The sequence below is a fragment of the Gordonia effusa NBRC 100432 genome (genome assembly GCF_000241305.1).
In the GTDB taxonomy this organism is placed as follows: Bacteria; Actinomycetota; Actinomycetes; order Mycobacteriales; family Mycobacteriaceae; genus Gordonia; species Gordonia effusa.
In genome coordinates, this window is the sequence record NZ_BAEH01000049.1 from 1 (window position 1) to 48,625 (window position 48,625).

A 48,625-nucleotide genomic window follows, 5' to 3' on the forward strand; every position below is an offset into this window, starting at 1 on the left:
AATGATGCTGGCAGATCTGCACACCGTTTCCGACGTGACGAGTGTTGGTCGCATACCCGGCGCCGGTGAGGGCCGAGGCGATCTTTTCGACTGTCGCGGGAACAGCATCCGCCGACGCCGCCGGTTCGATGTGTTCGGTAATACGCTCCACGCGATCGCGTGCGAACTTTTCGACGGCACCGTCTCCGGCGGCTTCACGTAGCGCACGTAATGCCGCACCCGCGAGGTCGTCGTAGGCGTGCCGCAGTTTGCCGCGTCCGGTGGAGGTGAGTTGGAACCATTTGGCTGGTCGGCCACGGCCTCGGTGTCCCGCCGAGACACCGTATTCAGCACTCGACGGTTCCACGTCACCTGCCGCGGTCAGCGCGTCGAGATGACGACGCACCCCGGCCGCGCTGATGCCCAGGCGTTCAGCGATGTCACTGGCCTTGAGTGGTCCGTCTTGCACCAAAAGCTTGATCACCGCGTCCCGTGTCTGACCGTCAACTGAACCAGGCAACAGGTCGTCTCCTGCTACCTGAGCACGCTCAGTCGAATGGTCGGTCACGCTTTTCACAACACCAGTGTGACGTAAATACTTCCCCACTGCCAAGGAAGGGTTGCCTTACGTCCCGCGTCACCCATGGGCACGCCCCAATCCTCGTTGCGGCGGAAGACCTCCGACACGACACTTCGCCCGGCGGATACAGTCATCGTCGTGCCCAATGCCCTACTGGACTATCTCGGACTGAACTCGGCGTCGCGTCGCGCGGCGTCGAAACCGGTCCCCGACGCGGATCAGCCGGGTGATTATGGCGTCGCCTTAGCGCGCATGCACGACGACGAGCAGGAGGTCGGGCCGCTCGATGCCGCCGAGACTCGCCGCTTGCACCGCATCAAACTCTTCGGTGCGACCGGCTCGATTCTGCTGCTCATCGGCTCATTGGGTTCGGGCGCCATCCCGGTTTTGCAGAACCCGGTCGCCGGCATGCGGGTGTTGTCATTGCCGTCGCGAATGTGGAGTACCGCCCTCACCCTGTCCATCGGCGGCACGATCATGCTGGTGGTGGCGTGGCTGCTACTCGGCCGCTTCGCCGTCGGACGATTCAGCGTCGAGGTCTACCAGGGTCGTAGCCCGGCCCGGCGGATGACCCGAACACAAGCTGACCGCACGCTCATGCTGTGGATCGTCCCAATCGCCATCGCACCGCCACTGCTGTCGAAGGATATCTACTCGTATCTCGCACAATCCGCGATTGCCTATCGGGGAATGGACCCGTATGTGGTCAGTCCGATCCGCGGCCTCGGCGTCGATCACGTCCTGACCCGCTCGGTGCCGAACCTATGGCGAGACACGCCCGCCCCGTACGGGCCGTTCTTTCTATGGATCGGCGAGCAGATCACCCGGGTGACCGGCGACAACATCACCGCAGCGATCTTTTTACATCGCGTGCTGGCGTTGATCGGCGTCGCGCTCATCGTCTGGGCGTTGCCCCGTCTGGCCCGGCGCTGCGGTGTCTCGTCAGTCGCCGCGCTGTGGCTCGGCGCGATGAACCCGCTATTGCTCTTACATCTGGTCGGCGGCATCCACAACGAGGCACTGATGCTTGGCCTGATGCTGGTCGGATTGGAGTTCGCCTTCCGGGGCATCGACTCGACCAAGGACCTGCTCAGGCGCGACGACGTCGGATGGACACGATTCGCCCCAAGTTCCGCGGGGTGGCTGTTCGTTCTGGGCGTCGCGGTGATCTCGGCGTCGGCGATGGTCAAGGCAACATCGATTCTGGCCCTGGCATTCGTAGGTGTTGCCCTCGCAAGGCGTTGGGGCGCAACACTTCCCGCATTGCGACATGCACCGCGCTCGGAATGGTGGGCGCGGTCCAAACGATCTATTTACGCACTGGCCGCAGCGGGTGCCGCGACGGGAACGGTACTGGTGGTCGTGGTCGTCGGCATCTGCATGGGCACCGGACTCGGCTTCGGCTGGACCAAGACGCTCAGCACGGGCGACGTCGTGCGGTCCTGGATGTCGATGCCGACCCTACTATCGGTGACGTCGGGCCGATTCGGCATCGGTCTTGGCCTGGGCGATCAGACACAGGCCATTCTCGACGTCGTGCGGCCGATCGCGCAGGTCATCGCCGGGCTGTTCGTCGTCCGATGGATGCTTGCGACACTGGCCGGTCGGCTACACCCCGTTGGGGCACTCGGTATCGCGATGGCGACCGTCGTGCTGCTGTCGCCATTCGCTCAAGCCTGGTACCTGCTGTGGGCCGTCGTACCGCTCGCCGCATGGGCAACCGGTCGCTGGTTCCGGCTCGGTGCGATCGCGATTTCAGCCATCATGGCGATCGCCGTGATGCCGACGAGTTCGAATACCAGTGGCGTAGTGCTGGCCCAGGGCGTCTTAGCCGGCGTCATCATGGTCGCGGTGCTCACCGCGCTGTTCTTCGAGGAGTTCGGCTGGCAACGTCGACGCCGCGAACGCCGAGCCGGAGTTTCCACGTGAGGCAATTAACATCGACGCCGACCGGCGCACAGGGCATGCGCCGCACGGCATAGGGTGATCGTCGTGCCCGTGGACATCGACGAACCGAGACCAGCGGCGGTACGCGTTCGGGGGCTACGCAAAAGCTTCGGGACACGCACCGCGGTGGACGGCTTGGATTTGGATCTGCCCGCCGGCAGCGTGCTCGCTCTGCTCGGACCCAACGGCGCCGGCAAGACCACCACCGTGGAAATCTGCGAGGGTTTTACCCGACCCGACGCCGGCAGTGTGGAAGTTCTCGGCCTCGACCCCACCGCGCACAACGACAAACTCCGCAGCCGGATCGGCGTGATGCTGCAGGGTGGCGGCGCCTACCCCGGCTCACGGGCCGCCGAAATGCTCCACCTCTGTGCCGCGTATTCCGCCGACCCCCTCGACGTCGACTGGCTGCTCGCGGAATTAGGGCTGACCGACGTCGCGCGGACGCCATACCGACGGCTATCGGGCGGGCAGCAACAACGCCTCGCTCTCGCCTGCGCCATCGTCGGGCGGCCGGAACTGGTCTTCCTGGACGAGCCAACCGCCGGACTCGACGCCCATGCCCGAATTCTGGTGTGGGAGTTGATTTCCCGGCTCCGCGACGACGGAGTTTCGGTTCTGCTGACCACCCACCTCATGGACGAGGCAGAAGAGTTGGCCGACCATATCGTCATTATCGACTCCGGCCGCGTGGTGGCGGCTGGGACCCCGGAGGAACTGACCTCGCGCGGTGCCGACGGCGAATTACGCTTCTCCGCGACCGGTGACGTCGACGTGGAATCTCTGGCGAGTTCACTGCCCAACGGCTATCGAGTGAGCACGTCGAGTCCAGGAACCTATACCGTCGTCGGCGACGTGACACCAACCGTCATCGCATCGATCACCGCCTGGTGCGCCGAGCGAGACGTCCTGATTTCCGAACTGCGGGTCGACACTCGCAGCCTCGAAGATGTCTTCCTCTCGTTGACCGGCCGCGAGGTGCGCCCATGAATCGTTTTGCGCCAGGTGTTTTCACTCCTCGCCCGCAAGCCGCAACGTTGCCGCGGATGCTCGCGGCCCAGTCCCGCCTCGAATTCATCCTGCTGTTGCGCAACGGCGAACAGTTGCTTCTGACAATGTTCATTCCGATCACACTGCTGATCGGATTATGTCTCCTGCCGCTCGACACCAGCCTGGGTTCAGACCAGGCGGCCCGGGCGACGACGTTCGTCCCGGCGATCCTGACGGTGGCGATAATGTCGACCGCGTTCACCGGACAAGCCATCGCGGTCGGTTTCGATCGACGGTACGGCGCCCTCAAACGCCTTGGGGCAACACCTATTCCACGTTGGGGCATCATCGCGGGCAAATCCATAGCGGTGACCGCCGTGGTGACTCTGCAGTCGCTCATCGTCGCTATCATCGGGTTTGCCTTCGGATGGCGACCCGAACCCATCGGCCTTCTGATAGGTGCACTCGTCATAGCCGTTGGGACTGTCGCATTCGCGGCGCTCGGACTGCTCCTGGGCGGCACGCTGAAGGCCGAGGTCGTTCTGGCGCTGGCGAATCTGATCTGGTTCGTGCTGCTGGGCATCGGGAGCCTCGTGGTGCTGTCGTCGTCGGTCCCCGAATGGGTCCACTGGGCTGCCCGGTGTTCACCGTCGGGTGCGCTCACCGAAGCGTTGGGCCGTGCGGCCGCCGGAACATTCGACACCTTCGGGGTCGTCGTGCTGTTGGCGTGGGCGGCCGTCGGCGGTCTATTCGCGGTCCGCTGGTTCAAATTCCAGTAGTAGGCGCGCGACTGCGCTAGCCGGCCTTCGCGGTCACCGCGCCGACGTCGGCGCCAACTTTGCGCGGCGCCATCAGTTGATACAAGATCGCGGTCTCAGCGATTACCGAACACGCCCCAGCGACGTGCAATACGACCAGCAGGGCTGGCACGTTGGTGAAGTACTGGACGACGCCGATCAGAGATTGGGCGCCAGCCACGATCAGGACGATCTTCACGCGACGGCGCACGGTTTCCGAGGCGTCGCCGCGCCATACCTGCGCCGCGACCACGAGCAACACCGCGAAATACGACGCCACCAGCAGCCCGTGGACTAACGAGAGCGCGGGGATACTGGCGTGTAGCCGGTCTATTGCCTCGGGGTGGGTTCGGTCACCGGCGTGTGGGCCGGCACCGGTAACGGTCACACCGGCGGCGAGTACCAGCGCCATGACCGCACCGGACAGCGCAACCAGACGTCGGCTGATCGGTGGTGCTTCGGGGCGTGTCTCGCCAGCGTCGTCCTGGGCGACTTTCACGTAGAGGGTCGCCGCGATCCACACCATCGCGCAGGAAACCAGCATGTGGGCGCCAACGACCCACCAACTCAATCCGGTGAGGACCGTGATGCCGCCCAGCACGCCTTGGAAGAGCGTCGAGGCGGGCATGATCCATGCGTAGACAAGTACTTCTCGACGTCGACGAGCGCGGGTGACCGCGAGAACGATTGCGGCAGAACAGGTCACGACAATCCAGACCGCGATCTGCCGGTTGCCGAACTCGATTGCCTGATGCCACCACGGCACTTCGTCGGACGCTAGCGGAACCAACGAATCGTCGAAGCATTTCGGCCACGTCGGGCAGCCGAGACCCGAGGCGGTCACCCGCACGACCGAGCCGGTGACTGCGATGAGCGCCTGGCTGAGTAGTACCGCCAGCGCTATCCGGCGCTGCGTGCGAACCGTCGGGAGCGGCAAATAGTCGACGAGCCGCAAAAAGCCGCGGTACACAACGTTCTGACTCACGTCGCTCATACTACGGCCCGTCGTAGTGTCTGTTTCAGCGCCTACAGCGACGCGCGGTTACGTGCCTTGGGGAACCGTCGCTGTCGGGCGACCCAGCCAGCCATCTGTCGATAGTGCGAGGGCTTCACCGTGGTCGACGACACCAGCTCACGGTCCCACTCACCGACGCTCAGACCGTCGACCGCGTTGACAACGGCCTCGGCCGTGGCGACGTCGGGGACAACGCGGTCACCGAGAATGCCGCCATCTTTGCCGACGAGCGTGATTCGAACGCCAGCCGCACCGATCGGCGCGATTACCGCGGTAGCTTCGCCGCCTTCACGCGAAACGAATCCTCGGATCGTCGCGACGACCTCACGGGGAGCTTCGACCACGGTCGGTTCGGTCGTCGTTGCATCGTCTTCGCTCATAGTGCATGAGCATACTTCGTCGGCTTCCCCGCCCGATCGCGCCCAACTATCCAAGTGTAAAAATGTTAGCTATGCGGGCTATTCAGGTGATCACGCACGGTGGACCGGAAGTACTCGAATACGGTGAGGTGCCCGACCCAACTCTCAGACCTACAGATCTGCTGGTCGAGACCACATCGGTCGGCGTCAACTTCATCGATACCTATCTCCGTCGAGGGCTGTACGCGTCGCAGCCGCCGTATATCCCGGGTGCCGAGGGCGCCGGAATCGTCAAGGCCGTCGGCGACGAGGTGGCACATTTCGCGGTCGGCGACCGGGTCGCGTGGTGCGACGTGCCTGGCAGCTATGCCGAATTGGTAGCGGTCCCGGAGTCCAAAGCGGCGCGGGTCCCGGCCGAGGTATCCGACGAGGTCGCCGGAACACTTCTCTTGCAGGGGCTGACCGCTCACTATCTGCTCGAGGGAAGTGCATATCCCCAGGCCGGCGACACGATCCTGGTCCACGCGGGAGCCGGCGGCGTCGGGTTGATCCTGACGCAACTCGCACATGCGAAACATCTACACGTCATCACTACTGTCTCGACCGACGAGAAAGCCGAACTGTCGAAGGCTGCCGGCGCGACGCATGTGCTGCGCTACGCACCCGATCTCGGCGCACAGGTCCGCAAACTCACCGACGGCAAAGGCGTGCGGGTCACCTACGACGGCGTCGGGAAAGACACCTTCGACGCGAGCCTGTCGGCGACCGCGGTGCGCGGGACGGTCGTCGTCTTCGGCGCGGCGAGTGGCCCAGTGCCGCCGTTCGACCTACAGCGGCTCAACACGTCTGGCTCGTTGTCGTTGACGCGACCAACGCTCGCCCATTTCATCGCCGATCCAGACGAATTTCGTTGGCGCGCGGGCGAAATCCTCGAAGCGGTGCGCAAAGGCAAGCTCACACCGCGGGTTGGGCAAACCTATCCCCTTGCCGAAGCTGCGCAGGCACATACTGACCTGGAGTCGCGGTCGACGACCGGATCGATCGCGCTCATTCCGTAGGGCGTGGTCGTCGGCCTACGGACGAGCCGATGCGGATCCACCTCATTTACGCGGGTTCACCTCGCATGGCACGCAAGGTGGATCCGAGCAAACGGGGTGAATTCGTTTGCCACGCCGCAGCGCGTCAGAACAGACTGCTCACCGTCGGCAGATTCACGATGGCGTCGATGGCCAGGCCGCAGAACAGAATCGCCAGATACTCGTTCGACTGGAGGAACACCTTGAGCGGTGCGACCTCTTGGCCGCGCTTGGTATCGCTGTAGAGCTTGTGGACTCGGTTGAGGAACCAGAGTCCGGCCAGCAGTGCCACGGCGGCGTAAATCCAGCTCGCGCCCCACACCAGCACCAATGACGCCACGACGGTCGCCCAGGTGTAGAACACCATCTGACGAGTCACCTGAATCTCGGTGGCGACCACCGGCAGCATCGGAACTCCGGCTGCCTTGTAGTCCTCCTTGTAGCGCATCGCGAGCGCCCAGGTATGTGGCGGAGTCCAGAAGAAGATCACCGCGAAGAGCACTAGCGGCTGCCAGCTGATGTTGCCGGTGACCGCGGCCCAACCGACCAGCGTGGGCATGCAGCCCGCCGCACCGCCCCATACGACGTTCTGGGAGGTCCGGCGTTTGAGGATCAGTGTGTAGACGCCGACGTAGAACGCGATCGTCGCCATGACCAACAACGCCGACAGCAGGTTCGCGGCCCGCCACAACACCGCGAAGGAAGCTGCGGCGAGGATGATGCCGAAGATCAAGGCGCTGTGCGTACTCACCGCATGTCGCGCCAGCGGCCGACGTTGCGTTCGGCGCATCTTCTGATCGATGTCGGCGTCGGCGACCATGTTGAGCGTGTTGGCACTGCCCGCGCCCAGCCAACCGCCGACCAACGTCGCTGCGATCAGGCCGATGTGTACGTGTCCGCGATCGGCCTGCAGCATCACCGGAATGGTTGCTACCAAGAGCAATTCGATGACTCGCGGCTTGGTGAGGGCGATGTAGGCGAGGATGGTGCCGCGAATACGGGAGGACACAGAACTCGCGGAGGCCGGGTCGGCGTCCGCGGGGATCGAGGAATCCCCGCTGGTCACGCGTTCCCCAAGTCTCACTACTTCTCCTCATCAGACGAACTACTACGAAGCATGGTAGACCGTGGCCCGCGAACAACCGTAATCGCGTGGGCCCGCTCACTGGTACTCCGCCACAGTGCGGTCGAGTAGGTCCGACTAGGCTTGGACGTACCGCCAGGCCGACGACACTTCAGGAGAGAAGCACCATCGTGGTTGATTCCGCCGAGATCCGCACCCTCACCCAGTCTGCTCATCCGGCTGATTGGACTGATACTGACAGCCGCGCTGTCGACACGGCCCGCCTATTAGCCGCCGACGCCGTCCAGAAATGCGGCAGCGGACACCCCGGTACCGCGATGAGTCTCGCGCCACTGGCCTACACACTGTTCCAGCGAATCCTGCGTCACGACCCGGCTGACCCGCAGTGGGTTGGCCGCGACCGGTTCGTATTGTCCTGCGGCCACTCCAGTCTCACCCTCTACATTCAGCTTTACCTCGGCGGGTTCGGCCTCGAGCTCGACGACATCAAGGCGCTGCGCACGTGGAACTCCCTCACTCCCGGTCACCCGGAATTCCGCCACACCAAGGGCGTCGAAATCACCACCGGCCCACTCGGTCAGGGACTGGCCTCGTCCGTCGGAATGGCGATGGCCGCCCGCTATGAGCGCGGCCTCTTCGATCCCGACGCCGCGCCCGGTGCGAGCCCCTTCGATCACTTCATCTACGTCGTCGCCTCCGACGGTGACATCGAAGAAGGCGTGACCTCCGAAGCATCGTCACTCGCCGGTACTCAGCAGCTCGGCAACCTGATCGTCTTCTACGACGCCAACCAGATTTCGATCGAAGACAACACCGACATCGCGCTTTCCGAGGACGTCGGCAAGCGGTACGAGGCATATGGCTGGCACGTACAGCATGTCGATGGCGGCGAAAATGTCACCGGTATCGAAGACGCGGTCGAAGCGGCGAAGGCCGTCACCGATCGTCCGTCAATCATTGTGTTGCGCACCATCATTGGCTTCCCCGCGCCGAATAAAATGAACACCGGCGCCGCTCACGGTGCCGCGCTCGGCGATGACGAAGTAGCCGCGACCAAGCAGATCCTGGGCTTCGATCCCGAGCAAACCTTCGAGGTCGCCGACGACGTCATCTCCCATACCCGCGGACTTGTCGAACGCGGCGAGAAGGCCAAGGCAACCTGGCAAGGCGACTTCGACGCGTGGGCATCGACGAACCCTGAGCGCAAAGCACTGTTCGATCGCCTCCACGCCCACGAACTACCCGACGGTTGGGCCGATGTGCTGCCGTCCTGGGAGCCGGACGAGAAGGGCGTCGCGACCCGCGCCGCGTCGGGCAAAGTGCTCGCCGCACTCGGCCCGATCCTGCCCGAATTATGGGGCGGCTCAGCCGATCTCGCCGGGTCGAACAACACCACGATCCCGGGCGCGAAGTCCTTCGGCCCGACGTCGATCAGTACTTCGACCTGGTCGGCCGAACCGTACGGCCGCACTTTGCATTTCGGTGTCCGCGAACACGCGATGGGCTCAATTCTGTCCGGCATCGTCCTGCACGGACCGACCCGCGCTTACGGCGGTACCTTCCTGCAATTCGCCGACTACATGCGGCCGGCGGTCCGCCTGGCGTCGGTAATGGAAATCGACCCGATCTACGTGTGGACCCACGACTCAATCGGCCTCGGCGAAGACGGCCCGACGCACCAGCCCGTCGAACATCTCGCGGCCTTGCGCGCCATCCCGCATCTCGACGTGGTGCGTCCCGCCGATGCCAACGAGACCGCATACGCCTGGCAGACGCTGCTCGGCCGCCGACGCAATCCGGTTGGCCTCGCCCTGACTCGCCAGAATGTGCCCGTTCTGGAGGGCACATCACTCGAAGGCGTCGCGGCCGGCGGCTACGTCCTGTCCGATGCGAAGGGCAAGCCGGAGGTTGTGCTGATCGGCACCGGCTCCGAAGTGCAGCTCGCCGTCGAAGCTCAGAAAATCTTGGCGGACAAGGGAATTGCTGCCCGAGTTGTGTCGATGCCGTCGATCGAATGGTTCGACGAGCAGACCCAGGACTATCGCGATCAGGTGCTGCCGCCGTCGGTGCCGCGTGTCGCCGTCGAAGCCGGAATCGCCATGCCCTGGTATCGCATCGTCGCCGGCGGCGAGATCGTCTCCTTGGAACACTTCGGGGCATCGGCCGATTACAAAGTCCTCTACCAGGAATTCGGCATCACCGCCGACGCGGTCGTCGCGGCGGCCACGCGGGCACTCGGCAAATAGCTCTTACAACGCAATAACCCACACAGGCACCATCGAAAGCCGAAGGGACTCAAAATGACTCAGAATGAGAAGCTCGCCGAATTGTCACAGGCCGGCGTATCGGTCTGGCTAGACGATCTCTCGCGTGACCTTATCGCCACCGGGCGCCTCGAAGAACTGATCAAGACTCGATCGGTCGTCGGCGTCACCACCAACCCATCGATCTTCCAGGCCGCGCTCTCCAACGGCGCGACCTACGCCGGTCAGATCAGCGAACTCGCGCTGCGCGGTGCCGATGTCGACGCCGCAATCCGCGCGGTGACCACCGACGACGTCCGCGACGCGTGTGACGTTTTCACCCACGTCTTCGAAGAGACTGACGGCGTCGACGGTCGGGTGTCGATCGAGGTCGACCCACGCCTGGCCAATGACACCGACGGCACCGTCGAGCAAGCCATCGAACTGTGGAAAATCGTTGATCGACCCAACCTGTTCATCAAGATTCCGGCCACCAAGGCGGGCTTGCCCGCTATCACTCGCGTGCTGGCCGAAGGCATCAGCGTGAACGTCACGCTGATCTTCTCCGTTGAACGCTATATCGAGGTAATCGAGGCGTACCTGAACGGACTCGACGCCGCTTACCAAGCCGGACAAGATCTTTCGAAGCTACATTCGGTTGCGTCATTCTTCGTCAGTCGCGTCGACACCGAGATCGACAAACGCCTTGATGCCATCGGCACCCCGGCCGCGTTCGACCTCAAGGGCAAGGCCGGCTTGGCCAATGCGCGGTTGGCATATGCCGCCTATCAGAAGGCGTTCGAAGTGGAGACCCGCTTCCCCGACCTCGCAGCGCACGGCGCTCGCCCGCAGCGTCCCCTCTGGGCGTCGACGGGCACCAAGAACGCCGACTATCCGGACACGCTCTATGTCAGTGAATTGGTCGCACCCAACACCGTTAACACCATGCCCGGCAAGACAATGGAGGCCTTCGCCGATCATGGTTGGGTGAACAATCTGTCGATCATCGGCACTGAGGCCGCATCGCGAGCGGAGTTCGATGCCATCGCCGACGCCGGTGTCGACCTCGCTGACGTATTCACCGTCTTGGAGACCGAAGGCGTCGACAAGTTCGAGCAGGCGTGGAACGAGTTGATCGCCGCGACCGACGAGCAGCTGGCCGCGGCCCGCGCCTGACCGCATATGCCCGCGACCCGCAGCAGTACCCGTACCAACCCGCTGCGCGACCCGCGCGACAAACGGCTCCCGCGCATCGCCGGGCCGTGCAGCATGGTGATCTTCGGTGTGACCGGCGACCTGGCGCGCCGCAAGTTGATGCCGGCCATTTACGACCTGGCCAATCGTGGTCTGCTGCCACCGAGTTTCTCGCTGGTTGGCTTCGCCCGGCGTGACTGGGCGACCGAAGATTTCAGCCAGATCGTCCACGACGCGGTAAAAGCTCACTCGCGCACACCTTTTCGCGAAGAAGCATGGCGACAACTGTCCGAGGGGTTCCGCTTCGTCCAAGGCACCTTCGACGACGATGATGCCTTCGACCGGCTCGCCCAGACACTGGGCGAACTCGACGCCGAACGCGGTACCGACGGCAACCACGGTTTTTACCTATCGGTCCCCCCGGATGCGTTCCCGGTGGTCTGCGGGCAACTGAAACGGTCCGGACTCGCCGCGCCTGAGGACGGACGATGGCGACGAGTAGTCATCGAAAAACCATTCGGTCATGATTTGGAGTCGGCCCGAAAGCTCAACGCGGTCGTCAACAGCGTGTTCCCGGAGGAGTCGGTGTTCCGCATCGACCACTACCTCGGCAAAGAGACGGTGCAGAACATACTCGCGCTGCGGTTCGCCAACCAGCTCTTCGACCCGCTGTGGTCTGCCCACTACATCGACCACGTCCAGATCACGATGGCCGAAGACATCGGCTTGGGTGGCCGGGCCGGCTACTACGACGGTATCGGCGCCGCACGCGACGTCATCCAGAACCATCTGTTGCAGTTGCTCGCACTGGTAGCGATGGAAGAGCCCGTGTCCTTCGAGCCAAGTCAGTTGCAGGCCGAGAAGATCAAAGTGCTCTCGGCGACACGCAATATCCTTCCGCTGGAAGACAATTCGGCTCGCGGTCAGTACGGACCGGGCTGGCAAGGCAGCGAGAAAGTGTGCGGACTGCTCGACGAGGAAGGCTTCTCGTCGGGCTCAACCACCGAAACGTTCGCGGCCATCGCATTGGAGGTCGACACTCGGCGGTGGGCCGGTGTCCCGTTCTACCTTCGTACCGGAAAACGGCTGGGCCGTCGGGTCACGGAGATCGCGCTGGTGTTCAAGCGCGCGCCGCATCTCCCCTTCGACCAGACGATGACCGACGAACTCGGCCAAAACGCATTGGTGATCCGGGTACAGCCCGATGAAGGCGTGACTCTGCGTTTCGGTTCGAAGGTGCCCGGGTCGTCGATGGAGGTGCGCGACGTCAATATGGATTTCTCCTATGGCCAAGCGTTCACCGAGTCGTCGCCGGAAGCATACGAGCGTCTAATCCTCGATGTTCTCCTTGGTGAGCCGTCACTGTTCCCGGTCAACGACGAGGTCGAATTGTCTTGGGAGATACTAGATCCCGTTCTCAATGCCTGGGCGGCCGCCGGTCGCCCCGAAGAATACGAGTCGGGAACGTGGGGCCCGCACGGCGCTGACGCGATGATGGCCCGCACCGGCCGTGGTTGGCGGCGGCCATGATCAAGAAACTTCCCGATACCTCCACCACCGAGGTCTCCAAAACACTGGTCAAGATGCGTGACACCGGCGGTGCGGTGACTCTTGGTCGCGTGCTGACACTGATTGTGAAGACCGAGAAGGGGGACGACCTCGAGGCCGCGATCGCAGCGGCCAATGATGCCAGCCGCGAACACCCGTGTCGCGTCATCGTTGTCGCGGCCGAAGACCGCAAAGGCGAGACACGGCTCGACGGTGAGATTCGCGTCGGCGGCGATGCCGGCGCATCCGAGGTCGTTGTGCTGAATCTGTTCGGCGAGTTGGCAAATCACGCTCATGCGGTGGTGATTCCATTCCTACTGCCCGACACTCCGGTGGTTACCTGGTGGCCGGGTACTGCCCCGGCGAATCCGGCGAAGGACCGGCTCGGACGACTCAGTCAGCGTCGAATCTTGGACGGCACCAACCGATTTGACTCGGCCGCGTTGCTCAACAAGCGGATCAAGTCGTACTCCCCCGGCGATACCGACATCGCGTGGGCGCAGATCACGCCGTGGCGCGCGATCTTGGCCGCCGTGTTCGACCAGGAAGGGCTCACCGCGAAGAGTGCGCGCGTTAGTGCGCCCGGGCCTTCCGTTGGACTCGATCTGCTTGGCGGCTGGGTCCAAGCGAGTCTGAACGTGCCGGTCGAACGCGTCACCGGCGAATTGGTGATCTCGGTAGATTGCGAACAGGGACCGGTCGCGTTGACTTCGGTCGGCAAGGACACCATCGTGACCACCCCAGGTCGCCCGCCCGGTCGGGTGCCATGGCAGATCCGCACCGTCGGTGAATGTCTCGCCGAGGAATTGCGCCGACTCGACGCGGACGAAATCTACGAATTGGCCCTGCACGGGACAACCCGGCTGATCCGAAACCAGAGGTGATCTGACATGTCGACTCAACTTATCTACCCAACCAAATCCGAATTGGTCGACGCCGCGGCAGATCAGCTCATCGGTGCGATCAGCGATGCGATATCCGCTCGCGGGGTGGCGTTGATCGTGCTGACGGGCGGTAGCAATGGCATCGCGCTATTGGAAACGTTGCGCGCGCGAAGCAGCGAGGTGGACTGGTCGAGGGTCGAACTATTCTTCGGTGACGATCGGTTCGTGCCCGCCGACGACCCAGAACGCAACGTCGGGCAGGCGGCCGCGGCGCTGTTGAACCATATCGGCATAGATCCGGCACGGGTCCATGCAATGGCGCCGAGCAATGGAGAATTCGGTGACGACATCGACGCCGCGGCAGACGCCTACGCGGCCGACCTCGCTCGGGTAACACTTGGCGAAGCTGCGCCGCGATTCGACGTTCATCTGCTCGGAATGGGCGGCGAAGGACATATCAACTCCTTGTTCCCACACACCGCGGCAACCGCCGAGACGGCAAAAGCCGTTGTGGCGGTGAATGATTCACCTAAACCGCCGTCGCGTCGTATCACTCTGACGCTGCCCGCCGTCAACCGCTCGCGTCAGGTGTGGTTCCTCGTCGCCGGTGCGGATAAGGCCGACGCGGTAGCCGCCGGCATCAATGGTGCGGCTGCTGCGGACTGGCCGTGCGCTGGCGCTCACGGCACCGAGCAGACGGTGTGGTTCCTCGACGAGGACGCGGCGTCGAAGGTCGGGTCAGTCTGATTCGCGGGTGCCCACTTGAGCGAATCAGGTGTGCCGCACCCGAATCGGATTGAGGCTGACCACGACGCGATCCTCCGCCGCTTGACTAGCCATGGACTCCAATGTCCGGCCGTAGGTGGCGATCAGCCTGCTCATGAATGTTCGCTCGGGGTCGTCGTCGACGATGTCGACGTTGGCGCGGACCTCCAGGGTGTGAAACGGGTCGTCCGGCGCGATAGCGAAAAGTGTGGCGGTAGGTCGGGCGACGAGGTTGTTGTACTTGACTCTGCCTTTGGCAAGCGACGTGCGTAGAACGCCGTCGTCGTCGAGCAGCACCCAGACCGCCGTCGTCTGAATTGTGCCGTCGTCGTTGAGCGTGCTCAACGCGACCGTCGAAGATGTAACGAGGTCGTGATGGCTTTCCGGGATGATTGTTTCGGCCATGTTCCGCTTTCGTCTGGTGCCGTTAGGCAGCGATGAGGGGTCTCACACTGGAACGCCAGAGTCAACGGCGCTAATTCCGGACCGTCGGTCAGTCGGCCGACCCGCCATCGGACTGCTAGTTTCTGCACCCTCAGCACCAGCGAGGGCAAACCTCCCCCGCGGTCAGCTACGTGGCAGACTCCAGCCAACCCCTACCCGCTGTTGCGCAGGGCCGTCGCCAAGCCGTTCATAGTCAACAGAATTCCGCGTCGCACTTCTCGCGACTCGTCGCCATTGCGGTAACGCTTGAGCAGTTCTACCTGTAGCAAGTTCAGCGGCTCCAGGTAGGGGAAGCGGTTGTAGACCGAACGTTTGAGCGCGGCGTTGTCGGCGAGGAGGTCGTCACTGCCGGTAATGGCGGCGAGCATCCGCAGACAGCGCTCATGTTCTTCGACGATCTTCCCAAAGACCCTCTCGCGCAAGTCATCGTCAGCAACCAATTGTGAATACCGTTGCGCCACACCCAGATCCGACTTTGCCATCACCTGCGCCATGTTGGACAACACACTATTGAAGAACGGCCACGTGCGGTAGTACCGCTGTAGCGTCGCCAGGCGCTCGGCGTCGTCACCGATCCATGACTCAAACGCGGCACCAGTGCCGTACCAGCCGGGCAACATCACCCGCGACTGACTCCACGACAGCACCCAGGGGATCGCGCGGAGATCAGAGATCGCCTTAGTCTGTTTACGCGATGCCGGTCGGCTGCCGATATTCAGCTCACCGATCTCCGACAACGGCGTCGACGACGTGAAGTACTCGACGAAACCTGTTGTACGGTGCACCAATTCGCTGTAGGCGTCACGTGCGCTCGCGGCGAGATCGTCCAAAATCTTATACGCGTCATCGGATTCGTCGCCGAGCCCCTCGGTGTCGAGCAGTGACGACTCGATGGTGGCCGCGAGTAAGGTCTCTAGATTGCGATGTGCCGTAACAGGTTCGGCGTATTTGGCCGCGATGATTTCACCCTGCTCGGTAATCCGCAGTGACCCCTGCACGGCGCCCGGCGGTTGCGCCAGGATGGCGTCGTAACTGGGGCCACCACCGCGACCGACGGTGCCACCGCGACCGTGAAATAGCCGCAACCTGATCTGCGCCTTTCGCGCCGCTTCGACAAGATCCAGTTCGGCTCGGTACAGCGCCCAATTGGCGGCCAGGTATCCCCCGTCCTTGTTGGAATCGGAGTAGCCGAGCATGACCTCTTGCAATCCACCCTGAGCCTCGACGAGCGCGCGGTAGATAGGAACGTCGAGTACCGCGAGAAGGGTGTGGGAACCTTGCTGCAAATCTTCGATGGTCTCGAACAGCGGAACGACACGGACCGTGCTGCGCGGATTGCCGTCGTTCGGGTCGAATATGCCCGCTTCTTTCAACAGAATCAACGCTTCCAGCATATCGCTCACTGACGTGCACATGCTGATGATGTAGTTCGGGATCGTCTCGGCGCCAAAGGTTTTGATCGCACGTGCACCTGCGCGCACGATTGCCACCTCCTTGGCCGCCAACTCGGATAACTGCGCATCGGGACTGAGGAGCGGCCGCCGGGCCGACAACTCGGCGGACAAGATCGCCACTCGCTCGGACTCGTCGAGCGATGTGTAGTCGTCGTTTACGCCAGCCCAGGCCAGCAATTCGGCAACAACTTCCTCGTGGACGTCGGAATTCTGTCGCATATCGAGCCCCGATAAGTTGAATCCGAAGGTACGCACGCCTTCTCGCAGACGCAGCAACCTGTCGTCAGCAATCGCGTCGTCGTTGTTGGCGCGCAAGGCGCGATCGATCACGTCAAGGTCGGCACGGAGTTCCGATGCCTCGACATACGCATCGGCTGCCGATGCCGGCGCATCATCGGTCGTGAGGAAGTCTTCGCCGAACATCACCTCGCCGGTGGCCGCCAATCGCGAGCGGATCTTCGTGATCGCGGCACGGAACGGTTCGTCGCCACCACCGCCGCCACCGGGCAGGGTCCACGACGAGAGGACGGCGAGGTCGTCGGTGACCGTTATGAGCCGGGCCGACATGCTCAATTCCTGTGCTAACGACGACAATTCATCCAGATGGTGTCGGATCGCCGCCCGGGCCGCACTCGTGGTCGCGAGCGTCACGATCTCTGCGGTGACATAGGGGTTACCGTCGCGGTCACCGCCGATCCACGAGCCCATCCGCACCATCGGGGCATCGGCGATACCCGACGTCGGGTACTGCGCCAGCAATGCCCGACGCACTTCGGTATTGATGGTGGGCACCACGTCGAAGAATGAAGCATCGTAGTAACGCAGCCCTGACGCCACCTCGTCGCTGATGGTCAAGCGTTCGAGCCGCACGAGGGCGGTCTGCCACAGCGTGAGGATCTGCCGGCCGATGGCTTCGATCGCAGTGCGTTCTTCGGCGGGCGTGAGCTCGGTGCGCCGACGTAGGCGCATCAGTTCTGTTATCCGATTCTGCGCCTCGAATACCGTACGACGTCGAGTTTCAGTGGGATGCGCCGTAATCACCGGTACCACTGTCGCCTGTGCCAACCCGGTACCCACCTGTTCGTCGGTCAGCCCGGCCGCCGCGAGTTTGGCGTACGTCGCCGCGAGACTGCTCGCTTGTGGAACATCGTTGCCGCGCTCGTGAATAGCCCGACGTCGCTCTCGATGCTGGTCTTCTCCCAGGTTTGCCAATAGCGCGAACAGACTGAACGCGCGGACTACGGGAAGTAACTCACTCGCCGGACGGTCATCGAACAGCGCGGCGAGATCGTCGCGATCGATCTCGGAACGTCGAATCGCGAACGCGGCTTTGCGCGCCGCTTCGATGAGATCGAAGATCTCGGTCCCGGAATGTTCGCGCACGACATCGCCGAGCATTCCGCCGAGCAATCGGATGTCGTCGCGTAACGGTTCGGTGAGTGCACGTCCGGCGTCGTCGACCGCGATGTGGTCGACGATCGACGTGGCAGGACGCCACTGGGACGATCCGGGTGTGGGAGCAAAGGTTCCGGGATCATTCATCCCACCATTATCGCGTGTATCGCTGGTATCAGCATCCTGGGGCGGCATCGCGCACAAGACCGGGAAAATCGTCCGACAAAGCAGTCGCCGAGGGCATATTGCCCTCGGCGAGTAACTATTCGGACGATTTTCCCAGCGGCGGGACCCAGATCGAGCCGGCGCCAGGTCAGCTCAGGCGGATATTCACGCCAACGGCCACGATGAGGATGAACCACACCAGGCCGACGAAGATGGTCAGCCGATCCAGGTTGCGTTCGACGACACTCGAACCGGACAGGCTGGACTGAACGCCGCCACCGAACAGTGACGACAGACCGCCGCCCTTACCGCGGTGGAGCAGCACCAGGACCACCAATATCACGCTGGATACGATGATTGCGATGTTGAGGGCGAGCGTCACGGGTTCTCAGATCCTTCGGGTGGGGTCGGTTCACAGTTGTGCGGCAGGACCGCACAACCTGTCTCAGTCTACGCGAGCGCGCTGGCGTTCAGGGCAACGGCCCGCCAGCGGCGATTGCCGACAGGGTCGCGAATTCGTCAGGTTTCAGCGAAGCGCCACCGACGAGCGCGCCGTCGACATCGCTCTGGCCGACGAGTTCGCCGACGTTCTTCGCGCTCACCGAGCCACCGTAGAGGACACGCACCGACGCCGCGGTCGCATCGTCGGCGATCTCGGCCAACGCCGCCCGAATCGCGGCACACACTTCCTGCGCATCCGCCGCGCTCGCGACACGTCCGGTGCCGATGGCCCAGACCGGCTCGTAGGCAATCACGGTCTTGGCGATTTCGTCAGCCGTTAACCCGGCCAGCGAGCCTTTGAGCTGCGCGACGTTGTAGGCCACATGATCGCCGGCCTCGCGGATGTCGAGCCCTTCGCCGATGCAAACGATCGGGGTGAGCTCATGTTTGAGTGCGGCTTTGGTCTTCGCAAGCACTAGTTCGTCGGTCTCGTTGTGGTACGTCCGCCGCTCCGAGTGTCCGACGACGACGAAAGTGACTCCCAGTTTCGCGAGGAAAGCACCGCTGATCTCACCAGTGTAGGCACCCGAATCGTGGGCGGACACATCCTGCGCACCGTAGGTGAGTAGCAACTTGTCGCCGTCGATAACGGTCTGGACACTACGAATATCAGTGAACGGCGGGATGACCGTGACGTCGACCTTGTCGAAGTACTTCGCGGGAAGCGACGCCGCCAGCTTCTGAACGAGCGCGATGGCCTCAAGATGATTCAGATTCATCTTCCAGTTGCCGGCGATGAGCGGCTTACGGCTCATTGATCAGCCCTCCAGCACTTTCAATCCGGGCAATTCCTTGCCCTCGAGGTATTCCAGGGATGCTCCACCGCCGGTAGAGATATGTGAAAAATCGGAGTCCGGCAAGCCGAGCGCCCGAACCGCTGCCGCCGAATCGCCACCGCCGACGACGGTGAACGCGCCGCGCCCGGTGGTCGCGGCAATTGCCTCGGCGATACCCTTTGTGCCAGCGGCGAACTGCTCGAACTCGAACACACCCGACGGACCATTCCAGAAGATCGTTTCGGCACCACCGAGCACCGCGGCGAACCGCTTGACCGTCTCGGGGCCGATATCCAACCCCATCCATCCGTCGGGAATAGCTTCGGCCGCAACGGTTTTCGCCTCCGCGTCAGCCGCGAACTTATCTGCGACGACCACGTCTACCGGGAGATGAATCACATCGGCGAACCGCTCCAGGAGGTCTTTGCAGACATCGATCTGATCCTCCTGAAGCAGCGAGGTGCCCACCGAATGCCCTTGTGCGGCAAGGAAAGTGAATGCCATGCCGCCACCAATGACCAGCGTGTCAACCTTAGGCGCAAGCGCCTCGATCACAGCGAGCTTGTCGGATACCTTGGAGCCGCCGAGAACGACGGCGTAGGGCCGCTTGACTTCGTCGGTCAGCTTGGACAGCACGTCGACTTCAGCCGCGACTAGCTCACCGGCGTAATGCGGCAGCAGCTTGGCGACGTCGTACACCGACGCCTGCTCCCGATGAACCACGCCGAAGCCGTCGGAAACGAATGCGCCGTCATCACCGACGAGTTCGACGAGTGCGGCGGCGAGCTTTGCCCGCTGCGCTTCGTCCTTCGACGTCTCACGCGGGTCGAAGCGGATATTCTCCAGCAGCAACACGTCGCCGTCAGTCAATCCTTCGGCGCGGGCTAGTGCGTCGGAGCCGACGACATCACCGGCCAGCTGCACGTTGCGGCCGAGCTCTTCGCTCAACCGCGCGGCAACCGGAGCCAGCGAGAACTGCGGATCGGGCTCACCCTTGGGTCGACCCAGGTGTGCGGTGATGATCACCTTGGCACCCGCATCGATCAACGCGTTGAGCGTCGGCAGCGATGCGAGGATACGACCGGGATCGGTGATGGTGCCATTGTCGAGCGGAACGTTAAAGTCCGACCGAACGAGCACTCCCCGACCCGAAACACCTTCGGCGAGAAGGTCTTTCAAAGTTGGTACAGCCATGTTTGCAGGTTCTCCTAGCGAGTCCGACCGTGCCGGCCGGCGATGTCAGTCTTCTCCGGACGAAAGGTGACGCTTCTACAGCGACTTGCCAACCAGACCGATGAGGTCGACGAGGCGGTTGGAGTAACCCCACTCGTTGTCGTACCAGGACACGACCTTGGCCTGATCGTCGATTACCTTGGTCAGACCGGCGTCGAACAGCGAGCTGTGCGGGTCGGTAACGATGTCGGAGGAAACGATCGGAGCGTCGTAGTACTTCAGGATGCCCTTGAGCGGTCCGTCAGCGGCAGCTTTCAGCGCGGCGTTGATCTCGTCGGCAGTGGCCTGCTTTGCCAGCTGCGCGGTGAGGTCGGTGACCGAACCGGTTGGAATCGGGACGCGCAGCGCGTAACCGTCGAGCTTGCCCTTCAGTTCCGGCAGGACCAGGCCGATGGCCTTAGCCGCACCGGTCGAGGTCGGCACGATGTTGATCGCGGCGGCGCGGGCGCGGCGCAGATCCTTATGCGGACCGTCCTGCAGATTCTGATCCTGGGTGTAGGCGTGAATGGTGGTCATCAGGCCCTTGACGATGCCGAACTCGTCGTTGAGGACCTTGGCCAACGGGCCGAGGCAGTTGGTGGTGCACGAGGCGTTGGAGATGATGTTCTGACTGCCGTCGTACTTGTCGTCGTTGACGCCCATCACGATGGTGATGTCCTCATCCGACGCGGGAGCCGAGATGATGACCTTCTTGGCACCGGCATCGAGGTGACCCTGAGCCTTCGCACGCGCCGTGAAGATACCGGTCGACTCGACGACAACGTCGACACCCAGATCGCCCCACGGAATCGCGGCGGGACCTTCCTTGACCTCGAGTGCCTTGATCTTCTGATCGCCGACGACGATGGTGTCTTCGCCTTCCAGCGAGACATCCTGCGGAAGGCGACCGAGGATCGAGTCGAACTTCAGCAGGTGTGCCAACGACGCGTTGTCGGTGAGGTCGTTAACGGCGACGATCTCAATGTCGGTGGTGCCCAACGCTTTTTGCGCTTCGACTGCGCGGAAGAAGTTGCGGCCGATCCGGCCGAATCCGTTTACGCCAACGCGAACTGTCACTGCATGTTCTCCTTGTGTGGTGCCCGCCGCTGGTGGTGGCGGATTTGACCGACGTAACCATCTGGCCCGCTCCTGCGCTCAGACGCCGGGTACGGTTAGCCCCCAGCTTAGTAGTAGGAGATTTCCGGCAAGTGACGGGGCTGATCGATGATCGGGCCCCAGGCGACACAGCCGCACTGGTGCACGCGTGTCGCGGATGCTGTTCGCTACGCCTCGTCGTCCATCAACTCCGCGGTCACCGCCGACTCCGTGTCGGGCAGTCCCTCGGTCCGCGCCTTCTTGTCTGCCATCGACAGGAGACGGCGAATCCGCCCCGCGACAGCATCTTTCGTCATCGGCGGATCGGCCAGTTGGCCCAACTCCTCCAAGGACGCTTGCCGATGCGTCACGCGCAGATGCCCCGCGGCCACCAGATGGTCGGGCACTTCGTCGCCAAGAATTTCCAGCGCCCGCTCCACCCGTGCGGCAGCGGCGACTGCCGCCCGCGCCGACCTACGCAAGTTCGCATCGTCGAAGTTGGCGAGCCGGTTCGCCGTGGCCCGGACCTCGCGCCGCATACGACGCTCCTCCCAAACCAGGCGAGTGTCCTGCGCGCCCATCCGGGTGAGCAACGCACCGATCGCATCGCCGTCGCGGATTACCACCCGATCGGCCCCGCGGACCTCACGCGCCTTTGCCGAAACGCCGAGGCGTCGGGCGGCACCAACGAGCGCCAGCGCCGCCTCGGGTCCGGGACAACTTACTTCCAACGCAGACGACCGGCCGGGCTCGGTCAACGAACCGTGAGCGAGAAACGCACCACGCCATGCGGCTTCGGAATCGACGACCGTTCCGCCGACGACGTGGGCGGGCAACCCGCGCACCGGCCGGCCTCGCATATCGAGTAGACCGGTCTGTCGCGCTAATGCTTCGCCATCTTTGGTGACCCGCACGATATAGCGCGCGGTCTTGCGCAACCCGCCGCTACGCAACACGTGTACATCGGAGTTGTAGCCGTAAAGATCGAGGATTTCCCGACGCAACCGTCGTGCGACATTGCCCAAGTCGACTTCGGCTTCGATCACAACGCGCCCGGCGACGATGTGCAAGCCGCCGGCAAATCGCAACAAAGCGGAGACTTCGGCCTTGCGGGCGCTCGTCGTCGTCACCGTCAGACGACTGAGTTCGTCTTTGGCCGCCGCTGTCATCGCCACTGGTGGCATACCTCCTGTTGCTCTTACCGCTGTAGTCACATGGCCTCCAGTACTGATTGGGCCCGCTCGCTGCGCTCCCGGCACCCGGGTATCGATTGGGGCCGCTCGCTGCGCTCACTCATCGCGACCTCTCTGCCAATCCATCGACCAACCGGGCGACCTTACGCGGATCATGCACATGCGCACCGGGAACCGCCAGGTCCCCGATCCGGAGTTGGGCACCGAACAATGCGGCCGCACGCTCGACATGTTCTCTTTCCCGACCCAACGGGACCGAACGCTCGTCAACGATGACGTCGTCGACACGCAGGGTGTCCGCGTGCGCATGCAGCACGTGAAGGTGCCGCTCCAGCGAGAACCCTGTGGTTTCGCCAAGTTCGGGCTCGAGATTAACAATCAACATACGACGCGCCTTCGACCGGGTGAGCGCGTTGACCTGTTCGGGCACAAGGACATGCGGGATCACACTGGAGAACCAGGAACCTGGTCCCAACGTAATGATGTCAGCGTCGGCGATCGCAGTCAGCGCATCGGCGCAAGCCGGGGGCTCGGCCGGAAGAAGCCGAACGCGGCGCACCTTCCCCGGTGTGGTCGCAACGGCGACCTGACCTTGGATGACCCGGCTCATACGAGGATCCGATTCCAGCCCCGACACATCGGCCTCAATCATCAATGGAACCCGGGCCATTGGCAGGACCCGGCCAGTGGCTCCGAACAACCGTAGTAACTCATCCAGCGCGGCAACCGGATCGCCAAGTACGTCGGCAAGTCCCGCGAGCAATAGATTTCCAACCGGATGTCCCGCCAGCGCGCCGTGACCACTGAACCTATGTTGCAAGGTCTGCGCCCAGGTCGTGACCCGCGAACTCTGTTCCTCGTCGAGTTCGGCGAGCGCCGCGGGTGCCGACACCAATGCGGCTAGCGCCATTCGCAGATCTCCGGGCGGAATCGCGCCCAGTTCTGCACGTATCCGACCTGACGAACCCCCGTCGTCGGCGACCGTCACCACCGCGGTTACCTGCGACGAGAGGTAACGCATCGCGGTCAATGTCGCGTAGAGGCCGTGTCCGCCGCCTAGCGAGACGATCTTGCGCGGTTGGGTCTGTGTCATTCGCGCCCCAGATCGCGGTGACTGACCTGAACGTCGACGTCGGCGATGCCGGCTTGCGCCAGCCGGTTGCCCAACTCGGTAGCCATGGCGACACTGCGATGCTTACCGCCCGTACAGCCGACGCTCACCGCCATATATCGCTTGCCCTCCCGCAGATACCCGCCGACGACCAGTGAGATCAAGTCAACATAAAGATCGATGAACTGCGACGCTCCGTCTTGCCCGAGAACGTAATCACGGACCGGTGTGTCGAGCCCATTGTCCGCCCGCAACTCCGGAATCCAATACGGATTGGGTAAGAATCTGACGTCGGCGACCAAGTCGGAGTCGATCGGCAATCCGTACTTGAAGCCGAACGACTTAATAGCGACCGACAGACCGGTGCGGCCGATCGAGGGGTAGGTGTCCTCGATGATCCCCCGAAATTTAGCCACCGGGAGCGTCGACGTATCGACCACCAGATCTGCCCGAAGTTTCACCCCGGCCAGAAAATCGCGTTCCCGATTGATGCCGTCGACCAGAGTCTCGTCGGCCTGCAGCGGATGCCGACGGCGAACCTGCTCGAACCGGCGGACCAGGACATCGTCGGTGGCGTCGAGAAAAATCATCGACGTCTGCACCCCGCTCGAGTCGAGGCGAGCACGCAGATTCACCAAGTCGTCGCTGACCCGAGCGTCGGTGCCCCGCACCACCATCGCCAGCCGAGATGTCTTCGGCTGACCCGCTCGAGCCAGATCGACCATCGTCCCGATCAGCCCGACCGGGACGTTATCGGCGACATACCACCCGGCGTCTTCGAAGATGTCCGCAGCGGTCGTCATACCCGCGCCCGACATACCCGCGATGAAGACCACCGACATTTCTTCGGTCATGCGCCCGTTACCTGACTCTCTTCGCTTTCCAATGCTGACTTCACCGCCTGTGCTGTCGCCTGACCGATGCCGGGTACCTCGGCGATCGCCTCGACCGACGCTTCGCGCAGTCTCGCGACCGATCCGAAATGTGTCACCAATGCCGACCGTCGGCTGGCACCCAAACCGCGCACTCCATCGAGTACTGATTCAGTCATGCGTTTACTGCGTTTGCTGCGATGGAAGGTAATCGCGAACCGGTGCGCCTCGTCGCGTACCCGCTGCAACAAGAACAGCCCCTCGCTACTCCTCGGTAAGATTACCGGTTCGTCGTCGTCGGGAACCCAGATCTCTTCGAGTCGCTTGGCCATCCCGATCACGGCGACGTCGGTGATTCCGAGTTCGTCCAGCACCGTCGCCGCGGCACGCACCTGCGGCTCACCGCCGTCGACCACGAAGAGGTTCGGCGGATAGGCAAATCGCCGCGGTCGGCCGGTCTTGGGATCGATCGCCGCTTCGGGCGCGAGGTCGCCGCCGTTGGAGACGTCGACCTCCCCGCCGTCTCCGGTGCCCACCTCGACAACATCGGCCCGATGACGCAGGAATCGTCGACGGGTGATCTCGGCGATCGACGCGACGTCATCGGAATGCCCGTCTCCCGCGGCCTCCCGGATCGAATAGTGCCGATAGTCGGATTTGCGCGGCAACCCGTCCTCGAACACGACGAGCGATGCCACCACGTCGGTGCCCTGCACGTGGGAAATGTCGACACATTCGATACGCAAGGGGGCCTGATCGAGGCCGAGGGCTTCCTGAATCTCGGTGAGTGCCGCCGACCGCGTGGTCAGGTCCCCGGCACGTTTGAGTTTGTGTTGCGCCAACGCCTCACCGGCATTGCGCTCTACTGTCTCCGCGAGTGCCTTCTTGTCACCGCGTTGCGGCACCCGCAGGTCTACTCGACTGCCGCGCAGATCCGACAACCACCGCGCCATATCGTCAGCTTCCGGCGGAAGCACGGGCACCAACACCTCACGCGGAATCGCTTGACTAGCAACATGTCCCGCGTCGACTTTCACCGTCGCGTCGAGGTCGACCTGAGAGCCATAGAACTGCGTGAGGAATTGCCCGACCTCCTCACTGCGTGAATTGTCGTCGGGACGTTCGACGACCCAGCCTCGCTGGCCGCGGACCCGGCCGGCGCGCACGTGGAAAATCTGCACGGAGGTTTCGAGTTGGTCGCCGGCAAAGGCGATCACATCGGCGTCGGTGCCATCGCCGAGAACCACCGCTTGTTTCTCCAGAGCACGTTGCAACGCGGTGACATCGTCGCGCAGGCGGGCGGCCCGCTCGAAGTCGAGTTCTTCTGCGGCTAACCGCATTTCGCGCTCCAGCTTGCGGATGAGCTGATCGGTCCGGCCGGCGAGGAAGTCGCAGAAGTCATCGACGATATCGCGATGCTCCTCTTCGGTTACCCGACCGACGCACGGCGCCGCGCATTTGTCGATATAGCCGAGCAAGCACGGGCGTCCGATCTGGTTGTGCCGCTTAAAGACTCCGGCCGAACAGGTCCGCGCCGGAAACACCCGGGTCAGCAGGTCCAGAGTTTCGCGGATCGCCCAGGCATGGGAGTACGGCCCGAAGTAGCGCACGCCGCGGCGTCGAGGCCCCCGGTAGACGAACAACCTGGGATACTTCTCATTGAGCGTCACCGCGAGCATCGGATAACTCTTGTCGTCGCGATAGCGGACGTTGAAGCGTGGATCGAACTCCTTGATCCAGTTGTATTCGAGTTGCAGCGCTTCGACTTCGGTGCCGACGACGGTCCATTCCACCGATGCCGCGGTGGTGACCATCTGCCTTGTGCGCGGGTGCAACGACACGACATCGGCGAAATAGGATGTCAGACGAGAACGAAGATTCTTTGCCTTGCCGACGTAGATGACTCGTGAATGCTGATCCCTGAACTTGTAGACACCCGGCTCAGTCGGGATAGTCCCGGGAGCGGGACGGTAAGTAGTCGGGTCAGCCACTTATATGACCCTACGCGAGACTACTGACACTCCCCGGCGTACTCGGTCTCCGAGTCCCGGAATCGTTCCATCGCGGCCACCGCGCGCTCACCGTCGCGGGCCTGCACCGCGAGCACCGGAATATGTTCGTCGGACGGGAGGAGCAGCCGGGCACAGAATTTGCCTTCCGGATAAACCAATCCCTCCACCGCATCCCATCGAAAGAATTGCTCCGACAGGATGTTCCGCACCCCGATCCCCTGCGGCCCGAGTCGCAGACGAGCCCGTGCCAGCAACATGATCGCGCATCCTTCGACGACGCCGACCAGACCGATACCGATCTGATCGGACAGTCCAACGTCGGGTCCGGTGTTCTCGATTGTCAGCAATGCGGCGAAGACCACGTGGATGACGACCACGACTACGGCCACCACTGCCGCCACGCGCGGCATCAGCCGTGGCCTGTACACATAGGTCCACTCCGACGACTGTTCGGTCGATTCGCTCTTCGCCATCACAGAACGCACGGTCACCGGCGCGCGAGCGAGCGGAGCGTTAACGCCGACGCCAGTGCGGCCGTAGTCGCTTGCGCGCCTTTGTCCTCGGAAGAGTCCGGTAGTCCCGCGCGGGCCAGAGCCTGCTCCTCGGTCAACGTCGTCAATACACCGTTACCAACGGGAGTCGACTCGTCAAGCGATACTCGGGTCAGCCCGGCGGTGACCGCGTCACACACATACTCGAAATGCGGTGTCTCGCCGCGGATTACGACGCCCAGCGCGACCACGGCGTCGTGGGTCCGGGCGAGCGCCTGCACGATGACCGGCAACTCGATCGCACCGGCCACGTGAACGATGGTCGGGTCAATGACTCCGTTAGCTTTCGCCGCCCGCACAGCACCGTCGAGCAACGCCTGGCAGATCGTGTCGTGCCACTGCGAGGCGACGATGGCCAGGCTGATCTCACCCGCATCGGCGAGGTCGAGTGTCGGTTCGCCACTGCCGCTCATGCGCCGGCCCCCTGGGTGTCGGTGGTCGGGGCGGCGTGCGCTGCCAAATGATCGTCCAGGCCGACGAGGTCATGCCCCATGCGATCGCGCTTAGTTTGCAGATAGCGAAGGTTCTCCGCATTGGCGCGCAACGGCATTGCGACGCGGTCAACGATATGCAGCCCGTAACCGTCGAGGCCAACTCGTTTGGCCGGATTGTTCGTCAGCAGGCGCATCGACTTGACGCCGAGATCCACCAGAATCTGCGCACCGAGCCCGTAGTCACGCGAGTCGGCCGGTAGACCGAGTTCGAGGTTGGCATCGACGGTGTCAGATCCCTTGTCCTGCAACTGATATGCCTGCAACTTGTGTAGCAGGCCGATCCCTCGTCCTTCGTGCCCGCGCATGTAGAGCACGATGCCGCGGCCTTCGGCGGCAACCATCTCCATCGCGGCGTCGAGCTGCGGACCGCAGTCGCAGCGCAACGATCCGAAGACGTCGCCGGTCAGACACTCGGAGTGGACACGCACCAGAACGTCGTTGCCCTTGCCGTCCTCACCGGCGATGTCACCCATTACCAACGCGACATGCTCGACGTCGTCGTAAATGCTGGAGTATCCGACGGCGCGGAAGGTGCCGTGACTGGTGGGAATGCGAGCATCGGCGACACGGACCACGTGCTTCTCGTGCCGGCGGCGCCACGCGATCAGGTCGGCGATGGATATCAGTGCGAGGTCGTGCTCGTCGGCGAAGATACGCAATTCGTCCGTCTGCGCCATCGCGCCCGGATCTTTCTGACTGACAATCTCGCAGATGACGCCGGCCGGGGTGAGATCGGCGAGACGAGCCAAGTCGACGGCAGCCTCCGTATGGCCGGGACGGCGCAGGACGCCACCCTCTTTTGCCCGCAGCGGCACCACATGGCCCGGACGCGTGAAATCGTTCGCCGTCGTGGTCGGGTCGGCCAGCAACTTCATCGTCGTGGCACGATCGGCGGCGGAGATGCCGGTACCGATACCCTCGCGCGCATCGACGGTGACCGTGTAGGCGGTGCCGTGTTTGTCTTGATTAGTCGAATACATCGGCGGCAATCCGAGGCGGTCGCAATCGGGTCCGGCAAGCGGTACGCAGAGGTAACCCGAGGTGTAGCGCACCATGAACGCGACGAGTTCCGGCGTTGCCTTCTCGGCGGCGAAAATCAGGTCGCCTTCGTTCTCCCGATCCTCGTCGTCGACCACGACGACCGCTTTACCCGCTGCGATATCGGCGATCGCGCGCTCAACGGTGTCCAATTGGACTGCGCCAGTATCGGTTTCACTGTTGGGATCACTCATCGTGTTCACTTACCTTCTGCGCTGTTGGTCGCATGCGGGCCGGTCAGGCGCTCCACATACTTGGCAATGACGTCGGTTTCCAGGTTGACGATGTCACCGACGCTGAGCGTACCCAGCGTGGTCTCAGACAGCGTCGTCGGGATGAGCGATATCTCGAACCACTCGCCCCCGCCGCCTGACCCATCCGGCCCGCTCGCTGCGCTCCCGGCGCCCACTGCCGACACGGTCAGCGATACGCCGTCGACGGTGATTGACCCCTTCTCCACGACGTATACCCGCAAAGCGTCGGGCAAACCGATTCGCACTACCGTCCAGTTCTCCGACGGGGAGATCGACACGATAGTTCCGACGCCGTCGACATGTCCTTGGACGATATGACCGCCGAAACGTCCGTTCGCCGGCATCGCCCGCTCGAGGTTGACGGCCACCCCGGACTGCGCGTCCGAGAGCGAACTGCGTCGCAACGTCTCGGCCATCACATCGACGGTGAACGCGTCGTCGGCGAGTTCGACGACGGTCAGACACACCCCGTTGACGGCGATCGAATCGCCGAATTTCGCGTCACTGGTCACCACCGGGCCGCGCACGGTGAATCGTGCGGCCTCGGCAAGATCTTCGCGCGCCACGATCGTGCCGCGTTCTTCGACTATCCCGGTAAACACCCTCATGCTCCTCTGTTGCCGGTCCCGTGGCGAAACGAGGGACAGGCACCTCAGGGAGAGGTGTACCGGTTCTCTCGTATCCGGACTATGACCGTCGGCTCCGGAATCACACCGGATCTGCTTGTCCCTGCCCAGTTGGGCAGGCGCTCGCGGGCTGTGTTGCCACTGAACTTCAGCTACAACAATCACCGCCGGTGGGGAATTTCACCCCGCCCCGAGAACTACATATCCGACGCTAGCACGATCATCGCGAGAGGCGGCAGACGCGCTCGGCGTCTGGCCGTCAGATGCACCATATCCAGCGCTTCACAATTCCACCCAGGGTGACCGAATCTCGTCGATGCACCTTCTTTCCTCGGATCCACCTCCGAAATTGGGTGGGTGGATCCGAGGAAAGAAGGTGAATTAGTCCAGCCGTTCCACGATCATCGCGTTGGCTTGACCGCCGGCTTCACACATGGCCTGCAACCCATACCGGCCGCCGGTCTGTTCGAGTACCGACAGCAGGGTCGTGGCGATGCGCGCTCCACTCGCGCCGAGCGGGTGTCCGATGGCGGTAGCGCCGCCGTTGATGTTGACCTTCGCCGGGTCCGCGCCGGTCTCGGCTAACCACGCCAGCACCACGCTCGTGAATGCCTCGTTTATTTCGAAGGCGTCGATGTCGGCGATCGAGAGTCCGGCCCGTTTGAGCACCTTCTCGGTCGCCGGGATCACGCCGGTCAACATGTAGATCGGATCATCCCCCGCGACGGCGAGAGAGTGGATACGAGCCCTCGGCCGCAGGCCCAGTCGCTGCGTGGTCTCCGACGACGTCACCAAAGTCGCCGCCGCACCGTCGTTGATCGGCGACGAGTTGCCGGCGGTAATGTGCCAGCCCAAGTCGGGAAACCGCTTCTCCCACAACGGAGACCGGAAAGCCGGCGGCAGCCCGGCCAGTACGTCGACGCTCGTTCCGGGTCGGACCGTCTCGTCAATGCGCAGCTCACCCAGTGGCGCGACCTCGGCATCGAATTTTCCGTCCTGCCACGCCTGCGCCGCACGACGATGGCTCTCCGCCGCGAACGCGTCGAGCTGCTGCCGGGAGAGGCCCCACTTCGCAGCGATAAGTTCTGCGCTAATCCCCTGCGGCACAAGCCCTTCCGGATAACGCTGCGCGATGATGGGCCCGAATGGATCCCGGCCGGCCACCTGACTGCCGATGGGCACGGTGCTCATCGACTCGACGCCGGATGCGATCACCACGTCGTTGATCCCGCTGATCACATTCGCCGCCGCGAACGCGATCGCCTGTTGGCTACTGCCACATTGACGGTCGACTGTTACGGCGGGCACCGACTCCGGCAAGCCCGCGGCGAGCGCGGCCCACCGGGTCGTGTCGGCGCTCTGCTCCCCTATTTGCCCGACGACGCCACCGATGATGTCGTCGATCCCGTCTGGCTCAATGCCGGTGCGATTCACCAGCTCCCGGATCGCGTGGGCGTGAAGGTCAACCGGATGAATCCCGGCCAGCCCTCCGCCAGCTTTGCCTTTGCCTACCGGTGTCCGTACCGCGTCGACGATAACCGCATCTCGCATGACTTCCTCCTTGAAGCGCGATCAGTAGGTTGGAATTACCAACTAACTCGACCATAGGCCCAGTCGGTTTGATTTGCCAACAGACTCCGGCATACTGGAATTGTGATATCGGTCCCACCCCCGCAAACGCCTCGTCCCTGCACAATCGCCGACGCCCTGGAGGTAGTTGGTGACCGCTGGAGCCTGCTGATCGTGCGTGAACTGTTCTACGAGCAACGAAGATTCACCGAGATCGCACGGAATACCGGCGCGCCTCGCGACATCTTGGCGACGCGCCTGCGGAAGCTGGAAGAGCACGGCCTGATCACCCGAACGCAGTATTCGGAGCGGCCCCCGCGCTATGAATACGGCCTGACTCAAGCCGGGCGAGCACTATCACCGGTACTGCTGACCCTCAAGGAATGGGGACAGCGGTTCCTCAACGACGGCCCCGATCCGGTCAAGTTCACCCACACCTGCGGACAGACCTTCAAGGCGCAAGTCTGCTGTGCGGCCTGTCAGGAACCGTTGCGGGGCGACGCGCTGCGCATCAACAACTGAAACTGTCCCCGTGAGCGGCGCAGGCGCTATATCGCCGTCCATGTCGCTCACGGGGACAGTTCCAGTCGCGGTCAACGACGCAAGGTCACCAACAAGTCCTCGCCCAGCATGCGCGGCTGGCCGAAGGTAAACCGTCGGAGGTCGGAAATGGTTGTCGCCGAACCGATTTCGACCGCGGAATAACCGGCGCCAAGGATCGCCGGCGCCAAATAGAGATCGACCTCGTCGACGATGTCGGCGGCCAGAAATGCGCCGATGACCCGCGGTCCCCCCTCCACCAGCACCCAGAGCGCATCGGGAACGGCCGCCAGCACATCGAGTGGATTGTGTGTCCGGACCCTCATCGTCTGAGCTGCCTCATCGAGAACCCGGGCATCGGACCCAATGTCGCTGTTACCCATGACAATCCGGATTGGTTGGTGCTCACGTAACTCGCCGCCAGGAAAGCGTGCGGTCAACGACGGATTGTCTACACGCACAGTTCCCGTGCCGACAATGATCGCGTCGACCCGGCCGCGTTGCTCGTGCGCGGCAGCACGCGCGCGTTCGCCGGTAATCCACCGACTGGTCCCATCTGGTGCCGCGATCCGGCCATCGACAGTCGCTGCGATCTTGGCCGTGACCAGTGGCAGTCCGGTGCGTTGGCGATGCAACCAGGCACGCAACGGTCCGGCCTCGACGAGTCTGGTCAGCTCGGTCGTGAGATCCGCTCCACCGATCACCCGGACCCCTTCGGCCGAAAGCGTGGCCGCCCCGCCCGCCGCCGCGGGGTTCGGGTCCGCCACGCCGTAGTAGACCGTACTCACGCCGGCCTCGAGCAGTGCCCGACTACATGGGCCGGTTCGCCCGGTGTGATTACACGGCTCCAGGGTGACAACCGCCGTGCCGCCACGCGCGCGTTCTCCCGCGGCCCGCAAGGCCATCACCTCGGCGTGCGCACTGCCGGCCGGTTGGGTGTGACCGATGCCAACGACGTTTCCGGCGGCGTCGAGGATCACGGCACCAACGGGCGGATTAGGCGAACTGATCCCCAGTGCTCCAACAGATTCCGCTATCGCGGCCGTCATGGCCGCATGCAGGCCGTCGACGGAGAGTTCAGTGGGCATGAGTCCGCGCCGATGCCGCTTGCGCCCGCAGCCCGGCTAATGCCTGTGCGGGGTCGGCCGCTCCGTACACCGCTGATCCCGCCACAAAACAGTCGACGCCGGCTTCCGCGGCCTGCTCAATGGTGTCGGCATTGATACCTCCGTCGATTTCGACGACGAGGTTGAGCGCGCCGGAATCGACGATCTTGCGAATGGTTCGCACCTTCTCGAGGACGCCGGAGATAAAAGACTGGCCGCCGAAACCCGGCTCCACACTCATCACGAGAAGTGTGTCGAAATCGCGGAGAATATCCAGATAGGGCTCGAGCGGGGTGTTCGGCTTGATACTCAAACCGGCTTTGGCGCCAGCCGCGCGGATATCGCGAGCCACGGCCGACGGATCGTCGGAGGCCTCGGCGTGGAAGGTCACGTTGTAGGCACCCGCCTCGGCGTATGGCGGTGCCCAGGTGCCTGGATCTTCAATCATCAAGTGACAGTCCAGCGGGATGTCGGTCGCTTTGAGGAGTGACTGCACCACTGGCAGACCGAGCGTCAGATTCGGCACGAAATGTGCGTCCATCACATCGACATGCAACCAGTCCGCGCCGCGGTCACCGGCGACGCGCCCCGGTCCGACCGCCGCCGATTCCGCCGCGAGATTCGCGAAATCGGCGGACAGGATGGACGGTGCGATCATCGGTGCGGCAGACATGCGGGTCAGTCTATTCCAGGTGCCGAGGCGTCAAAAACCACCTGACATCCCTTTCGGCACCGGTTAACCTCAGTTGTTGCCAAATAACTCGGAGAGGGAGTTCAGATGACTGCCGACGACGACGCGAAGCAAAAATTTCGAGAGGCCTTAGAGCGCAAGAACAAGCAGAACCATCGCGCCGAGGATCATTTGAGCGGCAAGTCAAAAGCGCGAGGACCGCACGGTTCAGCGAGCCATCAGCAACAGTTTCGGCGCAAAAGCGGTTAGGTCACCGATAGAAACTGCGACCTGACCGCTCCTAAGGGGGCTATCCCCTCGGCGTGCGCATCGCTGCAGATACCAGCCAGACAGACTCAGTTCTTGGTCAAGACCGCGAGGAACATCGCATCGGTGCCATGCACATGCGGCCACAATTGCACGTGCGGGCTGTCGCCCAATCCCGGCATCCGCCGACCGTCAACGCTCACCAGTTCGCGCGCATCAAGTTGTGCCGCACCGGTTTCGGCGATCACCGCTGCCACGACGTCGGTCGTCTCGGCCGGATGCGGCGAGCAGGTCGAGTACACAATCACTCCACCGGGTCGCACCAGACGCACCGCTGCGGTAAGCAGTTCACGTTGCAGCACAACAAGTTCCGCGACATCCGATGGCGTTCGACGCCACCGCGCCTCGGGCCGTCGACGTAACGAGCCCAGCCCGCTACACGGAGCGTCGAGCAGTACTCGGTCGTACCCGGGTTCCAATCCACTGTCCCGACCGTCGACGACATGCACCGTCACCGGCAAGTCGGCGGTGACCTTGCGGATCAATTCGGCGCGATGCGCGGATACCTCCACCGCGTCGAGGGTTGCCCCGGCGACGCCAGCCAGCGCACCGAGCAGCGCGGCTTTGCCGCCGGGCCCGGCACAGAGATCGAGCCAACGTCCGGCGTCGGTACCGTCGATAGGTGCGATATCCACCGCGCGGGCGACGAGTTGACTCCCCTCGTCTTGGACCCCGGCAAGACCTTCGCGTACCGGTTCCAGTTCACCCGGGTCGCCACCGGGTAGATAAACGCAGTACGGCGACCAACGGCCTTCATCGCCGCCACTGATCAGAGCGAGTTCCTCCGCCGAAATCATTCCGGGCCGAGCCACCAGATGTACCGGTGGCCGCGCATCGTCGGCTGCGAGCGCCGCCTGCAATTGCCCGGCCGACCCCCCCAACGCGTCGAAGAACACTTGCGCGATCCAGCGTGGATGCGCGTAGCGGAAAGCCATATTGCCGATGAGATCGTCGGCCATCGACGGAGCGAGCGATTCGATCCAGAGTTCTCCGTCACGCTGAGAGATCTTGCGCAGCACCGCATTACCGAAACCGGCCGAGCCTTGGCCAGCTTCGGATCGAATCAGATCGACCGACGTCGATACCGCGGCATGCGACCCGATCCGGGTCCGCAGCAACTGATAGGCACCTAATCTCAGTACGTCTAGAACGGGCCCATCGATATCAGCGATGTCGCGGCCCGCGGCCGAGGCGATGACCGCGTCGAGCAACCCCTGTGCACGCGCCGTTCCGTAAGTCAGTTCCGTTGCGAGCGCCGCGTCCCGGCCGGTGATCCGACGCTCACGTAACATCTTGGGCAACAACAGGTTTGCATATGCATCCCGTTCCCGGACAGCGCGCAGGACGTCACGCGCGGTCGCGCGCACCTCATCGACCGGCTTGTTCCGCACCATCCCGGTGGTGCTGCCGCGACGTTCGGCGCGGCCCTGTCGTGTCGGCCGGTCTCTCCGGTAGTCGCTCATACCAACACCTGTCCATCGCTCAATCGAGCACCACGCGCCCAGTCCGCGGCTGCCATCTGCTTTTTCCCGGGAGGCCCGACCCAACTCAACCGCACCGGATCGGTCGAGGTGCCGACGAAGACGGCCTTCTTGGTGACCCTCAGCGTTCCCGGCGCGATAGCCGCCTCGTCGGGCGCGGGTGTTACCGGTCCGATTTTGACCCGCGCATCGTCGAGTTCGGTCCAGGAACCCGGCGCCGGCGTATACGCGCGGATCCGGCGGTCGACGATATGCGCGGGCAGATCCCAGCGGATCCGTGCCTGCTCGACGGTGATCTTCGGTGCCAGCGAGACCCCCTCAACGGCCTGCGGAATCGCCGACAACCGTTGCGATGCAATCCCTTCGAGCGTTTGCACCAGCAGCTGCGCACCGGTCTGGGCCAGCCGATCCAGGAGGTCGCCGCTGGTGTCGGTGTCCTTGATCGTCTCGGTGACGTGACCATATACCGGTCCGGTGTCGAGACCTTCCTCGATGCGGAAGGTACTCGCACCGGTAGAGGTGTCGCCCGCGGCGATGGCCGCCTGAACCGGTGCGGCACCACGCCACGCGGGCAGCAGCGAGAAATGCAGATTGATCCACCCGTGGGTGGGCAAGTCCAGGAGTTCTCGCGGGACCAGGGCGCCGTAGGCAACCACCGCGACAACGTCGGGCGCCCAACGGTCAAGAACTTCGTTCACTCCGTTGTCGGTCAGCCGCCTCGGCGTGAAGACCTCGATGCCGTGTTCGTCGGCGAGCAGCGCGATCGGCGAACGCGTTACCTTCTTTCCGCGCCCCGATACCGAATCGGGACGCGACAGGACGCCAACAACGTCGTGATTCGGTGAATCGAGCAAGGCTCGCAGACTGGGGACCGCGGGGGTTGGGGTACCGGCAAAGATGACACGCATGATCATCCGATAGTAGGCGGGTCGATCTGTACGCGGATCGGCCCGGTGTCGTGATGCGCGTTGCGCAGAATCTGGGCGGCCGCTAGCGCCCTGGTGAGCTCTTTGCCCTGTCCCCGATCGACACGCAGCAGCACCCGCATCAGTGGGCCCGCGTCACGCGCCGCGTCAGACGAACCGGCGGGCGCGCGAACTCCTTGCGGGAGAGGAACTGGCCCCAAAGCTGTTCCCGACGACGGCAGTCTGACCGAATCGACGAATGCGGCGATAGTGCGCTCCCCGCCATCCACCGCCGCCATCGTGACCGCGGGTGGAAACCCCAGGGCGGCGCGCTGCTCGAGTTCGGTTGAGGCGAAACCAGCTGGGTCCCAACGGATTACGGCCTGCACCGCGGGAAGCCCGGCGTCGGCCACGATGATCAGGCTCCCGCCCGACGATCCGGCGCGTACCAACGCCGCAATGGCCAGCCAACGTCGGACCGCGGTCTCGTTGGCGCGCAGGTCTTCCCGGTCCAGGTATGCCCAGGTGTCGAGGATAACGGCGGCGCCGTATCCGTCGGGCACGGCGGGTTCAGCGCCCGGGGTCGCGACCACGACTCGCGCGCCGGGCCGAACCTCGTCGACGATGTTCGCACCACCCGAAGTAGTCACCGGCACGCCGGCGAAGGCGCGGCCGAGTTCTTCGGCGGTACGTCCCGCACCGGTGGACAGGGCGCGAATCCTCGTGCCACCACAAGCCACACAGTTGAAGTTGCGCTCGGCTCGGCCACACCAGCGGCAACTCAAGGAGCCATTGGCCTCCATCTGCAGCGGACCGTGGCACGCGCGACATCGGGCGTGCGTCCGGCATCGTTCGCATGCCACCGACGGGATGTAGCCACGACGCGGCACGCTGAATAACACTGGGCGGTCGTCGTCGAGGGCGGATCGCGCGGCTTTGAACGCGACGGCCGGTATCCGCGCCGACCGGGCCATCGGGTCATGCGCAACGCTCGCGTCTTCTCCCGATAGCGCGACGACCCGTGGAGCCCGGTCACGGATCACCGCGCGCGGCGCGAGGAGATCATGTGCCCAGCCGGCCTCTACGAGGACCTGCGCCTCGGCCGAGCGAGCGAATCCGCCGATGACCAACGCCGCCTGTTCTCCATGAGACCGCAACGCGGCCACCTCGCGCGGATGCGGATACGGGGACCGAGGCTCGTCGAGACTGTCGTCACCGTCATCCCATACAACCACGAGTCCCAAATTGCGTACCGGCGCGAAACTCGCACTGCGCGTGCCCAATACGACATCGGCGCGGCCGCGCGACGCCGCAAGCCAGCGGCGGTAGCGGGCGGTGGGCCCAAGGCCGGCGGCCAAGGTCACGGCCCGCTCGCCGAGTAATGGCGCGCACGCGGATTCCATTTTGTCGAGATCTCGTTGATCGGGCACGACGATCACGACACCTCGACCGGCTGCGACTGCTGTCGCAGCCAATTCCGCCAGTCGGGTCGGCCAGTCCTCACCCGGCAACGCCTGCCATACCGCGCGCGGCGCTGCTCCCGACGTCATCGCGCCACAGAAGCCGCCGAAGCCCGAATAGTGTTGCCAGGCAGAAAGATCCGGCTCAGGCACCGGGGGCAGCGGAACGATCGATACCGCCTCGGCCTCGGTCTTCGCGTGCCGCGGCGGCACAGCCAGCCGAATGACGTCGGACATCGTTCCCGCGTAGCGGTCGGCTACCGCCCGACATAATGCGGCGAGCGCGGGTGAGAGCACTTCTTCCGGCGAGACAACCCGGTCGAGCCAACCGAGCTTGCCCGGGTGCTCACTGGCCGAAATACGTTCCAGCACAAAGCCATCAATCAGCCGGCCGGCGAAACGCACCCGCACCCGCACGCCGGGTTGGGCATCGGCATCCTGCTCGACATCGACCAGATAGTCGAAGGGACGATCGAGATGGGTCAGTCCAAGCATTGGCAGAACGCGCGCGACCGGATTAACGGCGGCACGTTCACGCGCGCCCTTCACCATCGCGGCTCGTGATCAGTCGTCACAGGGCCTACCTTCGCAGACATAGCGGAAATCCACCCGCTCTGCTCGGATTCACCCTCGATCCTTCGTGGGGTGAATCCGAGCAAAGCGGGTGGATTTCTGATCGTACCTATGGCGCGTCAGACGCCGAGTGCCGCCTTCAGCTTTCCAGCGCGGTCGGTGTTTTCCCATGGCAACTCGATGTCGGTGCGGCCGAAGTGGCCGTACGCGGCAGTCGGGCCGTAGATCGGGCGCAGCAGATCCAGGTCGCGGATGATCGCCAGTGGCCGTAGGTCGAAGACCTCGCCGATCGCCTTTTGAATCGACGCCGGGTCGACCGACTCGGTACCGAAGGTCTCCACGAACAGACCAACCGGTGCGGCCTTACCGATCGCGTAGGCGACCTGAACCTCAACCCGCTTCGCGAGTCCGGCGGCGACGACATTCTTGGCGACCCAACGCATCGCGTATGCGGCAGAACGGTCGACCTTTGACGGGTCTTTGCCGGAGAAAGCGCCACCACCATGGCGAGCCATGCCGCCGTAGGTGTCGACGATGATCTTGCGGCCGGTCAGTCCGGCGTCGCCCATCGGTCCGCCGAGAATGAAGCTTCCACTGGGGTTCACCAGCAGGCGGAAATTGGACACGTCAAGCGGGTTGGGCAGGTTCAGATCCGCGAGGACCGCTTCGACGACATGCTTGCGCAGGTCAGGTTCGAGCTGAGTATTAAGATCGATTCCTTCGCCGTGCTGGGTCGAGATCACCACGGTGTCCAGGCGTACCGGCTGGTCGTCGGCGTATTCGATGGTGACCTGCGTCTTACCGTCGGGACGCAGGTACGCCAGAGTGCCGTCCTTGCGGACCTCGGTTAGGCGGCGGGACAGACGGTGCGCGAGTGCGATCGGCACCGGCATCAACTCGGGTGTCTCGGCGGTCGCGTAACCGAACATCAGACCTTGATCGCCCGCACCCTGTGCGTTGAGTTCGTCCTCGAGGTCGCCACTGCGCGCCTCGTGTGAGTTATCGACACCGCCGGCGATCTCCGGCGACTGCGCACCGATCGCCACATTGACGCCACAGGACGCACCGTCGAAGCCTTTGGTCGAGGAGTCGTAGCCGATCTCCAAAATCTTCTCCCGCACGATGGTCGGGATATCGGCGTAAGCGGTGGTGTTCACTTCGCCCGCGACGTGAACCTGACCGGTGGTGACCAACGTCTCCACCGCGACGCGAGCGCCCGGGTCCTTAGTAAGCAGTGCATCGAGGATCGCGTCGCTGATCGCGTCGCAGATCTTATCCGGGTGGCCTTCAGTTACTGATTCGCTGGTAAACAGGCGTGACGAGATGGTCATCGGGGTCCTCTCCGGGGGACTAACAACTCAGGAGTACGGGGTGTGCTGGTCAGCTCCCCCATGTCATGTCATCCAACCTACACACGCCTTTATCGAAGCGTGCGGCGGGCCGTATCAGACGTTGCGTGCATCCCAATCTGGTACCAACAACGCGATTTCGTCAAGGATTCGGCTCGCCATGAGTGTTTTCGATGCGAGCGGCAGAGCCGTCTCAGTGCCGGTCGAACTCAACAGCCAACCGGTGTTGTCAACGGTGCCAAAAGCTTTGCCCGCGCCGACCGCGTTCACGACGAGAAGGTCAGTTCCCTTGCGCCGCAACTTCTCTCGGCCATGATCAAGTACACCGCCGCGTTCATCCCCCGTTTCCGCGGCGAAGCCGACGATAACCGTCGACGCCGGGATATCGCCTGCCGCACGGCTTTCCACCAATCCGTGCAAAATATCCGGATTGGTGTCGAGTTCGATTGGTGCCGGTCCGTCGGCACCTTTCTTTATCTTGGCTTCCGATACCGCCAATGGACGGAAATCGGCAACAGCCGCGGCCATGATCACCACATCGGCGTCGACGGCGCGTTTGGTCATCTCAGTGGACAATTGAGCGGCCGTTTCAATTCGCACAATGTCGACGCCAGCCGGATCACCGGGTTCGTCGGTGGCACCAGCGACTAAGGTGACCTGTGCGCCTCGCTGGGCGGCGGCGCGGGCGAGCGCATACCCCTGTTTGCCCGACGATCGGTTACCGAGATAGCGGACCGGGTCGAGTGGTTCGCGAGTGCCGCCCGCGCTGACCAGGACACGAATCCCGTTCAGGTCGTAAGGCAGCGCGTCAGCGCGATCGAGTAATAATTCCCCGATAAGGGAGATTTCCTGCGGATCGGGTAGTCGGCCCGCGCCTGAGTCGGTTCCGGTGAGCCGCCCCGACGCCGGAGTCATGACGGTGGCGCCATGGGCACGCAATGTCGCGACATTGGCCTGCGTTGCCGGATGCTCCCACATCTCGGTATGCATCGCGGGCACATAAAGAACGGGAGCGCGGACGGTCAGAAGTGAGGCGGTGAGCAGATCATCAGCGCGACCACTGGCGGCGCGCGCCATCAGATCCGCGGTCGCTGGAGCGACGATAACCAAGTCGGCCTGTTGCCCCAACCGGACGTGAGCGACCTCGTCGACATCGTCGAAAACGGTCGTGCTGACCGGATTCCCGGATAGTGCCTCAAACGTGGCCGCGCCGACGAAATTCAACGCCGAATCGGTTGGGATGACGCGAACGTCGGCTCCGGCTTCCTTGAAATGCCGGATCACCGAACAGACCTTGTAAGCGGCGATGCCGCCGCCAACACCGATCAGGACCCGCGGTCTGCGGTCCCGCTCGGCGCGTCGATCGTCGCCGGCCTGCGAATTGCTCATCTCCAGGTGACTCCCTGCATGCGAATCCGGCGGAACACAGCGTCGGGACTACTCGCCTTCGGTGTGCTCGAGCAGGTCGGCGTGGATCTCGCGCATAGCGATCGACAACGGCTTTTCCTGCAAGCCGGGCTCGACCAGCGGACCGACGAATTCCAGGATGCCGTCGCCGAGTTGGTTGTAGTAGTCGTTAATCTGCCGCGCGCGCTTGGCCGCGTAGATGACCAGCGCGTACTTCGACGACGCGCGATCGAGTAGGTCGTCGATCGGCGGATTGGTGATACCCAATGGGGTGTCATACGCCGGCGCGTCGATCTCGGTCACGTCAAAGTCGGTCGGGTTGCTCACGGAGCTCCTCAGTTCTACTGCGTTGCGGTTCAAAATGTGGCGATGAAGATTTGCGGTGGTGGGGCGTCCGTCTGGCGTCAGTGCGCCACGCCGGCAGGTCCAACCAGCAAGGATACCAACTCATTGGCCGTCTGGTCGACTTCGCGGTTCACCAACACCTGGTCGAAGTTGTCCATCGATGCCATTTCGACTCGAGCGGTCTCCAGTCGGCGGGCCACTTTCTCGGGCGATTCGGTGCCGCGGCTGGTCAATCGCTCGACGAGATCTTCCCAGGTCGGCGGCGATAAGAAGACCGTACGAGCTTCCGGCAGTTGCGCTACGACGTTGGCCGAGCCTTCCAGGTCGACCTCGACCAATACCGGCTTTCCGGCTTCCAGCGCGTCGAGCACCGGCTGTCGCGGGGTTCCCGACCGCTGCAAACCACCGTGGATCTCGGCCCATTCGAGCAGCTTGCCGTCGGCGATCAACGTGTCGAAGTCGGCGTCGGAGACGAAATGGTAATCGCGGCCGTCGACCTCACCGGGACGCGGGTCGCGGGTGGTAACTGAAACGCTGAAGAACAGCTCGGGCAGCAACTCACGGACGCGATTGACGACAGTCGACTTGCCGACAGCCGAGGGGCCGACCAAAACGATCAGTCGGCCCCTCGGTGAACTGGCGGTCCGCGGACGGACCGTCGAATTCTGCTCGCTCAAATCAGGCGAGGTCGAACTTTTCCAGCAAAGCCTTGCGCTGACGGTCGCCCAGGCCGCGCAGACGGCGGGTAGGAGCGATCTCCAGCTCGGTCATGATCTCGCCGGCCTTGACCTTGCCAACCTTCGGCAGGGCTTCGAGCAGCGCCGAGACCTTCATCTTGCCGAGGATCTCGTCCGTCTCGGCATCCTTGAGGACCTGCTTGAGGTCGGTGCCGCCACGCTTCAGGCGCTCCTTGAGCTCCGCACGGACACGGCGAGCAGCAGCTGCCTTCTCCAACGCTGCGGCGCGCTGCTCTGGTGTCAACTGGGGAAGTGCCACGGGTTCCTCCGTAAATCGTGATCTTCGTCTTGGGGCGGCGCGCACGGGTAGTGCTCGCCTGGCCGCGATTGAATGCGGCGCGTGATCGACCGTACCCAACGTGAGCAGGCATTTCGAGGGCCACCCCACTAAAACGTCGAGATGACGGTGTTGTAGCGTCCAGGTCGTTTGCCCAAGACCGATTCCCTCTCGCGAGGTGGCTATAACCAACGTTGGCGCAGGTGAGAGTAGGAAAATGGTGCGGCGACCGACCGTCGATGCTGCGACCAGTGTGACCAGTGGTGTGTAACAACGCCGGTCAGCAGATAATTTGGACGAGTTCGGTCACATCAGCGTGTCGCGGCCATCGAACCGCATTCGACGCCGTTGTCCGACGTCGAATCGGGTTGCGTTCGAGTTCCGGCGCGAGCGCCGTCATTGCCGAGCGCGCATGCCGCCGCACCGAGCACGAGGCCGACGATCACACCGATGTCGGGCCGTTCGGCCAGGATCGCCCAGGTCAGTAGTGCGGCGATCGACGGGATGACCCCGAACAGTAGGGACACCGCGGACGCCCCAGCGCGCCTGATGGCGGCTAGGTAAAGACTGGCCGCGATCACCGAGTTCGCGATGACAAGGACGGCTATCGATCCGATCGCGGCGCCGGTGTTGGTGATGTGCTGCGTCGTCAGGGCCGCGAAGACGCCGGCGGGCACCACGGCCGCCGCGGCTCCGATCGCGTTAATCGCCATCGGATGGCCGTCGGTCATGAACCGTTGTTGATACACGCCGCCGAATGCGAGGCCGATCACCGCGACGATGACCCACACCACGGCCAGGTCGATATGCCCGACGTCGGCGACGCGGCCCGCGAAGGCCGCGCAGACCGCGGCGAACGCGATCACCACGGCGCAGATTCGTCGGGCGGACAAGCGTTCCCGCAACAGCAGGCTCGCTAAAGCGGCGGTGATCACCGGGTTCATCGCGATAACCAGCGCCACCAGAACCGGTGACACCCCGGCGTACATCGCCTCGTAGCAGCCGACGAATTGCATTCCCTGCGTTGTCAATCCGATGACCACCGCATGCCACGCCTGCCGACCTCGCGGCCAGTCGAGGCGGCGAATGCCGACTATGGCGGCGAGAATGAGCGCGCCAAGGACGAACCTGGCGATCAACACCACACCCGGCGTCGCGTATCGCACCGACAGTGCGCCGACCGGATAGCCCAGTGCGTAGAAGATCGCCGTAGAGGCCGCCAGCGTCGGAGAGAGTCTCATGCCTTCATCTGACCGCTAACCGTTCACATTGTCTAATCAAAAAATGGATCGTAATTGATAAGCAAACGTGAACTTACTAGCGCGCCGAGCACGGGGAACCTAGCCTGATGTGGTGGCACGCACCTTCGACATCACTCCCCTGCGCTCGCTAGCCGCCGTGGCATCGACCGGCGGCGTCCACCGCGCCGCACAGTCGCTAATGCTGACACAATCCGCGGTTAGCCAGCATCTTCGCAAACTTGAACGCGAGGCTGGCACCCCACTCGTTGTCCGCGACGGTCGTCGGCTCGCGTTCACTCCCGACGGCGAGGAACTACTCGGGCACGCCCGGGCGATCCTAATCGCCCATGACGCCGCCGTGCAGCGATTCGATAAGCATTCACATACGGTCATGTCGGTTGGTACCGCCCAGAACAGCGCCGGGGTGGTACTGCCCACGCTGATGTCGGAGCTGCGACTCTTGTTGCCGGACAACGAGATTCGCTTTCATCTGGACCGCAACGTGACCGTCCGGCAGATGCTCACCGACGACGATGTCAGCATCGCGGTGACCTCGCGTGTGGCACCGGAGCTGCGACCGCGCCCCGACGGGCTGCGCCTGCAATGGCTGTGGTCGTCGAACATACAACCACCTGGCGACGACGAGGAGATTCCGCTGACGGTCTTCACGCCGCCATGTACGTTGCGACAACCCAGCTTCGACTCCTGGAGCGGCACTGGACACACGTGGCGGGTGCACGCCGAGGTCAACGATTTGGCGACCGGCCTCGACGCGGTACGCGCCGGAGCCGGCGCGATGCTGGTGCCGGTGCTCGATCGGCTCCCCGACGGCTTGCGCCCATTGCCCGGCGCCCCGGCGGCCCCAGCCCTGCAGTTGGCGGTGGTCTACACCGATCGGACACCGTCGACGCTGCGCGACGCCGTGCAGAAGACGCTGATCAACCTCATCGGCGCCGATCGAGTCGAACTTCTGTCCAACGACACCTTCGCCATGCCCTGACCTTCCGTGCCCCTCCGCCGCCAGTGAAAATCGTCCGAATAGTTGCCCCGCTGGGGCAATATGCCCTCGGCGGGCAACTATTCGGACGATTTTCACGGCTCGGGGGCCTAGGCCAGCGCGGCCTCGACCTCGTCGCGGGTTCGCTCGTAAGCACTACGCAATGCCCCGACGTCGGGACCGGACGTCAACAATCCACGCGAACTCGCCGGCAGGACCCACGACGGGTCCGCTCCCGCGAATACTTCCGGCAGATCGGCCGGTGTCGCGCCCTGTGCACCTAGCCCCGGAGCGAGGATCGAGCCGCGCACCTTCGACAGATCCAGTCCGTGCGCACGAGTCGCGCCGACGACCAGACCAACCGTTCCCCGACCATCGGCGTTATGCGCAGCAGCATCGTCGACGATGCCCTGAGCGACCGTCGTACCGTCTGTGCGCGTTGCCAATTGAAGCTCGGCACCTTCTGGATTCGACGTCCGCGCTAGCACGTACACCCCGCGGCCAGTCGCGTCAGCCTGCTCTATGGCAGGCTTTAACGACCCGAAACCGAGATACGGCGACCCCGTGACGGCGTCGGCGCATAGCGGTGACGCGTCATCGAGCCATGCCGTGGTGTAGGCGGCCATCGTCGAGCCGATATCGCCGCGTTTGGCGTCGGCGATCACCAACGCGCCGGCCGCCCGACAGGCGGCGATCACCGACTCCAGTGCGGCGAGTCCCGCGGAACCGAATGCCTCGAAAAACGCCACCTGCGGTTTGATCACCGACGCGGTCGGGCCGAACGCCTCGGCACAGATTTCACCGAATTCGACGACGCCGGCCGCCGACACCGGCAAGCCCCACTGTTTCAGCAACGGCGGATGCGGATCGATACCGGCGCATAACCGGCCCCTCGCACCGACCACCGCGCAATATCGCTGCGCGTACCCGCCCTCGGTCATCGACCTTGCACCAAAGCCGCGTGCCGACTTTGCAGCGACCGGACACCCACGTCGCCACTCAACGCCGCCTCGATACCCTGCACGGCAGCGCCTGCGCCCTGCACCGTCGTGATGCACGGGATATTCACCGAGACTGCGGCAGAACGGATTTCGTAACCGTCGACGCGCGGGCCGGACTGCCCGAATGGCGTGTTGATCACCATCGCTACGTCACCGGCGCGGATGGTATCGACAATCGTCTGCTCCCCCGTCGCGAGGTTGGTATCGGAGTGCTTATGCACACGCGTGCACTGAATACCGTTGCGCTCCAACATATCCGCGGTGCCTTCGGTGGCCAGGATGGAGAAGCCGAGATCTGCCAGACGCTTCACCGGGAACAGCAGCGCTCGCTTATCCTTATTGGCCACCGATACGAAGATCGCACCGCTGAGCGGTAGCGACCCATAGGCGGCGGTCTGCGACTTGGCGAACGCGCGGCCGAAGTCGGCGTCGATGCCCATCACTTCGCCGGTCGACTTCATCTCCGGGCTAAGCAGTGAGTCGACCCCGGTCCCGTCGTGACGGCGGAATCGGTTGAATGGCAACACCGCTTCCTTGACCGAGATCGGTGTCTGCACCGGAGCTTGCCCACCGTCGCCGTGCGCTGGCAAGATGCCCTGCCCGCGCAATTCGGCGATCGACGTACCCAGCATCACTCGCGCGCATGCCTTGGCCAGCGGCACGGCAGTCGCCTTCGATACGAACGGGACGGTCCGGCTGGCGCGCGGATTCGCTTCCAGCACATAGAGAATGTCGTCCTTGAGCGCGTATTGCACGTTGAGCAAACCGCGCACACCGATCCCCTTCGCGAGAGCTTCGGTCGATTTACGGACCGCCTCAAGGTCGGCTCGACCGAGGGTTACCGGTGGCAGAGCACATGCCGAGTCACCGGAGTGGATTCCCGCTTCTTCGATATGTTCCATCACGCCGCCGATGTAGACGTCGGTGCCGTCGCATAGCGCGTCGACGTCGATCTCCACCGCGTCTTCGAGGAAGCGGTCGACCAGCACTGGGTGGTCCGGCGTCAATTCCGTTGCGCGCGAGATGTAATCGCTCAGTGACGCTTCGTCGTACACGATTTCCATGCCACGTCCGCCGAGCACATACGACGGCCGGACCAGCACCGGATAACCGATCCGATCGGCGGTCTCGCGTGCTTCGTCGAAAGTCGTCGCGGTGCCGAACGCCGGTGCCGGTAACCCGGCATCGGTGAGCACCTTGCCGAATTCCCCGCGATCCTCGGCGAGATCGATGGCCTCCGGACTGGTGCCGACGATCGGTACCCCCGCTTCGGCCAAGCGATGGGCCAGCCCAAGCGGCGTTTGCCCGCCGAGCTGGACAATCACGCCGGCCACCGTCCCCGACGTCGACTCGGAGTGGTAGACCTCAAGCACATCTTCGAAGGTCAACGGCTCGAAGTAGAGACGATCGGCGGTGTCGTAGTCGGTCGACACCGTCTCCGGGTTGCAGTTGACCATGACCGTCTCGTAGCCGGCCTCGGTCAGCGTCATCGCCGCGTGCACACACGAATAGTCGAATTCGATTCCCTGCCCGATCCGGTTGGGACCGGACCCGAGAATCAGGACCTTTGGCCGATCCCGTTGCGGCGCAACCTCACTCGTGGCCGCCGGGTCGAGTTCATAGGTGCTGTAGTGGTATGGCGTGCGTGCTTCGAACTCTGCGGCGCACGTATCGACGGTCTTGTACACCGGCCGAACATCGAGTTTCACACGGTGCGCGCGTACCGCGGCCTCGTCGGCGAAATCGCTTCGCAGAGCAGCGATCTGGCGGTCGGAGAAGCCACTCGACTTCGCCAACCGCAGCAGCGGCTCGTCGAGGGTGGCGGCGTCGCGGATGTCATTGCCCAGCGCACCGATCGCGGCGATCTCGGCCAGGAACCACGGATCAATCTTGGTTGCCTCGTAGAGGTCCTCAATGCTGGCACCGGCGTCGAATGCCAGCATCAGCCCGTACAGCCGACCGTCCTTGGGCACCGACAGTTCTTTCAATAGCGCGGGCAGGTCGACGCTGGCCGGATCGGGCCGGTCGGCATCGGTCCAGAATCCGGCGGCTTTGGTCTCCAGCGACCGCATCACCTTGCCGAGTGCCTCGGCGAAACTGCGGCCCAGGCTCATCGCCTCGCCGACCGACTTCATGGTGGTGGTCAATGTGTCGTCGGCACCCGGGAACTTCTCGAAAGCGAAGCGCGGCGCCTTCACGACGACGTAATCCAGCGTCGGCTCGAAACAGGCCGGCGTTTCCTTGGTGATGTCGTTGACGATCTCGTTGAGGCTATAGCCGATGGCCAGTTTCGCGGCGATCTTCGCGATCGGGAAACCGGTCGCCTTCGACGCCAAGGCCGACGACCGTGACACGCGCGGATTCATCTCGATGACGACCAGCCGTCCGTCGGTCGGGTCCTGAGCGAATTGGATATTGCAGCCGCCGGTATCGACGCCGACCTCACGCAGAATGTCGATGGAGAGGTCGCGCATCTTCTGATACTCACGGTCGGTCAACGTCATCGCGGGCGCGACGGTCACCGAGTCGCCGGTGTGCACACCGACCGGATCGACGTTCTCGATGGAACATACGACCACGACGTTGTCGCGGTTATCCCGCATCAATTCGAGTTCGTATTCTTTCCAGCCCAATATCGACTCTTCGATAAGGACATTCGCAGTCGGCGATGCGGCGAGACCGCCGCCGGCGATTCGCTCGAGATCGGCATCGTTATATGCCATACCCGAGCCGAGCCCACCCATCGTGAACGACGGGCGGACCACCACGGGAAACCCGAGCTCGTCTACCGTCGCACGAACTTCGTCCATCGTGTGGCACACGGCCGACCGGGCCGATTCGCCCCCGACCTTCTCCACGATGTCCTTGAACATCTGCCGGTCCTCGCCGCGCTGGATGGCATCGAAGTCGGCGCCGATCAACTCGATGCCGTACTTCTCCAGCGAGCCACGATCATGCAGTGCGACAGCGGTATTCAACGCCGTCT

45 protein-coding genes and 1 riboswitch are annotated in these 48,625 nt (G+C 63.6%); of the genes, 12 read left to right on the forward strand and 33 right to left on the reverse strand.

Annotated elements, in window-relative coordinates:
• A partial coding sequence (locus GOEFS_RS08650) for a helix-turn-helix transcriptional regulator (RefSeq protein WP_373278189.1) occupies window positions 1-547 on the reverse strand: 547 nt, incomplete at its 3' end.
• Between the two features lie 5 nt (window positions 548-552).
• The gene (locus GOEFS_RS23770; protein WP_245549797.1) at window positions 553-693 is read right to left on the reverse strand and encodes a hypothetical protein; all 141 of its coding nucleotides are present in this window, start codon (window positions 691-693) and stop codon (window positions 553-555) included.
• A 4-nt stretch (window positions 694-697) separates the two neighbouring features.
• Between GOEFS_RS23770 and mptB the strand changes: the two genes are divergently transcribed.
• The 3 genes from mptB to GOEFS_RS08665 are packed head-to-tail and all read left to right on the forward strand — an operon-like array spanning window position 698 to window position 4,275.
• Window positions 698-2,488 (forward strand): polyprenol phosphomannose-dependent alpha 1,6 mannosyltransferase MptB, encoded by a 1,791-nt coding sequence (gene mptB / locus GOEFS_RS08655; RefSeq protein WP_245549798.1) that lies wholly within the window; start codon window positions 698-700, stop codon window positions 2,486-2,488.
• A 54-nt stretch (window positions 2,489-2,542) separates the two neighbouring features.
• Window positions 2,543-3,496 carry an ABC transporter ATP-binding protein gene (locus GOEFS_RS08660; RefSeq protein ID WP_007317519.1) on the forward strand — a complete coding sequence of 318 codons (954 nt, stop codon included), beginning with the start codon at window positions 2,543-2,545 and terminating at the stop codon, window positions 3,494-3,496.
• The gene (locus GOEFS_RS08665; RefSeq protein WP_040524798.1) at window positions 3,493-4,275 is read left to right on the forward strand and encodes an ABC transporter permease; all 783 of its coding nucleotides are present in this window, start codon (window positions 3,493-3,495) and stop codon (window positions 4,273-4,275) included. Before GOEFS_RS08660 ends, GOEFS_RS08665 begins: the two co-directional genes overlap by 4 nt.
• A 16-nt stretch (window positions 4,276-4,291) precedes the next feature.
• Here GOEFS_RS08665 and GOEFS_RS08670 read toward each other — a convergent pair whose 3' ends face one another.
• Window positions 4,292-5,287 carry a COX15/CtaA family protein gene (locus tag GOEFS_RS08670; RefSeq protein ID WP_007317521.1) on the reverse strand — a complete coding sequence of 332 codons (996 nt, stop codon included), beginning with the start codon at window positions 5,285-5,287 and terminating at the stop codon, window positions 4,292-4,294.
• A gap of 32 nt (window positions 5,288-5,319) precedes the next feature.
• The gene (locus tag GOEFS_RS08675) at window positions 5,320-5,688 is read right to left on the reverse strand and encodes a hypothetical protein (protein ID WP_007317522.1); all 369 of its coding nucleotides are present in this window, start codon (window positions 5,686-5,688) and stop codon (window positions 5,320-5,322) included.
• Window positions 5,689-5,759: 71 nt separating this feature from the next.
• On the opposite strand from GOEFS_RS08675, the gene GOEFS_RS08680 reads away from it, so the two are divergent.
• Window positions 5,760-6,725 (forward strand): quinone oxidoreductase family protein, encoded by a 966-nt coding sequence (locus GOEFS_RS08680; RefSeq protein WP_007317523.1) that lies wholly within the window; start codon window positions 5,760-5,762, stop codon window positions 6,723-6,725.
• Between the two features lie 124 nt (window positions 6,726-6,849).
• Here GOEFS_RS08680 and GOEFS_RS08685 read toward each other — a convergent pair whose 3' ends face one another.
• A complete protein-coding gene (locus GOEFS_RS08685) occupies window positions 6,850-7,788 on the reverse strand; it encodes a heme o synthase (RefSeq protein WP_245549801.1) in 939 nt (312 codons plus the stop codon).
• Between the two features lie 209 nt (window positions 7,789-7,997).
• On the opposite strand from GOEFS_RS08685, the gene tkt reads away from it, so the two are divergent.
• From tkt to pgl, 5 genes are read left to right on the forward strand one after another with little or no spacing between them, the layout of a single operon-like run.
• Window positions 7,998-10,073 carry a transketolase gene (gene tkt / locus GOEFS_RS08690; RefSeq protein ID WP_007317525.1) on the forward strand — a complete coding sequence of 692 codons (2,076 nt, stop codon included), beginning with the start codon at window positions 7,998-8,000 and terminating at the stop codon, window positions 10,071-10,073.
• Between the two features lie 54 nt (window positions 10,074-10,127).
• Window positions 10,128-11,246: a transaldolase gene (gene tal / locus GOEFS_RS08695; protein WP_007317526.1), complete on the forward strand. Its 1,119-nt coding sequence runs from the start codon at window positions 10,128-10,130 to the stop codon at window positions 11,244-11,246.
• 6 nt (window positions 11,247-11,252) lie between these two features.
• Window positions 11,253-12,794, forward strand: a complete 1,542-nt coding sequence (zwf, locus tag GOEFS_RS08700) for a glucose-6-phosphate dehydrogenase (protein WP_007317527.1) — start codon at window positions 11,253-11,255, stop codon at window positions 12,792-12,794.
• Window positions 12,791-13,696 carry a glucose-6-phosphate dehydrogenase assembly protein OpcA gene (locus GOEFS_RS08705; protein WP_007317528.1) on the forward strand — a complete coding sequence of 302 codons (906 nt, stop codon included), beginning with the start codon at window positions 12,791-12,793 and terminating at the stop codon, window positions 13,694-13,696. Before zwf ends, GOEFS_RS08705 begins: the two co-directional genes overlap by 4 nt.
• A gap of 6 nt (window positions 13,697-13,702) precedes the next feature.
• Window positions 13,703-14,443, forward strand: a complete 741-nt coding sequence (pgl, locus tag GOEFS_RS08710) for a 6-phosphogluconolactonase (RefSeq protein WP_007317529.1) — start codon at window positions 13,703-13,705, stop codon at window positions 14,441-14,443.
• 24 nt (window positions 14,444-14,467) lie between these two features.
• On the opposite strand, the gene GOEFS_RS08715 is transcribed toward pgl, so the two are convergent.
• From GOEFS_RS08715 to GOEFS_RS08785, 15 genes are all read right to left on the reverse strand, one after another.
• Window positions 14,468-14,866, reverse strand: a complete 399-nt coding sequence (locus GOEFS_RS08715; protein ID WP_007317530.1) for a TIGR03618 family F420-dependent PPOX class oxidoreductase — start codon at window positions 14,864-14,866, stop codon at window positions 14,468-14,470.
• A 191-nt stretch (window positions 14,867-15,057) separates the two neighbouring features.
• Entirely contained in the window at window positions 15,058-17,901 is a 2,844-nt protein-coding gene (gene ppc, locus GOEFS_RS08720) for a phosphoenolpyruvate carboxylase (RefSeq protein WP_007317531.1), read from the reverse strand.
• 166 nt (window positions 17,902-18,067) lie between these two features.
• Window positions 18,068-18,301, reverse strand: coding sequence for a preprotein translocase subunit SecG (gene secG / locus GOEFS_RS08725; protein WP_007317532.1), 234 nt, complete (start codon window positions 18,299-18,301; stop codon window positions 18,068-18,070).
• An 88-nt stretch (window positions 18,302-18,389) separates the two neighbouring features.
• Complete coding sequence (tpiA, locus tag GOEFS_RS08730; RefSeq protein WP_007317533.1) at window positions 18,390-19,175, reverse strand: triose-phosphate isomerase; 786 nt, start codon at window positions 19,173-19,175, stop codon at window positions 18,390-18,392.
• Between the two features lie 3 nt (window positions 19,176-19,178).
• Window positions 19,179-20,390, reverse strand: a complete 1,212-nt coding sequence (locus GOEFS_RS08735; RefSeq protein WP_007317534.1) for a phosphoglycerate kinase — start codon at window positions 20,388-20,390, stop codon at window positions 19,179-19,181.
• A 75-nt stretch (window positions 20,391-20,465) separates the two neighbouring features.
• Complete coding sequence (gene gap / locus GOEFS_RS08740; RefSeq protein WP_007317535.1) at window positions 20,466-21,485, reverse strand: type I glyceraldehyde-3-phosphate dehydrogenase; 1,020 nt, start codon at window positions 21,483-21,485, stop codon at window positions 20,466-20,468.
• 206 nt (window positions 21,486-21,691) lie between these two features.
• Window positions 21,692-22,672, reverse strand: a complete 981-nt coding sequence (whiA, locus tag GOEFS_RS08745) for a DNA-binding protein WhiA (protein WP_170323146.1) — start codon at window positions 22,670-22,672, stop codon at window positions 21,692-21,694.
• A 124-nt stretch (window positions 22,673-22,796) separates the two neighbouring features.
• The gene (locus GOEFS_RS08750) at window positions 22,797-23,789 is read right to left on the reverse strand and encodes a gluconeogenesis factor YvcK family protein (protein WP_007317537.1); all 993 of its coding nucleotides are present in this window, start codon (window positions 23,787-23,789) and stop codon (window positions 22,797-22,799) included.
• Window positions 23,786-24,661 (reverse strand): RNase adapter RapZ, encoded by an 876-nt coding sequence (gene rapZ / locus GOEFS_RS08755; RefSeq protein ID WP_007317538.1) that lies wholly within the window; start codon window positions 24,659-24,661, stop codon window positions 23,786-23,788. Before rapZ ends, GOEFS_RS08750 begins: the two co-directional genes overlap by 4 nt.
• The gene (gene uvrC / locus GOEFS_RS08760) at window positions 24,658-26,670 is read right to left on the reverse strand and encodes an excinuclease ABC subunit UvrC (protein ID WP_007317539.1); all 2,013 of its coding nucleotides are present in this window, start codon (window positions 26,668-26,670) and stop codon (window positions 24,658-24,660) included. The genes rapZ and uvrC overlap by 4 nt, the downstream gene beginning before the upstream one ends.
• Before the next feature lie 20 nt (window positions 26,671-26,690).
• Window positions 26,691-27,164: a PH domain-containing protein gene (locus GOEFS_RS08765; RefSeq protein ID WP_007317540.1), complete on the reverse strand. Its 474-nt coding sequence runs from the start codon at window positions 27,162-27,164 to the stop codon at window positions 26,691-26,693.
• Between the two features lie 14 nt (window positions 27,165-27,178).
• On the reverse strand, window positions 27,179-27,655 hold the full coding sequence (ribH, locus tag GOEFS_RS08770) for a 6,7-dimethyl-8-ribityllumazine synthase (protein WP_007317541.1): 477 nt from the start codon (window positions 27,653-27,655) through the stop codon (window positions 27,179-27,181).
• On the reverse strand, window positions 27,652-28,968 hold the full coding sequence (locus GOEFS_RS08775; RefSeq protein WP_040524802.1) for a bifunctional 3,4-dihydroxy-2-butanone-4-phosphate synthase/GTP cyclohydrolase II: 1,317 nt from the start codon (window positions 28,966-28,968) through the stop codon (window positions 27,652-27,654). Before GOEFS_RS08775 ends, ribH begins: the two co-directional genes overlap by 4 nt.
• A 5-nt stretch (window positions 28,969-28,973) precedes the next feature.
• Window positions 28,974-29,630 (reverse strand): riboflavin synthase, encoded by a 657-nt coding sequence (locus tag GOEFS_RS08780; RefSeq protein WP_007317543.1) that lies wholly within the window; start codon window positions 29,628-29,630, stop codon window positions 28,974-28,976.
• Between the two features lie 64 nt (window positions 29,631-29,694).
• Window positions 29,695-29,856, reverse strand: a riboswitch (FMN riboswitch).
• Window positions 29,857-30,035: 179 nt separating this feature from the next.
• On the reverse strand, window positions 30,036-31,205 hold the full coding sequence (locus GOEFS_RS08785) for a thiolase family protein (RefSeq protein WP_007317544.1): 1,170 nt from the start codon (window positions 31,203-31,205) through the stop codon (window positions 30,036-30,038).
• A 102-nt stretch (window positions 31,206-31,307) separates the two neighbouring features.
• On the opposite strand from GOEFS_RS08785, the gene GOEFS_RS08790 reads away from it, so the two are divergent.
• The gene (locus GOEFS_RS08790) at window positions 31,308-31,745 is read left to right on the forward strand and encodes a winged helix-turn-helix transcriptional regulator (RefSeq protein WP_007317545.1); all 438 of its coding nucleotides are present in this window, start codon (window positions 31,308-31,310) and stop codon (window positions 31,743-31,745) included.
• Window positions 31,746-31,816: 71 nt separating this feature from the next.
• Here GOEFS_RS08790 and ribD read toward each other — a convergent pair whose 3' ends face one another.
• Both ribD and rpe read right to left on the reverse strand, forming a co-directional pair.
• Window positions 31,817-32,851, reverse strand: a complete 1,035-nt coding sequence (ribD, locus tag GOEFS_RS08795) for a bifunctional diaminohydroxyphosphoribosylaminopyrimidine deaminase/5-amino-6-(5-phosphoribosylamino)uracil reductase RibD (RefSeq protein WP_007317546.1) — start codon at window positions 32,849-32,851, stop codon at window positions 31,817-31,819.
• A complete protein-coding gene (gene rpe, locus GOEFS_RS08800) occupies window positions 32,841-33,542 on the reverse strand; it encodes a ribulose-phosphate 3-epimerase (protein WP_007317547.1) in 702 nt (233 codons plus the stop codon). The genes ribD and rpe overlap by 11 nt, the downstream gene beginning before the upstream one ends.
• Window positions 33,543-33,647: 105 nt before the next feature.
• On the opposite strand from rpe, the gene GOEFS_RS23425 reads away from it, so the two are divergent.
• The gene (locus tag GOEFS_RS23425; protein WP_170323145.1) at window positions 33,648-33,809 is read left to right on the forward strand and encodes a DUF5302 domain-containing protein; all 162 of its coding nucleotides are present in this window, start codon (window positions 33,648-33,650) and stop codon (window positions 33,807-33,809) included.
• Between the two features lie 86 nt (window positions 33,810-33,895).
• On the opposite strand, the gene GOEFS_RS08805 is transcribed toward GOEFS_RS23425, so the two are convergent.
• From GOEFS_RS08805 to GOEFS_RS08845, 9 genes are all read right to left on the reverse strand, one after another.
• A complete protein-coding gene (locus tag GOEFS_RS08805) occupies window positions 33,896-35,260 on the reverse strand; it encodes an RsmB/NOP family class I SAM-dependent RNA methyltransferase (RefSeq protein ID WP_373278190.1) in 1,365 nt (454 codons plus the stop codon).
• Window positions 35,261-35,325: 65 nt separating this feature from the next.
• Window positions 35,326-36,255, reverse strand: coding sequence for a methionyl-tRNA formyltransferase (gene fmt / locus GOEFS_RS08810; protein WP_040524805.1), 930 nt, complete (start codon window positions 36,253-36,255; stop codon window positions 35,326-35,328).
• Window positions 36,256-36,257: 2 nt separating this feature from the next.
• Window positions 36,258-38,264 (reverse strand): primosomal protein N', encoded by a 2,007-nt coding sequence (locus GOEFS_RS08815; RefSeq protein WP_007317550.1) that lies wholly within the window; start codon window positions 38,262-38,264, stop codon window positions 36,258-36,260.
• A 140-nt stretch (window positions 38,265-38,404) separates the two neighbouring features.
• Window positions 38,405-39,616: a methionine adenosyltransferase gene (gene metK / locus GOEFS_RS08820; RefSeq protein WP_007317551.1), complete on the reverse strand. Its 1,212-nt coding sequence runs from the start codon at window positions 39,614-39,616 to the stop codon at window positions 38,405-38,407.
• A 114-nt stretch (window positions 39,617-39,730) separates the two neighbouring features.
• Window positions 39,731-41,023 (reverse strand): bifunctional phosphopantothenoylcysteine decarboxylase/phosphopantothenate--cysteine ligase CoaBC, encoded by a 1,293-nt coding sequence (gene coaBC, locus GOEFS_RS08825; protein ID WP_007317552.1) that lies wholly within the window; start codon window positions 41,021-41,023, stop codon window positions 39,731-39,733.
• Between the two features lie 48 nt (window positions 41,024-41,071).
• Window positions 41,072-41,368, reverse strand: a complete 297-nt coding sequence (gene rpoZ, locus GOEFS_RS08830; RefSeq protein ID WP_007317553.1) for a DNA-directed RNA polymerase subunit omega — start codon at window positions 41,366-41,368, stop codon at window positions 41,072-41,074.
• Between the two features lie 77 nt (window positions 41,369-41,445).
• Window positions 41,446-42,063, reverse strand: a complete 618-nt coding sequence (gene gmk / locus GOEFS_RS08835; RefSeq protein ID WP_083837275.1) for a guanylate kinase — start codon at window positions 42,061-42,063, stop codon at window positions 41,446-41,448.
• 1 nt (window position 42,064) lies between these two features.
• Window positions 42,065-42,382 carry an integration host factor, actinobacterial type gene (mihF, locus tag GOEFS_RS08840; protein WP_007317555.1) on the reverse strand — a complete coding sequence of 106 codons (318 nt, stop codon included), beginning with the start codon at window positions 42,380-42,382 and terminating at the stop codon, window positions 42,065-42,067.
• Between the two features lie 329 nt (window positions 42,383-42,711).
• Window positions 42,712-43,641 (reverse strand): DMT family transporter, encoded by a 930-nt coding sequence (locus tag GOEFS_RS08845; RefSeq protein WP_007317556.1) that lies wholly within the window; start codon window positions 43,639-43,641, stop codon window positions 42,712-42,714.
• A gap of 112 nt (window positions 43,642-43,753) precedes the next feature.
• Between GOEFS_RS08845 and GOEFS_RS08850 the strand changes: the two genes are divergently transcribed.
• Window positions 43,754-44,641, forward strand: a complete 888-nt coding sequence (locus GOEFS_RS08850; protein ID WP_245549799.1) for a LysR family transcriptional regulator — start codon at window positions 43,754-43,756, stop codon at window positions 44,639-44,641.
• Window positions 44,642-44,748: 107 nt separating this feature from the next.
• On the opposite strand, the gene pyrF is transcribed toward GOEFS_RS08850, so the two are convergent.
• Window positions 44,749-45,579, reverse strand: coding sequence for an orotidine-5'-phosphate decarboxylase (gene pyrF / locus GOEFS_RS08855; protein ID WP_007317558.1), 831 nt, complete (start codon window positions 45,577-45,579; stop codon window positions 44,749-44,751).
• On the reverse strand, window positions 45,576-48,625 hold a 3,050-nt coding region (carB, locus tag GOEFS_RS08860; RefSeq protein WP_007317559.1), incomplete at its 5' end, for a carbamoyl-phosphate synthase large subunit. The genes carB and pyrF, both read right to left, overlap by 4 nt.

Coding starts and splice junctions, on each gene's coding strand:
- GOEFS_RS23770 (WP_245549797.1), bottom strand. CDS start 693: ATGACTGTATCCGCCGGGCGAAGTGTCGTGTCGGAGGTCTTCCGCCGC.
- GOEFS_RS08665 (WP_040524798.1), top strand. CDS start 3,493: ATGAATCGTTTTGCGCCAGGTGTTTTCACTCCTCGCCCGCAAGCCGCA.
- GOEFS_RS08670 (WP_007317521.1), bottom strand. CDS start 5,287: ATGAGCGACGTGAGTCAGAACGTTGTGTACCGCGGCTTTTTGCGGCTC.
- GOEFS_RS08675 (WP_007317522.1), bottom strand. CDS start 5,688: ATGAGCGAAGACGATGCAACGACGACCGAACCGACCGTGGTCGAAGCT.
- GOEFS_RS08680 (WP_007317523.1), top strand. CDS start 5,760: ATGCGGGCTATTCAGGTGATCACGCACGGTGGACCGGAAGTACTCGAA.
- tal (WP_007317526.1), top strand. CDS start 10,128: ATGACTCAGAATGAGAAGCTCGCCGAATTGTCACAGGCCGGCGTATCG.
- zwf (WP_007317527.1), top strand. CDS start 11,253: ATGCCCGCGACCCGCAGCAGTACCCGTACCAACCCGCTGCGCGACCCG.
- GOEFS_RS08705 (WP_007317528.1), top strand. CDS start 12,791: ATGATCAAGAAACTTCCCGATACCTCCACCACCGAGGTCTCCAAAACA.
- pgl (WP_007317529.1), top strand. CDS start 13,703: ATGTCGACTCAACTTATCTACCCAACCAAATCCGAATTGGTCGACGCC.
- GOEFS_RS08715 (WP_007317530.1), bottom strand. CDS start 14,866: ATGGCCGAAACAATCATCCCGGAAAGCCATCACGACCTCGTTACATCT.
- ppc (WP_007317531.1), bottom strand. CDS start 17,901: ATGAATGATCCCGGAACCTTTGCTCCCACACCCGGATCGTCCCAGTGG.
- tpiA (WP_007317533.1), bottom strand. CDS start 19,175: ATGAGCCGTAAGCCGCTCATCGCCGGCAACTGGAAGATGAATCTGAAT.
- GOEFS_RS08735 (WP_007317534.1), bottom strand. CDS start 20,390: ATGGCTGTACCAACTTTGAAAGACCTTCTCGCCGAAGGTGTTTCGGGT.
- whiA (WP_170323146.1), bottom strand. CDS start 22,672: ATGACAGCGGCGGCCAAAGACGAACTCAGTCGTCTGACGGTGACGACG.
- GOEFS_RS08750 (WP_007317537.1), bottom strand. CDS start 23,789: ATGACACAGACCCAACCGCGCAAGATCGTCTCGCTAGGCGGCGGACAC.
- rapZ (WP_007317538.1), bottom strand. CDS start 24,661: ATGACCGAAGAAATGTCGGTGGTCTTCATCGCGGGTATGTCGGGCGCG.
- GOEFS_RS08765 (WP_007317540.1), bottom strand. CDS start 27,164: ATGGCGAAGAGCGAATCGACCGAACAGTCGTCGGAGTGGACCTATGTG.
- ribH (WP_007317541.1), bottom strand. CDS start 27,655: ATGAGCGGCAGTGGCGAACCGACACTCGACCTCGCCGATGCGGGTGAG.
- GOEFS_RS08775 (WP_040524802.1), bottom strand. CDS start 28,968: ATGAGTGATCCCAACAGTGAAACCGATACTGGCGCAGTCCAATTGGAC.
- GOEFS_RS08785 (WP_007317544.1), bottom strand. CDS start 31,205: ATGCGAGATGCGGTTATCGTCGACGCGGTACGGACACCGGTAGGCAAA.
- ribD (WP_007317546.1), bottom strand. CDS start 32,851: ATGCCCACTGAACTCTCCGTCGACGGCCTGCATGCGGCCATGACGGCC.
- rpe (WP_007317547.1), bottom strand. CDS start 33,542: ATGTCTGCCGCACCGATGATCGCACCGTCCATCCTGTCCGCCGATTTC.
- GOEFS_RS23425 (WP_170323145.1), top strand. CDS start 33,648: ATGACTGCCGACGACGACGCGAAGCAAAAATTTCGAGAGGCCTTAGAG.
- GOEFS_RS08805 (WP_373278190.1), bottom strand. CDS start 35,260: ATGGTGCGGAACAAGCCGGTCGATGAGGTGCGCGCGACCGCGCGTGAC.
- fmt (WP_040524805.1), bottom strand. CDS start 36,255: ATGCGTGTCATCTTTGCCGGTACCCCAACCCCCGCGGTCCCCAGTCTG.
- GOEFS_RS08815 (WP_007317550.1), bottom strand. CDS start 38,264: ATGGTGAAGGGCGCGCGTGAACGTGCCGCCGTTAATCCGGTCGCGCGC.
- metK (WP_007317551.1), bottom strand. CDS start 39,616: ATGACCATCTCGTCACGCCTGTTTACCAGCGAATCAGTAACTGAAGGC.
- coaBC (WP_007317552.1), bottom strand. CDS start 41,023: ATGAGCAATTCGCAGGCCGGCGACGATCGACGCGCCGAGCGGGACCGC.
- GOEFS_RS08845 (WP_007317556.1), bottom strand. CDS start 43,641: ATGAGACTCTCTCCGACGCTGGCGGCCTCTACGGCGATCTTCTACGCA.
- pyrF (WP_007317558.1), bottom strand. CDS start 45,579: ATGACCGAGGGCGGGTACGCGCAGCGATATTGCGCGGTGGTCGGTGCG.